The 57,375-nt window shown below is 40.6% G+C and carries 58 protein-coding genes and 1 pseudogene (2 of these 59 running past the window's edge); 37 read left to right on the top strand and 22 right to left on the bottom strand.

Annotated features, from left to right (window positions below):
- Window positions 1-12: the end of a YnbE family lipoprotein gene (locus A7968_RS18405; protein WP_064668034.1), read on the top strand. Its footprint begins 171 nt before the window's first position; only the last 12 of its 183 coding nucleotides appear in the window; its start codon lies off the left edge, out of view; its stop codon occupies window positions 10-12.
- 9 nt (window positions 13-21) lie between these two features.
- On the top strand, window positions 22-357 hold the full coding sequence (locus A7968_RS18400) for a YdbL family probable chaperone protein (protein WP_064668033.1): 336 nt from the start codon (window positions 22-24) through the stop codon (window positions 355-357).
- Window positions 358-377: 20 nt separating this feature from the next.
- Here A7968_RS18400 and A7968_RS18395 read toward each other — a convergent pair whose 3' ends face one another.
- Window positions 378-941, bottom strand: a complete 564-nt coding sequence (locus A7968_RS18395) for a DUF1415 domain-containing protein (RefSeq protein WP_064668032.1) — start codon at window positions 939-941, stop codon at window positions 378-380.
- A complete protein-coding gene (waaA, locus tag A7968_RS18390) occupies window positions 934-2,217 on the bottom strand; it encodes a lipid IV(A) 3-deoxy-D-manno-octulosonic acid transferase (RefSeq protein WP_064668031.1) in 1,284 nt (427 codons plus the stop codon). The genes A7968_RS18395 and waaA overlap by 8 nt, the downstream gene beginning before the upstream one ends.
- A 153-nt stretch (window positions 2,218-2,370) precedes the next feature.
- On the opposite strand from waaA, the gene A7968_RS18385 reads away from it, so the two are divergent.
- From A7968_RS18385 to hldE, 3 genes are read left to right on the top strand one after another with little or no spacing between them, the layout of a single operon-like run.
- Window positions 2,371-3,861 carry a capsule assembly Wzi family protein gene (locus A7968_RS18385; RefSeq protein ID WP_064668030.1) on the top strand — a complete coding sequence of 497 codons (1,491 nt, stop codon included), beginning with the start codon at window positions 2,371-2,373 and terminating at the stop codon, window positions 3,859-3,861.
- A 33-nt stretch (window positions 3,862-3,894) separates the two neighbouring features.
- Window positions 3,895-4,485, top strand: a complete 591-nt coding sequence (locus A7968_RS18380; protein WP_064668029.1) for an SIS domain-containing protein — start codon at window positions 3,895-3,897, stop codon at window positions 4,483-4,485.
- Window positions 4,485-5,924, top strand: coding sequence for a bifunctional D-glycero-beta-D-manno-heptose-7-phosphate kinase/D-glycero-beta-D-manno-heptose 1-phosphate adenylyltransferase HldE (gene hldE / locus A7968_RS18375; protein WP_064668028.1), 1,440 nt, complete (start codon window positions 4,485-4,487; stop codon window positions 5,922-5,924). The genes A7968_RS18380 and hldE overlap by 1 nt, the downstream gene beginning before the upstream one ends.
- 3 nt (window positions 5,925-5,927) lie before the next feature.
- Here hldE and A7968_RS18370 read toward each other — a convergent pair whose 3' ends face one another.
- The gene (locus A7968_RS18370; protein WP_064668027.1) at window positions 5,928-6,650 is read right to left on the bottom strand and encodes a 3-deoxy-D-manno-octulosonic acid kinase; all 723 of its coding nucleotides are present in this window, start codon (window positions 6,648-6,650) and stop codon (window positions 5,928-5,930) included.
- 127 nt (window positions 6,651-6,777) lie between these two features.
- Between A7968_RS18370 and A7968_RS18365 the strand changes: the two genes are divergently transcribed.
- The 6 genes from A7968_RS18365 to glpG all read left to right on the top strand — a co-directional run bounded on the left by A7968_RS18365 (window position 6,778) and on the right by glpG (window position 12,047).
- Window positions 6,778-7,836 (top strand): glycosyltransferase family 9 protein, encoded by a 1,059-nt coding sequence (locus A7968_RS18365; RefSeq protein WP_064668026.1) that lies wholly within the window; start codon window positions 6,778-6,780, stop codon window positions 7,834-7,836.
- The gene (gmhB, locus tag A7968_RS18360) at window positions 7,833-8,387 is read left to right on the top strand and encodes a D-glycero-beta-D-manno-heptose 1,7-bisphosphate 7-phosphatase (protein WP_064668025.1); all 555 of its coding nucleotides are present in this window, start codon (window positions 7,833-7,835) and stop codon (window positions 8,385-8,387) included. The genes A7968_RS18365 and gmhB overlap by 4 nt, the downstream gene beginning before the upstream one ends.
- A 172-nt stretch (window positions 8,388-8,559) precedes the next feature.
- Window positions 8,560-9,756: a glycine C-acetyltransferase gene (locus A7968_RS18355; protein ID WP_064668024.1), complete on the top strand. Its 1,197-nt coding sequence runs from the start codon at window positions 8,560-8,562 to the stop codon at window positions 9,754-9,756.
- Window positions 9,757-9,810: 54 nt separating this feature from the next.
- Window positions 9,811-10,836: an L-threonine 3-dehydrogenase gene (gene tdh / locus A7968_RS18350; protein WP_054204359.1), complete on the top strand. Its 1,026-nt coding sequence runs from the start codon at window positions 9,811-9,813 to the stop codon at window positions 10,834-10,836.
- Between the two features lie 66 nt (window positions 10,837-10,902).
- Window positions 10,903-11,220: a thiosulfate sulfurtransferase GlpE gene (gene glpE / locus A7968_RS18345; protein ID WP_064668023.1), complete on the top strand. Its 318-nt coding sequence runs from the start codon at window positions 10,903-10,905 to the stop codon at window positions 11,218-11,220.
- Complete coding sequence (gene glpG / locus A7968_RS18340; RefSeq protein WP_064668022.1) at window positions 11,217-12,047, top strand: rhomboid family intramembrane serine protease GlpG; 831 nt, start codon at window positions 11,217-11,219, stop codon at window positions 12,045-12,047. The genes glpE and glpG overlap by 4 nt, the downstream gene beginning before the upstream one ends.
- On the opposite strand, the gene A7968_RS18335 is transcribed toward glpG, so the two are convergent.
- On the bottom strand, window positions 12,041-12,448 hold the full coding sequence (locus A7968_RS18335) for a flagellar basal body-associated protein FliL (RefSeq protein ID WP_064668021.1): 408 nt from the start codon (window positions 12,446-12,448) through the stop codon (window positions 12,041-12,043). The two genes, glpG and A7968_RS18335, sit on opposite strands and share 7 nt — an antisense overlap.
- A gap of 154 nt (window positions 12,449-12,602) precedes the next feature.
- Here A7968_RS18335 and A7968_RS18330 point away from each other — a divergent pair, with 154 nt between their 5' ends.
- On the top strand, window positions 12,603-13,148 hold the full coding sequence (locus tag A7968_RS18330; RefSeq protein ID WP_064668020.1) for a chorismate--pyruvate lyase family protein: 546 nt from the start codon (window positions 12,603-12,605) through the stop codon (window positions 13,146-13,148).
- The gene (gene ubiA, locus A7968_RS18325) at window positions 13,145-14,023 is read left to right on the top strand and encodes a 4-hydroxybenzoate octaprenyltransferase (RefSeq protein ID WP_064668019.1); all 879 of its coding nucleotides are present in this window, start codon (window positions 13,145-13,147) and stop codon (window positions 14,021-14,023) included. Before A7968_RS18330 ends, ubiA begins: the two co-directional genes overlap by 4 nt.
- Before the next feature lie 2 nt (window positions 14,024-14,025).
- On the opposite strand, the gene A7968_RS18320 is transcribed toward ubiA, so the two are convergent.
- From A7968_RS18320 to A7968_RS18305, 4 genes are all read right to left on the bottom strand, one after another.
- A complete protein-coding gene (locus A7968_RS18320; protein ID WP_064668018.1) occupies window positions 14,026-14,646 on the bottom strand; it encodes a 2OG-Fe(II) oxygenase in 621 nt (206 codons plus the stop codon).
- A gap of 118 nt (window positions 14,647-14,764) precedes the next feature.
- Window positions 14,765-15,652: a LysR family transcriptional regulator gene (locus tag A7968_RS18315; RefSeq protein WP_064668017.1), complete on the bottom strand. Its 888-nt coding sequence runs from the start codon at window positions 15,650-15,652 to the stop codon at window positions 14,765-14,767.
- Between the two features lie 119 nt (window positions 15,653-15,771).
- On the bottom strand, window positions 15,772-17,295 hold the full coding sequence (locus tag A7968_RS18310; protein WP_064668016.1) for a DUF3369 domain-containing protein: 1,524 nt from the start codon (window positions 17,293-17,295) through the stop codon (window positions 15,772-15,774).
- A gap of 52 nt (window positions 17,296-17,347) precedes the next feature.
- Window positions 17,348-17,755, bottom strand: coding sequence for a DUF2721 domain-containing protein (locus A7968_RS18305; RefSeq protein WP_064668015.1), 408 nt, complete (start codon window positions 17,753-17,755; stop codon window positions 17,348-17,350).
- Between the two features lie 76 nt (window positions 17,756-17,831).
- Here A7968_RS18305 and A7968_RS18300 point away from each other — a divergent pair, with 76 nt between their 5' ends.
- From A7968_RS18300 to tsaD, 3 genes are read left to right on the top strand one after another with little or no spacing between them, the layout of a single operon-like run.
- Entirely contained in the window at window positions 17,832-18,185 is a 354-nt protein-coding gene (locus A7968_RS18300) for a putative signal transducing protein (RefSeq protein WP_064668014.1), read from the top strand.
- The gene (locus A7968_RS18295) at window positions 18,178-18,768 is read left to right on the top strand and encodes a YjaG family protein (protein ID WP_064668013.1); all 591 of its coding nucleotides are present in this window, start codon (window positions 18,178-18,180) and stop codon (window positions 18,766-18,768) included. The genes A7968_RS18300 and A7968_RS18295 overlap by 8 nt, the downstream gene beginning before the upstream one ends.
- A 48-nt stretch (window positions 18,769-18,816) precedes the next feature.
- Window positions 18,817-19,830: a tRNA (adenosine(37)-N6)-threonylcarbamoyltransferase complex transferase subunit TsaD gene (gene tsaD, locus A7968_RS18290; protein ID WP_064668012.1), complete on the top strand. Its 1,014-nt coding sequence runs from the start codon at window positions 18,817-18,819 to the stop codon at window positions 19,828-19,830.
- A 3-nt stretch (window positions 19,831-19,833) separates the two neighbouring features.
- On the opposite strand, the gene plsY is transcribed toward tsaD, so the two are convergent.
- Entirely contained in the window at window positions 19,834-20,439 is a 606-nt protein-coding gene (plsY, locus tag A7968_RS18285) for a glycerol-3-phosphate 1-O-acyltransferase PlsY (RefSeq protein ID WP_064668011.1), read from the bottom strand.
- 226 nt (window positions 20,440-20,665) lie between these two features.
- On the opposite strand from plsY, the gene folB reads away from it, so the two are divergent.
- From folB to A7968_RS18270, 3 genes are read left to right on the top strand one after another with little or no spacing between them, the layout of a single operon-like run.
- The gene (folB, locus tag A7968_RS18280; RefSeq protein ID WP_064668010.1) at window positions 20,666-21,022 is read left to right on the top strand and encodes a dihydroneopterin aldolase; all 357 of its coding nucleotides are present in this window, start codon (window positions 20,666-20,668) and stop codon (window positions 21,020-21,022) included.
- Between the two features lies 1 nt (window position 21,023).
- The gene (folK, locus tag A7968_RS18275) at window positions 21,024-21,512 is read left to right on the top strand and encodes a 2-amino-4-hydroxy-6-hydroxymethyldihydropteridine diphosphokinase (RefSeq protein WP_064668009.1); all 489 of its coding nucleotides are present in this window, start codon (window positions 21,024-21,026) and stop codon (window positions 21,510-21,512) included.
- Window positions 21,509-22,309 carry an undecaprenyl-diphosphate phosphatase gene (locus A7968_RS18270; protein WP_064668008.1) on the top strand — a complete coding sequence of 267 codons (801 nt, stop codon included), beginning with the start codon at window positions 21,509-21,511 and terminating at the stop codon, window positions 22,307-22,309. The genes folK and A7968_RS18270 overlap by 4 nt, the downstream gene beginning before the upstream one ends.
- A 79-nt stretch (window positions 22,310-22,388) precedes the next feature.
- Here A7968_RS18270 and A7968_RS18265 read toward each other — a convergent pair whose 3' ends face one another.
- Window positions 22,389-25,289: a TonB-dependent receptor domain-containing protein gene (locus A7968_RS18265; protein ID WP_064668007.1), complete on the bottom strand. Its 2,901-nt coding sequence runs from the start codon at window positions 25,287-25,289 to the stop codon at window positions 22,389-22,391.
- Between the two features lie 577 nt (window positions 25,290-25,866).
- Here A7968_RS18265 and mpl point away from each other — a divergent pair.
- The 5 genes from mpl to trmB are packed head-to-tail and all read left to right on the top strand — an operon-like array spanning window position 25,867 to window position 30,229.
- Entirely contained in the window at window positions 25,867-27,219 is a 1,353-nt protein-coding gene (gene mpl, locus A7968_RS18260; RefSeq protein WP_064668006.1) for a UDP-N-acetylmuramate:L-alanyl-gamma-D-glutamyl-meso-diaminopimelate ligase, read from the top strand.
- Window positions 27,220-27,234: 15 nt separating this feature from the next.
- Window positions 27,235-27,858, top strand: coding sequence for a flavin prenyltransferase UbiX (locus tag A7968_RS18255; protein ID WP_064668005.1), 624 nt, complete (start codon window positions 27,235-27,237; stop codon window positions 27,856-27,858).
- Window positions 27,855-28,784, top strand: a complete 930-nt coding sequence (locus tag A7968_RS18250; RefSeq protein ID WP_064668004.1) for an ABC transporter ATP-binding protein — start codon at window positions 27,855-27,857, stop codon at window positions 28,782-28,784. Before A7968_RS18255 ends, A7968_RS18250 begins: the two co-directional genes overlap by 4 nt.
- Window positions 28,785-29,552: an ABC transporter permease gene (locus A7968_RS18245; RefSeq protein WP_064668003.1), complete on the top strand. Its 768-nt coding sequence runs from the start codon at window positions 28,785-28,787 to the stop codon at window positions 29,550-29,552.
- Window positions 29,552-30,229 carry a tRNA (guanine(46)-N(7))-methyltransferase TrmB gene (gene trmB, locus A7968_RS18240; protein WP_064668002.1) on the top strand — a complete coding sequence of 226 codons (678 nt, stop codon included), beginning with the start codon at window positions 29,552-29,554 and terminating at the stop codon, window positions 30,227-30,229. Before A7968_RS18245 ends, trmB begins: the two co-directional genes overlap by 1 nt.
- Here the strand turns inward: trmB and A7968_RS18235 are convergent.
- On the bottom strand, window positions 30,150-32,087 hold the full coding sequence (locus tag A7968_RS18235) for a bifunctional diguanylate cyclase/phosphodiesterase (protein ID WP_064668001.1): 1,938 nt from the start codon (window positions 32,085-32,087) through the stop codon (window positions 30,150-30,152). The genes trmB and A7968_RS18235 overlap by 80 nt on opposite strands.
- A gap of 269 nt (window positions 32,088-32,356) precedes the next feature.
- Here A7968_RS18235 and panP point away from each other — a divergent pair, with 269 nt between their 5' ends.
- Entirely contained in the window at window positions 32,357-33,985 is a 1,629-nt protein-coding gene (panP, locus tag A7968_RS18230) for a pyridoxal-dependent aspartate 1-decarboxylase PanP (RefSeq protein ID WP_064668000.1), read from the top strand.
- A gap of 177 nt (window positions 33,986-34,162) precedes the next feature.
- On the opposite strand, the gene A7968_RS18225 is transcribed toward panP, so the two are convergent.
- Entirely contained in the window at window positions 34,163-35,089 is a 927-nt protein-coding gene (locus A7968_RS18225; RefSeq protein WP_064667999.1) for a manganese-dependent inorganic pyrophosphatase, read from the bottom strand.
- 160 nt (window positions 35,090-35,249) lie between these two features.
- Here A7968_RS18225 and A7968_RS18220 point away from each other — a divergent pair, with 160 nt between their 5' ends.
- Together A7968_RS18220 and mutM are read left to right on the top strand one after the other, a co-directional pair.
- Complete coding sequence (locus A7968_RS18220) at window positions 35,250-35,777, top strand: hypothetical protein (RefSeq protein ID WP_064667998.1); 528 nt, start codon at window positions 35,250-35,252, stop codon at window positions 35,775-35,777.
- Window positions 35,770-36,579 (top strand): bifunctional DNA-formamidopyrimidine glycosylase/DNA-(apurinic or apyrimidinic site) lyase, encoded by an 810-nt coding sequence (gene mutM, locus A7968_RS18215; protein ID WP_064667997.1) that lies wholly within the window; start codon window positions 35,770-35,772, stop codon window positions 36,577-36,579. The genes A7968_RS18220 and mutM overlap by 8 nt, the downstream gene beginning before the upstream one ends.
- A 68-nt stretch (window positions 36,580-36,647) precedes the next feature.
- On the opposite strand, the gene A7968_RS18210 is transcribed toward mutM, so the two are convergent.
- The 4 genes from A7968_RS18210 to A7968_RS18195 are packed head-to-tail and all read right to left on the bottom strand — an operon-like array spanning window position 36,648 to window position 40,253.
- Entirely contained in the window at window positions 36,648-37,148 is a 501-nt protein-coding gene (locus tag A7968_RS18210; protein WP_064667996.1) for a DUF3299 domain-containing protein, read from the bottom strand.
- A 10-nt stretch (window positions 37,149-37,158) separates the two neighbouring features.
- Window positions 37,159-38,481 carry an ABC transporter permease gene (locus A7968_RS18205; RefSeq protein WP_064667995.1) on the bottom strand — a complete coding sequence of 441 codons (1,323 nt, stop codon included), beginning with the start codon at window positions 38,479-38,481 and terminating at the stop codon, window positions 37,159-37,161.
- Complete coding sequence (locus A7968_RS18200) at window positions 38,478-39,167, bottom strand: ABC transporter ATP-binding protein (RefSeq protein ID WP_064667994.1); 690 nt, start codon at window positions 39,165-39,167, stop codon at window positions 38,478-38,480. The genes A7968_RS18205 and A7968_RS18200 overlap by 4 nt, the downstream gene beginning before the upstream one ends.
- 12 nt (window positions 39,168-39,179) lie before the next feature.
- Window positions 39,180-40,253 (bottom strand): CDP-glycerol glycerophosphotransferase family protein, encoded by a 1,074-nt coding sequence (locus A7968_RS18195; RefSeq protein ID WP_227008857.1) that lies wholly within the window; start codon window positions 40,251-40,253, stop codon window positions 39,180-39,182.
- Between the two features lie 244 nt (window positions 40,254-40,497).
- Between A7968_RS18195 and A7968_RS18190 the strand changes: the two genes are divergently transcribed.
- From A7968_RS18190 to A7968_RS18170, 5 genes are all read left to right on the top strand, one after another.
- Entirely contained in the window at window positions 40,498-41,604 is a 1,107-nt protein-coding gene (locus A7968_RS18190) for a phosphoribosylaminoimidazolesuccinocarboxamide synthase (RefSeq protein WP_064667993.1), read from the top strand.
- Between the two features lie 163 nt (window positions 41,605-41,767).
- Window positions 41,768-42,427, top strand: a complete 660-nt coding sequence (locus tag A7968_RS18185) for a methylamine utilization protein (RefSeq protein WP_064667992.1) — start codon at window positions 41,768-41,770, stop codon at window positions 42,425-42,427.
- Window positions 42,420-44,732: a bifunctional diguanylate cyclase/phosphodiesterase gene (locus A7968_RS18180; protein ID WP_064667991.1), complete on the top strand. Its 2,313-nt coding sequence runs from the start codon at window positions 42,420-42,422 to the stop codon at window positions 44,730-44,732. Before A7968_RS18185 ends, A7968_RS18180 begins: the two co-directional genes overlap by 8 nt.
- Window positions 44,719-45,552 carry a DUF3034 family protein gene (locus tag A7968_RS18175; protein ID WP_064667990.1) on the top strand — a complete coding sequence of 278 codons (834 nt, stop codon included), beginning with the start codon at window positions 44,719-44,721 and terminating at the stop codon, window positions 45,550-45,552. The genes A7968_RS18180 and A7968_RS18175 overlap by 14 nt, the downstream gene beginning before the upstream one ends.
- A gap of 32 nt (window positions 45,553-45,584) precedes the next feature.
- On the top strand, window positions 45,585-45,971 hold the full coding sequence (locus A7968_RS18170; protein WP_371850152.1) for a group I truncated hemoglobin: 387 nt from the start codon (window positions 45,585-45,587) through the stop codon (window positions 45,969-45,971).
- Window positions 45,972-46,055: 84 nt separating this feature from the next.
- On the opposite strand, the gene A7968_RS18165 is transcribed toward A7968_RS18170, so the two are convergent.
- A complete protein-coding gene (locus tag A7968_RS18165) occupies window positions 46,056-46,808 on the bottom strand; it encodes a glycosyltransferase family 25 protein (protein WP_064667988.1) in 753 nt (250 codons plus the stop codon).
- 342 nt (window positions 46,809-47,150) lie between these two features.
- On the opposite strand from A7968_RS18165, the pseudogene A7968_RS23760 reads away from it, so the two are divergent.
- Window positions 47,151-47,267: pseudogene (locus A7968_RS23760) on the top strand (group I truncated hemoglobin); the annotation flags it as partial.
- A gap of 20 nt (window positions 47,268-47,287) precedes the next feature.
- Here A7968_RS23760 and A7968_RS18160 read toward each other — a convergent pair.
- Window positions 47,288-48,298: a glycosyltransferase family 9 protein gene (locus A7968_RS18160; RefSeq protein ID WP_064667987.1), complete on the bottom strand. Its 1,011-nt coding sequence runs from the start codon at window positions 48,296-48,298 to the stop codon at window positions 47,288-47,290.
- A 391-nt stretch (window positions 48,299-48,689) separates the two neighbouring features.
- Here A7968_RS18160 and A7968_RS18155 point away from each other — a divergent pair, with 391 nt between their 5' ends.
- Window positions 48,690-49,544, top strand: coding sequence for a sulfurtransferase (locus A7968_RS18155; RefSeq protein WP_064667986.1), 855 nt, complete (start codon window positions 48,690-48,692; stop codon window positions 49,542-49,544).
- Here the strand turns inward: A7968_RS18155 and A7968_RS18150 are convergent.
- The 3 genes from A7968_RS18150 to A7968_RS18140 form a co-directional block, all read right to left on the bottom strand.
- Window positions 49,541-51,058, bottom strand: a complete 1,518-nt coding sequence (locus A7968_RS18150) for a tetratricopeptide repeat-containing sulfotransferase family protein (RefSeq protein ID WP_227008856.1) — start codon at window positions 51,056-51,058, stop codon at window positions 49,541-49,543. The two genes, A7968_RS18155 and A7968_RS18150, sit on opposite strands and share 4 nt — an antisense overlap.
- Before the next feature lie 59 nt (window positions 51,059-51,117).
- A complete protein-coding gene (locus A7968_RS18145) occupies window positions 51,118-53,550 on the bottom strand; it encodes a TonB-dependent receptor (protein ID WP_064667984.1) in 2,433 nt (810 codons plus the stop codon).
- A 238-nt stretch (window positions 53,551-53,788) separates the two neighbouring features.
- Entirely contained in the window at window positions 53,789-54,142 is a 354-nt protein-coding gene (locus tag A7968_RS18140; protein ID WP_064667983.1) for a DUF5522 domain-containing protein, read from the bottom strand.
- Window positions 54,143-54,192: 50 nt separating this feature from the next.
- Between A7968_RS18140 and A7968_RS18135 the strand changes: the two genes are divergently transcribed.
- Window positions 54,193-54,519: a hypothetical protein gene (locus tag A7968_RS18135; protein ID WP_064667982.1), complete on the top strand. Its 327-nt coding sequence runs from the start codon at window positions 54,193-54,195 to the stop codon at window positions 54,517-54,519.
- Between the two features lie 50 nt (window positions 54,520-54,569).
- On the opposite strand, the gene argE is transcribed toward A7968_RS18135, so the two are convergent.
- A complete protein-coding gene (argE, locus tag A7968_RS18130; RefSeq protein ID WP_064667981.1) occupies window positions 54,570-55,718 on the bottom strand; it encodes an acetylornithine deacetylase in 1,149 nt (382 codons plus the stop codon).
- Window positions 55,719-55,933: 215 nt separating this feature from the next.
- Here argE and argC point away from each other — a divergent pair, with 215 nt between their 5' ends.
- Window positions 55,934-56,938 carry an N-acetyl-gamma-glutamyl-phosphate reductase gene (argC, locus tag A7968_RS18125; protein WP_064667980.1) on the top strand — a complete coding sequence of 335 codons (1,005 nt, stop codon included), beginning with the start codon at window positions 55,934-55,936 and terminating at the stop codon, window positions 56,936-56,938.
- Between the two features lie 5 nt (window positions 56,939-56,943).
- On the top strand, window positions 56,944-57,375 hold the 5' portion of the coding sequence (gene argB, locus A7968_RS18120) for an acetylglutamate kinase (protein WP_064667979.1). 330 nt of this gene lie beyond the right edge of the window; only the first 432 of its 762 coding nucleotides appear in the window; the start codon lies at window positions 56,944-56,946; the stop codon falls past the right edge of the window.

The raw sequence follows: 57,375 nt of genomic DNA, 5'->3' as shown, positions 1-57,375 counted from the left end.
GAATTATTCTAAGGAACCATTATGAGCAGAGTAAAAAATAAAAAACTAAACATAATCACGTTATTGAGCGCCGTTTGTTTGTCGTTTTCGGCGTGGGCTATTAGTTTAGATGATGCCAAAAACCAAGGTTTAGTAGGCGAAGACAGCTCGGGTTATTTAGGTCTTGTGGTACAAAATGCAGAGGCTAAAGCAGTTGTTGATGAAATTAACGCAAAACGTAAAGCACAATATTTAAAGCTTGCGAAAAAGAACAATTTGTCGCTTGCTCAGGTTGAAGCATTAGCGGCGGCAAAGACGATTGAAAAAACTCAATCCGGTCACTTTATTGAAGTGAACGGCGAATGGGTTAAAAAATAACGAAATGCTTAACCTAGCGCTTAGGCGCTAGGTTTTTTACACCCTGCAAGTAGCTGCTGCCAAAAATCAATGCCTTTACGGCGGGCTAAGTTGATATTGTGCTCAGGGATAGATTCAGGCTCGTCGTATTCATCTAATGCAGCGCTCATACTGGCTTCGCGAATTAAATGTAAGGTGGGAAAAGGTGCGCGGTTGGTATAGTTAGCTGCATCACTATCATCGCTATCAGCAAATACATAATCTGGGTGGAAGTTTGCTATTTGGTATTTGCTTTCAAAGCCTTGTGCTACTAACAGTGCATTGGCTAAATCCACTAAATCTAAAAACGCTTCAAAATCAGCAAAGCCCTGCTCAAACATTAGTAATGTTGTTTCACGTGCTGGTTGTCTTTCAAGTTCTATACACTGCTCAATCATTTCCATCACAGCATCATCAATGCGAGTGGCAAGGCTGGTTTGATAATGAATACAATTATTCTCAACTTCTTTGCGAGCGAAAGGGCAAAAGTTATATTTAACAATGACATTCGATACCCAAAGGCGGGTTTGCTGCTCTGCTAATGTGGTATTTATGAGTTTAGTCATTGTGAGGCTCTAAATATTTGTTAATGATATTGATGGTTTTGGCTATGGCGCCTTGATTATTTGCAACACATTGCGCAGCTTGTAAGCCTAACTGTTGGCAAAATACAGGTTGCTGGTAAAGCTTTATTAACTGCTCTGTTAAGCTTGTGACTTCGCTTACTAGGATACAACCCCCAAGCTTAATAAGCTCAGGATAAACATGGTTAAAATTATAGGTATGTGGGCCGCTTAACACCCCCACAGAAAAAGCCGCAGATTCTAGAGGATTGTGACCACCGCGCTCAATTAAACTCCCTCCAATATAACTAATGTTAGCCATGCCATATAAACATTGCAGCTCACCTAAGGTATCGCCAAGCAGTACGTGTTCATTTTGGTAGTTGTTGTGGCTGCGCCTGCTGAAGCTTAATGTCGAACTGGCAAGCAAGGCTGCTACCTTATCGAACTGCTCAGGGTGGCGTGGGGCTATGACTAGTAACGCATCTGGCGCAACTTCTAAAAGACGCTGATGTGCAGTTAAGATTAATTCATGCTCAATAGGGTGTGTGGAACCGGCAACCCAGATAAAACGTTGCTTGTTGTATTGGCTTTTTAGGGTATCGACTTTGTCTAACTGCTCGCTAGTTGGCTTTATATCAAATTTAATTGACCCCGTAATATGCACTTTTTTTGCATCAAGACCAAGTTCGATAAAGCGAGTGGCGTCGTCTTGATTGTGGCTCGCCAATGCGGAAATAGAATTCATCAGTGTACGTGTTAGCGGTGCTACTTTTTGGTAACCCTGCTGGGATTTAGCCGATAATCGCGCATTGAGTACTAGAACAGGAATATTACGCTGTTTACTTTGCGCAAGCAGGTTTGGCCAAAGTTCGGTTTCTAAAATGCATAATAATGATGGTTGGAGACTTTTTAAAAAACGCGCAGTGGCACAGGGAAAATCAAGCGGTAAATAGACACATCGCACTGAATCTTTAAAATTGGCGTGAATCTGCTCGCGTCCGGTAGGGGTGTTGCAGGTGAGCGTAATCGAATAGTCAGGCTGCTGATTTTGCAATTCTTTAATTAAAGGTGTTGCCGCAAGAACTTCACCAACTGACGCACAGTGAATCATAATTGTTGGCTTTTTACTTTGCGGGTTGTGCGTGCGAATGAAGCCGAATCGCTCCGCGAAGTGGGCACGATAACCTGCATTTTTTTTGCCTCTTAGTACATATAAATAAAAGCCTATAACTGGGCTTAGCAGATAAAGAGTAAGTGAGTAAAAAAAGCGTGCCATTTTCTAGCCTCGAATTATAAAGGTTAATGATAACGCGGATAACCATCAAGCAAAATGTGAAATTGTTAAAAATCGTTACACAAGCTAGTTTTGAGTGTTTAGTTGCGGCTAATTTGGTAATATTTCTCTACCTTTATGAAAAATATAGTCGTTATGAAATTCAAATTGATAAAAGCCGCGGTATTAACCAGTTTTATAAGTTGCGCATTCTCTTCATTTGCAACACCTACTGCATACTTACCGATAGGCATGGATGCACAGCTTGATCATCAGCTCGATACTTTATTTGCGCTTACTTCTGGCACGCCAATGGCCAAGCCTTATCGCTTAACGGAAGTTGAAGCGGCGCTTACTAAATTGCAAAACTCACAACCAAGTTTAGTGTCAGCAATACGTGCGAAAATAAAGCCTTATCAAGGTAGTGACAATATTACACGTGTTGGTGTAAAGCTTAGAGCTGATGGGGAGCAATCAACTAAACTTGCAAATCAACGGGGGGTTAGCTCTGATGAGTGGGGTCAGGTATTTTTTGAAGGTATTTGGCGCCCTAATGATTACAGTTTAGTGCAAGTAGGTGCTGATTATCGTGCCAAACAAAATAAATTAGTTAACTATAATAGTTTTGTTAGTTTTGCTGGCGATGATTTACAGCTGAATATTGGCTATAAAGAGCATTGGTTTTCACCATTTAAACAATCAGCACAAATTATTTCGACTAATGCACGAACTTCACCATCGATTTCATTAGGCATGGTGGCACCTGCGCACAATTGGTGGAACTTTGATTTTGAGCTTTATTACTCTGAACTTGAACATGTTGAAAAGGGTATTTTATATCAAGATGAACTACATGACGGCACACCACGTTTAGCCGGAACTCATATCAGCATTGAGCCTGTATCTGGCTGGAAGATTGGCTTAAATCGCATGATGCAGTTTGGCGGAGGGCCTCGAGAGGTTGGTTTTAGTGATGTAGTTAAGGCTTTTTTTGACCCCGCTGGTAATGATAATGCAGCAATGGTTGAAGGTGGTCGAGATAATGAGCTTGGGGATCAGTATGTCACTATAACGAGTAGTATTAATTTTGATTGGGGGATGCCGGCCGAGTTTTATTTTGAATACGGTGGTGAAGATACTAAAAATCATAAAAATTACCAATTTGGAAACACGGTTGCTAATGTTGGCTTGTTCTTACCGCTGTTAACAGATGAGTTATCATTTAGATATGAATATACCAACATGCATAGTTTATGGTATGTAAATGAAGTTTATCCTGTTTATGGTAACACCAAAGATGGCTTTAGCACTGGTCATTTTGCAGCAGATCAACGCTATTTAAATGAACATGCTGATGAGCCTTTAAGGGTATATGCGGATGCACCACCGACTCAGGTGCATTCATTAGAATTAGTTTACAATGCTAATTACAGCTCGCTTTGGCGAGCAAAAGTTACCACTATTGAAAATAAAAGTAATTATTTAAATGAATGGGGTCAAACAACGGCCGATTACGAAAAAGCTATTGAGCTGCAAATCAGCAATAACCGAAAATGGCAAGAATATAATATTGAAACTACGTTGACCTATGGTGAAGATGTATTTGGTGAAAACTATACGTGGCTATCTGTGGCACTTTTTTGGTAGTAGCTAGTCAGACTTATTTTAAGAGGATTACCCATGTCTAATATTGATTCTGTAGCGAGCAGCTACCTTGAAAGTTTAACCCGTCACCAACTATTGTTTGAGACGATGGAAACCTATCATCCGCAAGTAATGCAATTGCTTGAGGTGTGCCATAGTACTTTGCAAGCCGGTGGTAAAGTGATTTGGTTTGGTAATGGTGGCAGCGCAGCAGATGCCCAGCATTTAGCGGCGGAGTTTGTTGTACGTTACAAATTAGAACGTGGTCCGTTGGCATCAATGGCATTGACAACCGATACATCAATCTTAACCGCACACAGTAACGACTATCACTTTGATACGGTTTTTGAGCGTCAGGTTCTTGCGTTATGTAAGCCTGAGGATTTAGTGATTGGTTTAACTACCTCTGGTACTAGCGCTAATATCAATCTGGCGCTTGCGGCGGCAAATGAAATAGGCGCTTATACAGTTGCATTTACAGGCCGCGATGGCGGTAAAGTAAAAGATATCGCTAAGTTACCCATTATTATTAAAAATGACGAAACTGCGCGTATTCAAGAAGCACATATGTTTATTGGTCATTGGTTATGTGAAGCCATTGATATGGTTGTAGCGGGGCAGAGTTAATGGATTTAGGGCTGTTTAAAAACCTGTCGAACGCAAAAATATTAGTGGTTGGAGATGTAATGCTTGACCGCTATTGGCATGGTGATTCAGGGCGTATATCGCCAGAAGCACCAGTGCCTATAGTAAAAGTAAGTAAATTTGAAGATAAAGCGGGTGGCGCTGCAAACGTAGCAAAAAACATTGCCCGTTTAGATGGTAAAGTTGGCTTGTTGGGTTTGATTGGTGAAGATGAAAGCGGGCAAATCTTAGAGCGAATTCTTGCTGATGAACGTATAGATTCACAATTAGTGAGTGTTTGTGATTTGCCAACTATTTCAAAAATGCGCGTAATTAGCCGTCATCAGCAAGTTGTCCGCCTTGATTTAGAAGAGATGTTTACTGAGCAACACAGTCAACTACTTTTAAATCGTCTGCAATTAGTCTTAGATGACTACGATTTTGTATTGTTTTCTGATTACAATAAAGGCTCATTAAGCCTGATCCAACAAATGATTACATTAGCAAAAAATGCTGGAAAAACAGTATTAATTGACCCTAAATCAGCCGATTTGAATTTATATCGGGGCGCTGACTATATCACCCCTAATTTAAATGAGTTTAAACTCGCCGGTGGTAAAACGGATTCAGAGCAAAGCTTAACTGATAGCGCGCGGGCATTAATTAAAGATGCTGGTGTTGCAGCTATGCTGTTAACGCGCTCAGAGCAAGGCATGTCGCTGATCAGTGCTGATGAAAAACACGATTTTTCAGCGCAACAGCTTGAAGTCAGTGATGTTACTGGTGCTGGAGATACAGTTATTGCAACTTTGGCGGTGATGTTAGGTGCTGGCATGCAGCCAAAAGATGCGGTTGAAATTGCTAACCTTGCTGCAGGTATTGCAGTGAGTAAGTTAGGTGCTGCGACGGTATCGCCTGAAGAGCTAAGCCGTAAACTAGGTCAATATTTACAAAAAACCGGTGAGCATTATCAAACTCCATTTGATGATGTGTTGAAACACATTGAGTTTGCAAAACAAAATGGTGAAACTATCGTGTTTACCAATGGCTGTTTTGATATTCTTCATGCAGGGCATGTACGCTATTTAGCGCAAGCTAAAGCACGTGGTGACCGTTTAGTGGTTGGCTTAAATAACGATGAATCAATCACGCGTTTAAAAGGCCCTGAGCGTCCAATTAACCCACTTGATGAGCGGGCCATGGTGCTGAGCGCTTTGGCATCAGTTGATTGGGTTATTCCATTTGGTGCAGTTGAAGAAAACGATACACCCGCTAAATTAATTGAACTGATCAGCCCTGATATCTTAGTAAAGGGAGGCGATTACACGGTTGAGCAAATTGCCGGTGCTGAACATGTACTTCGCCATGGTGGAAAAGTAGAAGTCCTTGAATTTCTAAATGGCTGCTCTACGTCTAAAGTGATCAGTAAAATAAAGGCTTAACGGCTATATTTTTAGAGTGGACTGGTATGCTGTGTGTAACTGCTGCCAGTCGCTTGGTTGCCAATGCATGACTTGATTTCTGCCTTGCTCTTTATGAAATGAACGAGCAAGGCGAGTCATATTAGCTTGCTGCCAATGACTGGCAGGGGGTTTTAGTTCACCGCGGTCAAAGTCAATAATATATACCTCGCCCGTTTCATCAAAGAGAATGTTGTTAATATTCAAATCAGCGTGATACACGCCATGATTATGAAAATCCGCAATAGTATGAGCAATTTGCTCAAGCTCTTGTTTCGTTAAAGGGCGAGTTTTTAGTACATCCAGCACACTTTGCGCGCCAGTAATCGCTTGGGTAATAATATCGCCGCGGTATATTAAACCTTGTACACAGATCTTTGCTGCAATCGGCATCGGCACGTTTAAACCGAGTTTAATGAGTTGCATCATCAGCGCAAACTCTTGGTAGACACGCGTTTTTTCAACGCCTCTGTACAGGTATTGATCGCTTAATACTTTACCAACTAAACCGCCTCGCCAATAATGTCTAAGTACGGCTGTTAAGTCGTGATGGCAAAAAAACCATGCAGTAGCGCGACCTTTCTTCGCACCGACGATCTTACCTTGTTGTTGCCAATATTCATTATCAAACCAATTTAAGCTAACTTGAGCGCTGTACTCTGGGTGGCTTAAAATGATGTGCTCATTGATGGTTTGTTGATTAAACATAATGTATTTACTTAATTACAGGCGATAACGGTATCTTAACCTGTTTTAAAGCCTAGTATAAGTGCTTGCAATAGCGAGTAGTTAATTTAAGATCATCACAATTACCAAGCATACGCTAAGGACTTCTGTGACTGACTCAATTACCTATTCAGATATTTGTATTTTAAGACTCTCAGCAATTGGTGATGTTTGCCATGGTGTTTCAGCAGTACAAGCAATTCAAAAAGCGCACCCCAATGCAAAAGTTACCTGGGTGGTCGGCAACGTTGAAGCCATGCTACTGGCTGATTTACCAGGTGTTGAGCTGGTGGTGTTTGATAAAAAACAAGGCAAAGCAGCTTATCAGCAGCTAAAACAACAATTTAAAGGCCGTAAGTTTGATGTGCTACTGCATATGCAAGTGGCGCTTCGGGCTAACTTAGTGGCGCGTTGTATCCCTGCTAAAGTTAAAATTGGCTTTGATTGGGCGCGCTCAAAAGAGTTACATAGTTTATTTATTAATAAACGCATAGCACCACAGCAACACGCTCATGTGTTAGAAGGCTTCAAAGGTTTTGCGCAAGCGATAGGTGTTGCCGATTATCAACCTAGTTGGGAGATGCCTGTCAGCGAGCAAGATCAAACAACAGCGGATGAATTACTTGGAGCAGAGCGTTTAGCGGGGCGAATTTTTGTGATTTCCCCTGCTGCCAGTAAAAAAGAGCGTAACTGGCTTGCTGAGCGTTACGCAAAACTTGCCGAGCATGCACACAGCCAAGGTTTTCATGTGGTGATTACTGGCGGTCCAACAGCCCTTGAAGTGACGCTTAGCAATGACATTATCGCAGCTACCAGTACTCCCATTCTTAATTTAGTGGGTAAAACAAAGCTTAAAGAGCTTTTATGTGTTTTAAAGCGAGCGGCATTGGTATTAGCACCGGATACTGGCCCTGCGCATATGGCGGTAACCGTAGGCACTCCGGTGATTGGTTTATATGCGCATTCAAACCCTAAGCGTACTGGCCCTTATTTGTATCAAAATTACGTGGTTGAGGTTTACCATCAAAACTTACTAAAGCAAACTGGTAAAACGGCTGAACAATTACCATGGGGCACGCGGGTTAAAGGGAGTGACTTAATGGAACAAATAAGTGTTGATGATGTAACTTTGATGTTTGACCTAGTGGTTGAGAAAGAGCAGTTATGAACAATATTAATAAGGCCCTGTTTTTAGACCGTGATGGTGTGGTTAATATTGACCACGGTTATGTTTATGAGCCGGCCAAGTTTGAATTTGTACCAGGGGTATTTGCAGCATGTAAGGCATTTGTTGATGCAGGCTTTAAGCTGATCATAGTGACTAATCAGTCAGGTATTGGTCGAGGTTATTATTCAGAGGCTGATTTTCACACTTTAACTAAGTGGGTTATTACCCAATTTGCAGATCATGATGTAACTGTCACCGATGTTTATTTTTGCCCGCATCACCCGCAAAAAGCTTTACCAGCATATTTAAAAGATTGTGATTGCCGTAAACCTGCACCTGGCATGTTATTGCAAGGCATCACTGAGCATCATATCGATGCTGCACACAGTATTATGGTTGGCGATAAACTTAGCGATATGCAAGCAGCTAGCAAAGCGGCTATCGGCACTCGCGTACTTGTTCGATCAGGGCAGGAGTTTGATGCAGTCGCTATAGACTCAGCAGATTATGTGTGTGATTCGTTAGCAGACTTACCCTCAATACTCCTATAACTCAATTCTTTTATAGAGCTTAATGTAAACTGGCAGCATAAGTTGTCAGTTGCTTATTTATGCGATGAACTACAAACAGTGCATTTGTTTGGCTAAACTTTTACAATAGCGGCAAAGATGAGCCGTGTTAATTCATGTTCGCTCGCCCCGTTCAATAAATTGGAGATTTCAGATGAGAGCATCTGCGTTTTTTAGCCAGCTTCAGCAGCAAATTGATGAAGTAAAAGCCGAAGGTTTGTACAAAAATGAGCGAGTGATCACTTCACAACAGCAAGCTCAAATTCAAGTAGCTTCTGGCGACAAGGTTATTAATTTTTGTGCTAATAATTATTTAGGTTTGGCAAATAGCCCCGAGCTTATTCAAGCTGCACAAAACGGCTTAAATGACCATGGTTTTGGCGTTGCTTCTGTTCGTTTTATCTGTGGTACGCAAGATATTCATAAAACCTTAGAGCAAAAAATTAGTGCCTTTTTAGAAACTGAAGACACTATTTTATATTCATCATGCTTTGATGCTAACACTGGGTTATTTGAAACTATCTTAGGCGCTGATGATGCGATTATCTCTGATTCGTTAAATCATGCATCTATCATCGATGGCGTGCGTTTATGTAAAGCTAAACGTTTCCGTTATGCGAATAACGATATGGCGGATTTGGAAAAGCAGTTGATTGCAGCTGATGAAGCGGGTGCCAAAACAAAACTTATCGCCACTGATGGTGTGTTCTCAATGGATGGCGTTATCTGTAATTTAGAAGCCGTCTGTGACTTGGCTGATAAATATAATGCCCTAGTGATGGTTGATGACTCACATGCCGTTGGTTTTGTTGGCGAAAATGGTAAAGGCACACCTGAGTACTGCAACGTATTAGATCGCGTTGATATTATTACCGGTACCTTAGGTAAAGCCCTTGGCGGTGCATCAGGTGGTTATACATCGGGTAAAAAAGAAATTGTTGAATGGTTACGCCAGCGCTCTCGTCCGTATTTATTCTCAAACTCACTAGCGCCTTCAATTGTTACAGCATCAATCAAAGTACTGGAAATGCTGGAAAATGGCAGTGAGCTACGTGCCAAGTTATGGTCAAACGCAAAATACTTCCGTGAACAAATGGAAGCGGCTGGTTTTACCTGTGCCGGTAAAGATCACGCCATCATTCCTGTGATGTTAGGTGATGCTAAAGTTGCGTCTGCAATGGCTGATAAGTTATTAGCAGAAGGTATTTACGTGACTGGTTTTTCTTTCCCTGTTGTACCAAAAGGCCAAGCACGTATTCGTACACAAATTTCTGCTGCGCACAGTATTGAGCAATTAGATACAGCAATTGACGCCTTTACCCGTATTGGCAAAGAAATGGGCATTATCTAATTAATTTATTTTAAACCGTCGCCTTGGCTGCGGTTTTTTTATTGAGTGTGATTCATGAAAGCATTATCTAAATTAAAAGCAGAACCAGGCATTTGGATGACTGATGCGCCAAAACCTGAAGTAGGTCATAACGATTTATTAATCAAAATTCGTAAAACGGCTATTTGTGGTACTGACGTACATATTTACAAGTGGGATGAATGGGCGCAAAACACTATTCCTACTCCTATGGTTGTAGGCCACGAATATGTAGGTGAAGTGGTTGATATGGGCCAAGAGGTGCGTGGTTTTAGCGTTGGTGATAGAGTTTCAGGCGAAGGTCATATTACCTGTGGTCATTGCCGTAACTGTCGCGCTGGGCGAGTCCACCTATGCCGCAATACAACCGGTGTAGGCGTTAACCGCGAAGGGGCATTTGCTGAGTATTTAGTGATCCCAGCATTTAATGCATTTAAAATTCCTGACAACATCAGCGATGAATTAGCATCAATTTTTGACCCATTTGGTAATGCAGTACACACTGCGCTGTCGTTTGATTTGGTGGGCGAAGATGTGTTGATCACAGGTGCAGGGCCAATTGGTATCATGGCCGCCGCAGTTGCAAAACATGTTGGCGCACGTCATGTAGTAATTACTGACGTTAATGAATACCGCCTAGATTTAGCCCGTAAAATGGGCGCGACTCGCGCAGTTAACGTGGCTAATGAGAAACTTGAAGATGTGATTAAAGAGCTGGGTATGACCGAAGGCTTTGATATAGGGCTTGAAATGTCAGGCGTGCCAGTTGCATTTAATGGTATGTTAAATAACATGAATCACGGTGGTAAAATTGCCATGCTCGGTATTCCACCGTCTGATATGGCGGTTGATTGGAATCAAGTGATTTTTAAAGGCTTGGTGATCAAAGGGATTTATGGCCGTGAAATGTTTGAGACTTGGTACAAAATGGCCAGTCTTATTCAGTCAGGGCTTGATCTAAACCCAATCATCACTCATCAATATTCAATAGATGACTTCCAAGCTGGCTTTGATATGATGATTTCAGGCCAATCGGGTAAAGTAATTCTTAACTGGGATTAATTATCCACTTGTTAAGAAAATTAAAGGCGGCATTTGTCGCCTTTTTTGTAATTATAAGAGAGTACTATGGCATTTAAGCATATTTCAATTACCGAAACTCAAGCGCTACTTAACAAAGATGATGTTGTGATTGCTGATATTCGTGATCCTAATTCTTATCAGGCAGGGCATATTCCGGGTTCAGAGCATTTATCAAATGCTAATATTGGCGAATTTATGATGAACAAAGAATTCGATCAGCCAATTATTATAGTGTGTTATCACGGAATGAGTTCACAAGGTGCGGCTAATTACCTATCGGAGCAAGGCTTTGAAGATGTGTACAGTATGGATGGCGGCTTTACCCAGTGGGAAGCACAACTACCAGAGCAGGTTGAGCGATGATAGAGCTTGGTAGTATAAATAACCCCCGTGCTGCGCAAGGTTTTATTGATTATATAAAAAGCCAAGGGATACAAGGTGAGTTACGCTCAGCAGATGGCACCACGGTAATTATTTGTGTTGCCCCTGAGCACTTTCATCAAGCGCAATCATTATGGCAAGCATTTGTTGAAAACCCAAACCATGCACGCTACCAAGAGGCATCATGGCAAGTTGGCAGTACTGAATCGCCATTGACTTACCAAGGCCAAGGATTGAATTTAAAAGCACGCTTTAAAGCACTCAGCTGGTTAAATCAAACGGTCACTTTATTATGTGTGGGTATTTACATTGCCTTCTTACTCGGTGGCTTTGAGTCAATTTATAGCGTATTACAGTTTAAACCCGATCAACCATTAACTTGGCTGACACCAGCAATTGTCCATTTTAGTGCGGTGCATTTAGTGTTTAATATTATGTGGTGGATCATGCTCGGCGATGGTATTGAAAAACTCAGTGGTAAAAGTACTTTAATAGGGCTATTTTTAGTGGCCGCGCTATTTAGTAATTGGGCTGAGTTTATTATGGTTGGCCCTAACTTTGGCGGCTTAAGTGGTGTTGTATATGGTTTACTTGGCTTTTGCTGGATCCATCGGGTATTGAACCCACAACAACCGGCTTTAGTAACCAATGGTATTATCGGTTTTATGTTAATTTGGTTAGTACTTGGCTTTGCCGATATGCTGTTTGTAAGTATGGCTAACTGGGCACACTTAGGTGGCTTATTAAGCGGTATGGCTTATGCGTTTACCGCTCAGTTATTTACTAAAAATACCGTTAAACCTCAATGATAAAGGTATTTAGTAAATAATACTTCGCGGATGATCTCTTGCCCTGTTTCTTGTTTTAGCAGGGTTTTGAGTTTTTCCGCGCAGCGCTTTCTGATCTCTTCACGGCCAGTCAGTGATTTAATTTTTTCTTCAGACTCTTTGGATAGAATTTCTACTAAGGCATCTCTAAGTAACGGGGTGTGATGTTCAACAATAGCAATCGTTGACATATCGCTGAGCATTAGATCTACAGTAATACGCACATATCCTAACTTTTTATTATTTTGGCCAATATAGTTAGTAATAATATCGGGTTCAAAACCAAAGTAGCCGACAGTCGATTCTGCACGGCTTATAAAGCTGCTAAATAAGCTAATAAACAACGTGCTAATTAATATACCTGCGTATAGCGTTTTTTTCATATTCAGTAATAAGCCCTGCAATTAATAGTTATTAGTCTATACGTAATAATAGCTAAGATACAGGCTGGTGAAGCTATTATATTCATTAATCATCACTTTTTCCTAAGCGCGGGCAGTGGTATCATTTACAAGGTTGTTATTAAATAGAGTTATCGTGATCACTTTTCCTGTTTCTGTAGCTGCAAATTGGCAGCTAGGCACATCAATCAATTCTTTGTCGGGCAATGAGCAAGACTGGTTACTTGAACCTAACTCATTGACGGCTAAATTAAAGCAACATTGCAGCGAATTTTCCGTTCAAGTATTGAATGAAAAAACCTTTTCACTAACCCCTGCGCAACAACAACTATTAGCATGCTCTCAACCTTTAGGTATTAATCGTGAAGTTTTATTGCTTTGTGACGCAAAACCTATGGTTTATGCACAAAGTTGGCTACCAGTAACAGAAGATATGCAGCAGCAACAATTATTGGCGCTGGGAGACAAGCCGTTAGGTGATGTGATTTTTCAACATCCAGAACTTAAACGTACCGAAATAGAAGTTGCGCAGTTTGATTGCCAGCATCCTGTGCAGCAGCTTGTCAGCCAATATTCAGAGGTAATAAAGCCGTTATGGGGACGTCGCAGTGTATTCTCATTAGCACAAAGTCGTTTTTTAGTCGCTGAGATTTTTTTACCAGAAGCTTATCTATACTTATGAAATTAGCCGCCTTACATACCGCCCATTTACCTTATTATAAGCAATTAATGCGCACAGATAAGCCCATTGGTACCTTACTGTTATTGTGGCCGACTTATTGGGCTCTGTGGCTGGCAAGTGATGGCATGCCAAGTTTGCTGCACTTCGTGGTGTTTAGTTTGGGTGTATTTGTAATGCGCAGTGCAGGGTGTGTAATCAATGACTTTGCTGACCGTAAAATTGATGGCGCGGTAAAGCGTACCGCACAAAGACCTCTCGCTGCAGGATTGGTCAGCAGTGGTGAAGCCCTGAGCTTATTTTTGTTACTGATCCTTATTGCATTTATATTGGTGTTATTTTTAGGCTGGCAAACCATTTTACTTTCATTTGGTGCGCTATTACTGGCGTTTAGCTACCCATTTATGAAGCGTTACACTCAGTTACCGCAAGTCGTATTGGGAGCTGCATTTGGCTGGGCTATTCCCATGGCATTTATGGCGGTGACAGGCACTACACCTTTACTTGCTTGGCTGCTGTTTACGGCAAATATTGCCTGGACTGTTGCTTACGATACTATGTACGCCATGGTCGATAGAGACGATGACTTGAAGATTGGGGTAAAATCAACGGCAATATTGTTTGGCAACGCCGATCGCATCATTATTTTTGTGTTAAATGGTATCTTTGTCGGTCTATTAGCTGTAATTGGATACATGAGCCAACTAGCACTGCCGTATTGGTTAGGTCTATGCGCAGCGAGTGGGTTTTTAGTTTATCAACAATTGCTGATCCATAATCGCAATAGAGAACACTGTTTCAAGGCTTTTTTAAACAATCATTATGTCGGTATGGTGATATTTATTGGTTTAGTGGCATCCTTGCCATTTAACTTATAAATTTAGCGAGGTGGATCAATAACACCACTAATTGAAGTGTTTTTCCTAAACCAGCCTGCGACAGAATAACGATTATCGACTGTAGGTAATACTTCATGCATAAAGCGCTCGCTCTCAAACATCACCAACGTACCGGCTGTTGGTCGAATAGTGATTTCAATGTCTTTACTTTTTGGCTTATAAATCACAAGCTCACCACCTGATTGCACAGTATTTAAATAAAATACCGTCGTAAACACACGGTTAGAGCGCCCTTTAAATGCGTCATAGTGCTTTTTGTAAAAGTCACCCAGTTGATATTTGGCGTAGTGACATTCATAGTCAAATAAACCCAAAAAGAAATATCTATTCAAATTTATTCTAATGTCTTCCAGCGCTGCTTGGTAATCAATTTGGGCTTGGCTGGTGCCATCAAACCAAAATGTTTTATCAGTACGAATGCTTTTATCTATTTGTAAGTCTTGCTGACGGCCAATGCCTGCTAATTTAAAGTTGGGGTTAATACGATAACAATCTTGCATCAATGCATTAGTCAGTGTTGTATCAAACATATTTTCGATCACGGCGTAGCCACGCGTTTCTATGTCAGTTAAATAACGTCCAGGGATCAGGTTGAGGCTCATTAATTGTACTATATAGCAGTGAAGGGGCGTAGTTTAGCTTAAAAACAACAGAAGGTACTACTGTAGATTTTCAAACCAAGCTAAAAAGTGCTTTCAGCTTGGTTTACCTAAAGCGTATTTAAGAGTTTATTGATAGCGCTGTCTTTTCTATTAGTGACAGTAACTGATTTATTGGCTCACCAGCAGCAACGTGTTGGCTGGTTTGAACGATCAATTGCTCGTGGGCTAAGCTTTTATTGGTCTTTAACTGGAGTAAATTGCTATTTTCGGCAACTGAGCTGGCATGTTCAATACTGCTAATAGCAACATGGTTTGATTTGCATAACCCTTCCATTACTTGCTCAATACTGCCTACTTTAATACTGCTGCTCTTGTTTAAGCTATCGACAGCTTCATTAAGCATAGTTTGAATTTGTTTTGACTGTGAAAAACAACTATACATAGGGTAGTCAGCTAAATCTTGTTTACAGAGATCATGTTTATTAGCAAGAGGGTGGTTTTTTGCAACAAATAAAATCAATTGATCAGGTAAGTGTATGTCATTGCCAAAGCTATTTACGGCTTGTGAACACACGCTAATATCAATTTCACCTAACTGCAGTTTACGCATTAGCTCGCTTTGCTCTTGTAATTGCATTTCAATTTTTACATGAGGGTATTGTGCTAAAAATTGGCCACATGAAATAGGCACAATTGCACTGGCATGATTGGTGTAACCAATCACAAGCTTTTCACTTGAACAGCCATTAAGCGATTGGAATAAACGTTTTTTAGTGTCTTCTAGCTTGGTGAGCGTGTCTTGGGCATATTCTAAAAAAAGCTCGCCTTCCGTTGTTAGTTTTACAGAACGAGTTGAACGTTTGACAAGTTCATAACCAACTTCGTCTTCTAAGGTTTGAATGCTGCGAGTTAATGCTGAGGTGCTGATTTTGGTTGTTTCGGCCGCTTGGCGGAAATGGCGTAGCTGACCCAATGCTACAAACTGCTCTAATTGTTCAAATCTCACTTTTATAGTCCTTTGTATAAGTAAGCCGCACTGTGGCGAACATAATTGATTTTAACTTAATAGATAGTAATTCATTGTACCTAATTTGAAAAGTGCATTTTACACAAATGTTACAACTATCAGTTAGGATAACGCTCTTTTATCTCCAAAAAAAGGACTAAATTGTTAATAAATATATCCACGAGTTTAGGTTCAAACTGTTTGCCACTTTGGCTTTTGATCAAATCCAGTACATCTTCAAGAGGCCATGCTTTTTTGTAGCAACGATCGCTCCCCAATGCATCAAATACATCTGCAAGTGCTGTAATGCGTCCAACAATATGAATGTCTTCGCCAGCAAGTTGATTAGGGTAGCCAGTGCCATCCCACTTTTCATGATGTAGATAGGCAATCATCGAACCACATTTTAAGATTTCGTTATTTGAATTTTTCAAAATGTCGTAACCAATTTCGGCATGGGTTTGCATAATCGCCCACTCGTGTTCATCGAGTTTGCCAGGTTTATTGAGAATGTGATCAGGAATACTTATTTTGCCAATGTCATGCAATGGTGAGGCAAGTTTGATAACTTCACATTCAAAGCTATTTAAACCATATAGCTTGCCCAGCAGTTCACTATAATGGGCTACTCTTTTAACATGAGAACCCGTTTCTTTTGAACGTTTTTCAACGGCTTCGCCGAGAATATACGACAACTCTTTTTGCGATTCTTTCATCATTTCACGTAACTTAAGGTTATCGTAAGCGAGGGCAATATTATTGGCAAAAAACTCTAAAAGTTGGTAGTCCGTTGCTTCTAAAAATGAACCTTTACGGACATAAAGCATGGTTTCAAGACCTGCTTGAGTGGGAAAGTAACCAATATAATCACGAGTCGTTTTTTGTGATGATTTTCGATTATGAGCTTCAACAAATAGTTGCCTAACATCATCAGGAAGTATGTTGGTATTTGACTCAGGTTCCACGCCTGACGCTGCCAGCAACTTAAAATCAGTGGCTGGTGAGGTTTGTTGATTAACCGCCGCAGCACAATAAATTTCAGTGTCATCTAAGCCCATAACATTGGTTACATGAGATAAAATTGTAGATGCAAATTCATGCACGCTATCACATTTTAAAAATGAGCTTGAAGCGTTGATTATTTTTTCTAGGCCTTTTTTGTGGCGCTCAATGATTTGAATATCGCGATGTGCACGCAGTGCTGAGTACAATAAGGTTTTCATTTTTATTGCGGTCAGTTCAGTCTTATTTTTGTAATCGTTAATATCATATTCGCGGATCACAGATTCTTCAGGAGCCTCTCCGGGTTGACCTGTTCGCAGTATAAGGCGGATATCGTGGTTATTAATATCATCGCGAATAAACTTTATCAGTTCTAAACCCGCGTGGCTGGTTTCCATAACAACATCTATTAAACCCACTGAAAAATCTAGGTTTTGGCGTAATAACTCTTTTGCTGCTTGAGCAGAGTAAGCATGATGAAAACGTAACGTTTTACCTTCAAAGGTAAAGCCAGATAACACGAGTTTAGTGACTTGATGAATATCATCTTCATCATCAACAACGAGGATATCCCAGAATGCGTGTGGTGCTTGAGCGTCAGACTCTTCAATGGCATCTTCTGAAAATAAAAAGTCGTTCACATTTACACACCTTTAGTTTTACCATCTTGCTAAAGAGTATAGTGCTTGTTTTTTAGTCTGTCTTACTGCTCAGTGGTTTTTTTTCAATGTTTTTAAGTTCAATTTCAATCGCATCACATGAGATATGTATCTCATACAAAGACGTTAATAAGGACAATGCAAGACACGCTAAACTCACACCAAATAAAATCACCCCGGTGGTTTTAAACTCGATAAATAGCGCAAACATCGAAACCGTACACATTAGAAAAGACGCAACGCCATACACTTGCATGGTTCTTATTAACTTAATGCGCTTTCTTAAATTAGTGATTTGTGCGACAACTAAAGGTCGTATAGTATCGCCTTCGCGGGCATTGAGTTCACGAATTAATTGCGCGAGAACTAAAAAGCGGTTGGTATACGCTAATAACAACAAAGAGATTGCAGGGAATAGCAGTCCAGGAGTTGTGAGGGTCATGATTATTTCCTATATAACAATTACTTTGCTTAGAGTAGCTTAGGGTAATTCATTCACAAAGTAAAAGAGGTTGTTAGTGCAAAATAAAATTCATAACAATGCCGACCAAGCACCATTTGAATGGTTAACAATCTATTGTGCTGCGAATGCTGTAGAAGCAAATATTGTGAAAGGACTCTTTCTTAACAATAATATTGACAGCCAGTTACTTGGTGAATCTTTACAAGGCGCGGTAGGGGAAATCCCTTTAGACCAAACTCAAGTTAGAGTGCAGGTTTTTGCGATTAAAGAGCGCCAGGCGCGGCAAATATTGGTAAACTACACACAAGTACAACAATCCGCTCCTGATTGGGTATGTCCCAATTGTAATGAGCATAATGGGCCGACATTCGATTTTTGTTGGTCCTGTAGGACACCACATAATGACTAAAGCGAATAACTTTCAGCGTATCCGAGAGCTTAACTATTTGCAACAAGCGGTACTTGCAGCGGCATTGATTGAGCGCATGTTACCTAATTACGGTTTATTTAGTGAGGCAACAGGGTTTGGTGACGACGCTATTTTACGCAGTGCACTGAATCTTTGTTGGGAAAAAATATTACTGCCGAAAAGTAAAATAAGCCTTGAAAAGCAAATTGAAAAAATTGAACCAAACGTTCCAGAACTTGCTGATTTCGATATGTTTGGTACGTATCCTGCGATCGATGCTGCCACGGCTTTGTTAGGTTTAATGCACGGTTTAATTGCTAAAGATGAGCAAGAATTTATCAGCATTAGTAAAATATCGCAGGCAACCGTTGCGCGTTTCATTGAATATCAATTAACAGTGGAAGGTGAGTTGGCAGATAATACTGCGGTACGTGAGCACCCATTAATGCAATATGAAATCGACGTTTTAGGTGAACTCATTGATTTTGTTGAGCAGATGGGCAGAGTAACGGCTGAAAATGTTAAAGCGCTCAAACAGCATGCTATCGCTGATGGACAAACAAACATTGGTATTACGCTTTAATTACTTCACTATTTTAAAAAGTGCCAACAGGCATGGGAGAAAACTGCAGTGCGAATTTTAGGCATTGAATCGTCATGTGATGAAACTGGAATTGCAATTTATGATGATGAGCAAGGTTTATTAGCTCATCAATTATACAGTCAAGTAAAAGTGCATGCGGACTATGGTGGCGTAGTGCCTGAGCTTGCATCTCGCGATCATGTACGCAAAACGTTGCCATTGATTGATGCTGCCTTTGTACAGGCTGGTTGCGGACCTGAGGACATCGATGGTATTGCTTACACCGCAGGTCCAGGACTAGTGGGTGCATTATTAGTGGGCACTTCAATTGGTCGCTCACTAGCCTATGGTTGGAATATTCCGGCAGTGGCTGTGCATCATATGGAAGGGCACTTATTGGCCCCAATGCTTGAGGAAAATACCCCAGAATTCCCCTTTATCGCCTTATTAGTTTCAGGTGGTCATACTATGATGGTTAAAGTCGCTGGTATTGGTCAATACCAAGTATTAGGCGAGTCAGTAGATGATGCAGCTGGTGAAGCGTTTGATAAAACAGCTAAGTTACTTGGCTTAGATTACCCTGGAGGGCCGCGTTTGGCTAAGCTTGCAGAGCAAGGTGTGCCTAAGCGTTTTATCTTCCCGCGGCCAATGACAGATAAACCTGGGCTTGATTTTAGTTTTAGTGGCTTAAAAACAGCAGCAGCAATCACTATTCGTGATAATGACGATGACGAGCAAACTAAAGCCGATATAGCCCACGCATTTCAAACAGCAGTGATTGATACCTTAGTGATCAAATGTAAACGTGCTTTAAAACAAACCGGTATTAATCGTTTAGTTATTGCCGGTGGTGTTAGTGCTAATGTACAGCTACGTGCTCAGCTAGAGCGGGTTATGCAAGGTATGAAAGGGCAAGTATATTACCCGCGCACAGAGTTTTGTACAGATAATGGCGCAATGATTGCCTATGCGGGTATGCAGCGCCTAAAGGCTGGACAATTTGCCAGCCTAGATATGAAAACTAAACCACGTTGGCCTATCGATAGTTTAGAAGCAATCTAATTGTTATTTATCTTCAGTTGGCGGCTTTTTTTTGTCGCCAACTTTAGGCTCTTTACCACTAAATAAACGTTTGATATTGGCGTTGTGACGAAAGATTATCAAGATAGTTAAAAAAGTAACAGGCAATGTATATAGCGGTTTGATCCACCAAGTATACAGCGGTGCTAATGAAACAGCGATCAAGGCACCAAGTGACGAATAGCGAGTAATTGCAACCACCACGACCCATGTTGAAATTAATAACCCACCCAGTGATAAACCAATAGGTAACAATGTACCAAAAGCAGTGGCTACAGCTTTACCGCCTTTAAAGTGAAAAAATAGTGGGAACATATGCCCTAAACAGGCGGCGACGCCAACCAGTCCTAACATCAGTGGATCAAGCTGTAAAAAGTATGCGCCCCAAACTGGTATTGTCCCTTTGAGAATATCAAACACTAATACTAAGCACGCAGGAAAAGTACCACCAAGGCGATAAACATTGGTAGCCCCGGGGTTATTTGAGCCATTACTGCGTGGATCGGGTAGTTTAAACAGCCGCGACACTAGAATAGCCGATGAAATCGACCCTAGTAAGTAGGCTAAAACTAACATTAAAACGGCTATCACGCGCTTCCTTATTTTTATATCGCATTTTTTCGGCTATCATTGGCCGCAAAAATTGCATTCATACTTTTTGTAAATGAAATAGCAAGTACATACTGTACCTATACGCTATTGTATGGGGAATTTTTACATAATAAAACACACTTAACGTGTATAAGGGCTATAAATACAAATTATAGCCTAACTCAGCTCAAATTAATGAGATTAAGTTTTGCCAGTTGGAGCAGTTATGGATAAGGTTTTTATATCGCAACTACATGTTGACACTATCATAGGCGTGTACGATTTTGAAAAGGAAACTAAGCAGAGTTTGTATTTTGATATCGAAATGCTGTGTGATATTAAGCCAGCAGCAAAAACTGATGATATTGCTTTAGCACTTGATTACGCAAAAGTAAGTGAGCGTGTTATTGCTCACACTACAGCAAAACCAGTTGAGTTATTAGAGACTTTAGCGGAGCAACTCGCAGCAATTATTTTGACTGAGTTTACGACGACACAAGTGACCATCCGAATAAGTAAACCCGCAGCTGTTACGCAAGCAAACACCGTTGGTGTTGAAATAACTCGACGCAAGGCTTGTTAAGATGGCGCAAATTTACATTAGCCTTGGCTCCAATGTTAATAAAGAATATTATCTTCGCCAAGCGCTAATCGCCCTTAAAGCTCATCTTATAGAGTTCGAACATTCCAGTGTATTTGAAAGTGAAGCTGTAGGTTTTGCTGGTAATAACTTTTATAACTCAGTAGTGGGGGCGCAAACACAGATACCACTTACTGAGCTTTGTCAGTTATTAAAACAGATCGAACGTGATAATGGTCGCACCGATAACGACAAAAAATTTAGCCCCCGTACACTAGATCTCGATTTATTATTTTATGACGATGTGATCTGCGACACACCTGCGCAGTTGCCCCGTGATGAAATAACCAAAAATGCTTTTGTACTACAACCATTAGCTGAAATAGCCCCCGATTTTTATCATCCTACAGCCAAGCAAACAATCGCTCAGTTGTGGAATGCTTACAACAACCCCAAGCAAAAACTATGGAAGGTGGAGTTTACTAACCCATGAGTATTATCGAAATTATCGTTTTAGCCCTGATCCAAGGATTGACTGAGTTTTTACCAATATCTAGCTCAGCGCACCTTATTCTCCCTTCACAAATTCTCGGTTGGCAAGATCAAGGCCTTGCCTTTGATGTCGCTGTGCATGTTGGTACCTTGATTGCGGTGGTGATTTATTTCCGCAAAGAAGTCGTTGAAATACTCGGCGCGTGGTTTAAGTCATTTGGTGCACAAGGTGCTACAGACGATAGTAAGCTTGGCTGGTGGATTATTTTAGGGACTATTCCAGCTGCAGTTCTAGGGCTAATTTTTAAAGATTTGATTGAGCTTTACTTACGCAGTGCATGGGTAATCGCCGTAACAACGATTCTTTTTGGCCTTCTGCTTTGGTATGCCGACGTAAAAGGTAAACAAACTAAAACTATCTATCAATTAAACTGGAAATCAGCGTTGATGATTGGCATGGCACAGGCGATGGCAATGATCCCTGGTACATCGCGCTCTGGGATCACCATGACGGCAGGTTTAATGCTTGGCATGAATAAGCAAAGCGCTGCACGTTTTTCATTTTTACTGGCTATACCTGTCATTTCAATGATGGGTCTTTATTACACGATAGAGCTGGCATTAGGTGATCATATTGTTGATTGGACTACGTTAATTTTAGGTGCTGGGTTATCTTTTATCTCGGCTTATGCATGTATCTTCTTCTTCTTAAAAATAATTGAGCGGATGGGCATGATGCCATTTGTTATTTACCGGTTATTATTAGGCGTTGGTTTAATTGTATTTTTGATGCTCTAGTAGTGAGTTTAAACAGATAAATAAAAACGCCTTAACTCAAAGAGCTAAGGCGTTTTTTATTAGTGACGCTGGGCGCAAATTAGAAAGTATATTTAGCACCTAGAGATAAGCGACGGCCTTTCACATCAAAAAATTCACCATCGTCGTAAGTGAATGGGTTACGTGGTGGCTCACGGTCTAAGATGTTGTTAACACCAACACGCAGTTGTAATTCATCCATCAGGTAAGTTTTGTACATGAAATCAAATGTCGTGTATGACGGGATATTGTTGTAGTTGTTATCTTCAACAGTCCAGTCATTATCATTTACTGTGGCATGACGGTAATTCATCGTTAGTACATAAGCAGAGTCATCTTGAGAGTAAACAGCATTAAAACGACCTTTCCAACGAGGAGATGCAATTTCGCCTACATCATTACGGAAGTCTTCTTCTCGGCCTGTTGAATTGCTGTTATCATCAATTAGATAAGTTGCGGTTAGCTTAAGTGCTAAATTGCCAGAGAACATATCTGTACTGTATGCAGATTCAACATCGATCCCTTTTTTGTTTATAACAGCCGCATTTATTGGGCGATCATAGAAGTTATCTATTTCTCCAGTATCAGTGTTACGTACGACGTTACTACAGAATGGATTATCAAGTGATGATGATTCATAACATAGTTCAACATTGTCACGGCCAAAGTATTCAATAGCGCCTTCTACTTCAAATGACCAGTAATCAACAGTTAAATCTAAATTTTCAATAAATTCAGGTGTGTAGATGAAACCGATGGTGTAATCATTTGAGGTTTCATTTTCCAGATCTTGATTACCTTGAATGTAGCCAGGCAAGCTACCTGCTGACAACCACTCTTCAGATGGCATCCAGCCTTCAGGCAGGCCAGCTGCTTGGCAGTTTTTGATCACGTTATCTTTGTATTTGCTTCCTGACTCGGCAATTGAGTCTGCTCTACATACATCAGCTCGGCCTGAGCTAAATGTTTTCGAGTTTGGTGTAAATAAGTCACCAATGTTTGGCGCGCGGACTGACTTAGAGCGGTTCAATCGAACACGTAGCTCATCTGTTACACCCCAGTTAAGTGCTAATTTCCATGCGTTATCTTCACCCGTTACTGAATAATCCATGTAACGAAAAGCGGTCTCAAGGGTTAAATCTGTAGCAAGAAATGCATCTTCAAGTAGCGGGATAGAAATTTCAGCGGATAGCTCATCAACTTCAATTTCTCCATCCATAGGTAAGCTTGAGTTACCAAAAATCAGACCTTGTTCCATATTTTTTGATGGTTCAGTAGTCGCAGACTCTCTTCTGTGCTCAGCAGTAAATGCAGCAGCAACATAACCTGCTGGTAGCTCAAATAATGAGCCATCAACAGTGAGTGCAAATACAACTTGGTCATGTTTTGCAAAACGAGTTGCTGTTGTGCCAATATAATTTAGTTGCTCTTGCGTTGCTGATGTAGCGCCCATAGTATTAAACGGTGTACAGCCTGTAATAGCACCAATAACTTCGCCACTTTCGTTACGTTTAGCACACACTACGTTACCTTGATACTCAACAGCATCAATCGCGTTTGCTAAGTTTTGGGTAAGTACTTCACCGGTCCAAAGTGTATTTTGTTCAATACGACCAAATTGAGCGTAAGTCGAGTAGCCCCAATTATCAGTTAAGACACCTTCAGCACCGATAGAGGTACGGAATACTTCACGCTCTTGATTATAAGCGCGATCTCCCCACAGATTCTCGTTCGCTTGGCGTAGTGAAACGGATTGTAAACTATTGTCATCCATTAATTTCGCCATATCGTCTTTCATAAAGGCGTTGTCACGATTAATTGTATGGACAAAAAACGACGGTGAGCTTTCAGTGGTGGAGTCGGTATTAGAGTAAGTGAAATCAAACGTCAGAGTGTGCTCATCATTCAATTCATATGTACCGTAAGCTGAGGCAATAATGCGTTCTAGCGGCGTTTGAAAATACTCTTTGTAGCCATGGCCGAATACCCCATCGCCCTGGTTTTGATTGTCTTGAAAATAACTTGTCGCATCACGACCTACACCTGGGTTAGGGATGCGACCTAAACCATAATCAAATGGTCTTGTATTGCCGTTAGCATCAAAGGTGTAGTGGTGGTTATTATAACCGTTATCAGCAAATGCATCTTTAGTGAAGAAGTCACCACCTTCAGAATAATAGGCAAGTCCCGTTGGTTGGCCTAGAACAACACGAGATGGAATACCATCAGTACCACTTCTGTTCGCAGGGTTAGCGTATGAGTTAACTGGATTGCGATAAAAGTCACGGCTTAATTTACCGTAGCTTTTATTTTCGGTGTAGTTAAATGAGGCAATAAAAGAAAGCTTATCACCTTCCATACCACCGGTAATCGAGAAGTTATTTTGCTCGCCACCACTTTGCTCTGGACGGACTGTTGATACATCCAGCTCAATGCCATCCATTGATTTTTTGGTGATTATGTTAACAACACCAGCGACTGCATCAGCGCCGTATACTGCTGCGGCACCACCAGTGGCGATTTCAATACGCTCGATCATGGTCGTTGGGATGTTATTTAAATCAACGGCAGTATCACCTATTGAACCTGGAACAAAACGACGGCCATTTACAAGTACCAATGTTCGCTCTGAACCTAACCCACGTAGATCTGTAGTATTTAGCCCTGATGCATAAATTGAATTTGTTGTTGTCTCTGGTGAAAGGCCAACGGTCGCCTGCGGCATCTCTGCAAGCAGGTCATTTACGTTTGTGATACCTTGATTTTCCATCTCAACGCCGCTGATCACTGTCACAGGTGTAGGTGAAGTAAGGTTAAATCGTTTTATTTTTGAACCTGTTACTTGGATACGTTCTACTGGTTTTACGTCTTCAGTTGTATTTGCAAAGGCAACTGAGCTGCCTGCAGCTGTAATGATGGCTACTTGGATGCCAGCAGCAATGAGATTTAATTTTTTCAACATAACACCTTTAATTTCGACAACTTTAACGATAGAAAAATTTGTTTAAAGTTGATTGCACGAATATCCAGTTACAGTTTTGGCGTTAATTATTTACCAGCAATGTAACCAAATGTAATTTAGCGGTATGTTTTATCACAGCAAATAAATCGCGTCTTGTACCTGTTAAATGTATCACTTGTTGCGAAAAGGTTTTTTATGTTTTCTTTTGGTTTATTTATGGGTACTTGGTTGTTTTTGTTTAAAAACTTTTGTATTCAAAGCTTTACAGTACCATCTTTTTAATAGGCGGGATTGATTGGTGTTTGTTCCTATTAACTAAACTTTAATTTTAAATATACAAAATAGCCTGTTTATGAATCTAAGATGTTAATTTTGTTTGTTTTTTGGTGTTCGTTTTTTGCTCGGTTGAATCTGTTTAAGGAACTTTTCTGAAGATGCAGTTAAGAGAGGTGTTTTTTGATAATACCCATCGGTAGATGGCGATGGTAACTGAACGCTATTTTTGGCATTATAGCTGCCTTATTTATTATCTATTTTTTAGTGCTGCATAGGCGATTTTTGGCGGCAAAGGAATAATATGCATATTCATATTCTTGGTATCTGTGGCACTTTTATGGGCGGTATTGCAGCGATAGCAAAATCGTTAGGTCATACTGTAACTGGTTCAGATCTAAACGTGTATCCGCCAATGAGTACTCAACTCGAACAGTTAGGGATTAAATTAACCCAAGGCTATGATGTCTCTCAGTTAGAACCCGCGCCAGATATGGTGGTGATTGGCAATGCGATGAGCCGTGGCAATCCGTGCGTTGAATATGTATTGGACAAAGGCCTGCCTTATACATCAGGTCCTGAGTGGTTAAAGCATAATTTGCTGCAAAATTCTTGGGTGCTGGCGGTTGCCGGAACACACGGTAAAACCACGACTGCGAGTATGCTGGCATGGATTTTAGAATACGCGGGGCTAAAGCCTGGCTTTTTAATTGGTGGTATCGTACAAAATTTTGGTCTGTCAGCTCGAGTTGGCGAAACGCCATTTTTTGTTATTGAGGCGGATGAATACGATACTGCATTTTTTGATAAGCGCAGTAAATTTGTTCATTACTTACCCCGTACCTTAATTTTAAATAATCTTGAATTTGATCATGCGGATATTTTTGACGATTTAAACGCAATTAAAAAACAATTTCATCATTTGATGCGTACACTACCGAGCAGTGGCAAGGTTATTTGGCCAACTAGCGAATCAGCATTGAGTGAGGTTATTGAGCAAGGGTGTTGGAGCGAAAGCGAAACGCTTGGTGGTGATTGGCGCTACGACTTACATAAAAGTGATGGCAGCGAATTTACAGTGTTACTTAATGAAATACCTGTTGGTACTGTGAAATGGCAAGCCATTGGTGAGCACAATGTTAAAAATGCGATTATGGCGATTGCTGCGGCGCGCCATGTGGGTATTGCTATAGAGCACAGTATTGCGGCATTAGCTGAGTTTATTAGCCCAAAAAGACGTATGGAGCTTAAAGCAAGCATCGCTAATATCAATGTCTATGACGACTTTGCTCATCATCCAACGGCTATTAAAACAACCCTTGCAGGGCTTCGCGCGAAAGTGGGCGATGAACAAATTATTGCGATTTTAGAGCCACGTTCGAACACCATGAAAATGGGTGTGCATCAACATACATTATTAGCGTCTTTAGTTGCTGCTAATCAGGTTTATTTATTTGAACCTGATAACCTAAGTTGGTCATTGCATGAACAAGCCGAACTCGCTGGTATGCAGTGCTTGACCAATACTGATAAGATAATCGAACAGGTAGTTGCAAACGCCCAGCCGCAGCAGCATATACTCATTATGAGTAACGGCGGCTTTAATGGCCTTCATGATAAGTTAATCACAGCTTTACAGCATAAATTTACTCAGTAATAAACCGGAGCGACTGTGCAATATAAAGAAACTATTACGCTTGCCTTTAGTGGTGCGTCAGGCGCGCCATATGGCTTACGATTACTTGAAGTATTACTTGCGCAGCACTTTCGTGTGTATGTATTGATCTCCAGTGCCGCTCGGGTGGTGTTAGATACTGAATCCAATATCAAGCTTTCAGGCAATGAAGATAAAGCGACTGAGCAACTCAGTGCGCTTTTTAATGCGGCTGACGGCCAACTTCAGGTGTTTGGCAAAGACAATTGGTTCAGCCCAGTGGCATCGGGCTCCGCCGCGCCGAAAAAAATGATTGTGTGTCCTTGTAGTGCAGGCTCTGTTTCTGCTATTGCGGTGGGCGCATCGGATAATTTATTAGAGCGTGCAGCAGATGTGGTCATCAAAGAGCGTGGCCAACTAATTTTAGTGCCACGAGAAACCCCGTTCAGTGAAATTCACCTTGAAAACATGCTTAAGTTAGCAAAATTAGGCGTAACCATTATGCCAGCTGCGCCAGGGTTTTATCATCAACCGCAAACCATTAATGATTTAGTGGATTTTATGGTTGCACGAATTTTGGATCATTTAAACATTGAACATAATCTCACTAAGCGCTGGGGTTATGGGGAAGGTAAAAAGTGAGTAAAAGTACAATTGCATTAGATATTAAAGGCCTGAAAAAGGTTTATAAGAATGGCGTTGAGGCCGTAAAGAATATTGATCTGCAAGTACAGCAAGGCGATTTTTTTGCGTTACTTGGGCCAAATGGTGCGGGTAAATCAACCACCATCGGGGTTATTTCGTCACTGGTAAATAAGACCGCAGGTCACGTTGAAGTGTTTGGTCATAATATAGACACCGACTTAGAGGCTGCAAAATCAGAGCTAGGTTTAGTACCACAAGAGTTTAATTTCAGCCAGTTTGAAACGTTAACTCAGATACTGGTTAATCAAGCTGGTTACTATGGTGTGCCCCGTAAAATAGCCCATCAGCGTGCTGATAAATATTTAGCGCAGTTAGGTTTGTTGGAAAAGAAAGATAAACAAGCACGTACTCTGTCTGGTGGAATGAAGCGTCGTTTAATGATTGCCCGCGCGTTAATGCATGAACCAAAGCTACTTATTTTAGATGAACCAACTGCTGGGGTTGATATTGAACTGCGTCGTTCAATGTGGGATTTTTTAAGGCAAATTAATGAGCAAGGTGTGACAATTATTCTCACCACCCATTACTTAGAAGAAGCAGAATTACTGTGTAAAAATATCGCCATTATAGATTCCGGTATTATTGTTGAAAACACCACCATTAAGGCTTTATTGGCTAAATTAGATAAAGAAACCTTTATTCTTGATTTAAAACAGCCAGTACAACCTGTAACGCTTGGTGGTTATAAGTTTACGATGGCAGATGATCATACCATTGAAGTTGAAGTCGCAAAGTCGCAAGGCTTAAATGCAGTATTTTCAGCATTAACAGAGCAAGGCAATACCGTGCTCAGTATGCGTAATAAAGCAAACCGATTAGAAGAGTTGTTTGTTGGTTTATTAGAACAAGGGCGGGGCAAGTAGATGTTTAAATATGGCGTAGCCTTAAAAAGTTTATGGATCAAAGAATGCATTCGCTTTTTGCGTATTTGGATACAAACGTTAGTACCACCGGCAATCACCATGAGTTTGTATTTTGTGATTTTTGGTAACTTAATAGGCTCTCGAATTGGTGATATGGGCGGCTTTAGTTATATGGAATTCATTGTACCTGGCCTGATTATGATGTCGGTGATCACTAACTCTTATTCCAATGTTGCATCCAGTTTTTATTCAACCAAGTTTCAAAAAAGCATCGAAGAATTGCTAGTCGCGCCAGTACCAAATTACATAATCGTACTTGGTTACATGGGGGGCGGTATGACACGAGGTATGTTGGTAGGGTTAATTGTTACCTGCGTATCTTTGTTGTTTGTTGATATTCAAATTCACAATATTTTTGTGATCATCGCAACGGTTATTTTAACTTCTGCGGTATTTGCATTAGGTGGTTTGATCAATGCAATCTATGCGAACAGCTTTGATGATATAAGTATAATTCCGACCTTTGTATTAACACCGCTGACTTACTTAGGCGGCGTATTTTACTCAATCACCTTATTACCAGAATTCTGGCAGGGGGTATCGCAGGTTAATCCTATTATTTATATGGTGAATGCGTTTAGGTATGGTTTCTTAGGTGTGTCGGATGTTGATTTAACAGTCGCATTTGGTGTGCTGTTATTATTTATTACAGCCTTATTTACGTTAGCTTTAACACTAATTAAAAAAGGCGTGGGGTTAAGACACTAATGAGTGATGCAAATTCACGTAGTATTGTATCGAATCAACCAGGCTTGCATGAAAAGCTCGATGAGATAGTCACTAAGCATTTAACTGCCGAGTTTAAAAAGCCGATTGCAGCACATACGCAAGCGGCGTTTGATGAAGTGAATGCAAAGGTACAGGCATTTGCTGGGCCAGTTATTTTAGATTCATGCTGTGGTGTGGGTGAGAGCACAGCTAACCTAGCAAAGCGCCACCCTGATGCGCTGGTTATTGGTATTGATAAGTCATCACATCGCTTAGATAAGCACGATATTGAATATAAACAAACTGACTCAGGCCAGTATATTTTAGTGCAAGCGGATCTCAATGATTTTTGGCGTTTAGCAGTGGCTGCCAATTGGCAGCCGACGCATCATTATTTGTTGTATCCAAATCCTTGGCCTAAAGCGAAGCATCTTCAACGTCGTTGGCATGGTGCGGCTATCTTCCCATATATAGTAAAACTTGGTGGTCGTTTAGAAGTGCGTAGTAACTGGGATATCTATGTTAAAGAATTTGCTCAAGCACTCCATTTGGCTGGACACCATTGTGAGGTTGAGCAATACGAAAGTGATATTGCCATTACTCCGTTCGAACGTAAATATTGGGCGAGTGGTCAACAGAGTCACCGGCTAGTGATCCCACTGGAATCGCGTTCTTAACGATTTGATTTACTTGTGGCGCTGCAGCACTAAAGTGATTACCTTGCATCAGCGTCACATTCGCTTTACGTAGCGCATTTACGATGGGACGGCTTTCCACATTCTCTGCTATTAGTTGTAAATTAAGTTGTTTTGCGAAACTGGCAATGTGTTCAATATATAAATAAATATCTTGGTCGTTGATGACTTGACGAATTAAAGTGCCATCAAGTTTAATACCATCTACTTCTAACTTCAGTACATTAGATATATTTGAATAACCTGTACCAAAATCATCAATGACCACGCGCACCCCCCGATTTTTTACCATAGAGATAAACGCTTTTACTTCAGAAAAGTTAGCAATGGCTTCGGTTTCTAAAAGTTCTAACGTGATATTACTTGGTAGGGGATAACGTTTAAGTTCGTCTTCCAAAAATTCAGTGAGGCTTGGATCAAGCATATCTTGAGCGGTAATATTTATGCTCCAACAGATACTGGTTTTTCTAAAGCGGGCAAAGCATTGGGTGAGCATAGTTCGGGTTAGCATACCATCCATTCTAGAGCGATTCACTATGTCTAAAAAAGAGTCTGGTTTAAGAATTTCACCATGGCAGGTAATCATCCGAGCTAAACATTCATACTGAATAATGGTGTTAGTTTCACTGTCATAGATAGCTTGAAAGTAAGGAACAATTCTATTATTTTCAAATGCTTCACGTACTTCTTTAGCCATGGCCACATTGTATTGATATTGATTTTTTACATCATGTAGGGCACTTGAGTAATTAACGACAGTATGGCGGCCTTGTTTCGCTTGCAAAGCCGCAATATGTGCGTTTTCAAGTAACATAGATTTATTGCCGCTGGCAATACCTGCGCACAAAGTGACGTAAATAAAGGGATCAGTCAGTAATGGCGTACTGTAATTATAGGCTTGGATCACATCGTTAAAGCTCATGTCATCGTCTTTGAAAGGGGCTATCAGCACTATTTTATTGGTTGCTAAGCGAAATATCTGACTTGTAGCAGGGCGATTCTTTTTAAAGTGCTGCAACAGGCTTTTCATCACCCGATCACTTACTTCAGTACCATAAAAACTACTGATATCTTCTAATTCATTTACCCAAATAACAACCAGCTGCATATGATGATTAGGAGACTTTTTAATATAGTATTCCAGCGCAATATGATTGGCGAAACCACTGCTGGTATCGGTAGAAATTGCACGCTTTAATAAATACACATAAATGCCTGCAACTAGCAGAGCAATAAAAAAGAAAAACACCGCCATGGCTGCCGCTTTTGAGACACTTTCAGCTAACCGTTGATTGAGGTCGTATATAGTAATATCAGCGCCTGTTAAATAGGTTACACCGTTAGCGTCAACAAAGGGCACAAAAATTGTTTTAAAATGACCCCATTGATCTTTTGAAATTTCAAATACCGGCTCGGTTGAGTAAAACGCACCTATATTGGCCGCAGTGGCTTCGGGGTATAAATCGAGGAATTGAGTAACTTTGCCACTGTTTTGATCGTTTTGCGTGTAACTTGACGCGCTGAAATACACATTACCGTCTTTTAAGACCATGGCATAAACGTAAGCGATGTTTAAGGCATTGGCAAATTCTGATAATTGACGGCTTTTATGCTGATATTCGGAGGGGGATATACGAAGGCCTGCATTAATTTTTTGATGGTAGTCATCTCCTAGCATATGTTTCACGCTTAATGCAGCATCAAGTAAGCGAGTATCAACGCTTCGCATAATATCGTTACGGGTGCTGTTATAGGTGTGATAGATGTAGCCTAATAAGCTGATAAAAAACAGCATGAAACCAGCGATTATCCAATTCGTCCGTAAATTTGTATTTATCATGCTCATCCTTTATTGATTATCCCTTGTATTATACAAAAAAAGCACGCATCGCCTATAAAAATATAGTTAGCTTGAAGTGACAAATATTAATCAATTTATCATCAATCTGTCATGCAATTGACTGCTTTTATGGCTTAATGCGAGACATTTCTGCTGTATTGCAGTAAAGTTGACGCATTTCGTAGAATCATTGTAGTTGACGTTATTGGTAATTAAGCCCCTTACGTAGGCGCTTTAGCTAAATAAAACTACATTTATTGGGTATAAAGATGGATCAAAAGCGTTGTGCCGTCGCCTCTAAAGAAACTCTGATGCGTATATTTACAGTGCCTGAAGCACCAGACTCAACTTTGAGTAAAATCGAACTTGAGATCTCGAGCAACTTAGCAGGTTTTTTGAATGAGAACATCGCGGCGATTGAAAAGCCATTGCATGAAATTGAAAAAGATTTTCAATCTGCAGTGATCCCAGAAGATCCGACCTTTGTTTCAGCCTATGCGCAAGACATTATGGAGCAACTGGTTGCTCATTCTGTGCATACTGCTGCGCCAAGCTTTATTGGTCATATGACGTCAGCATTACCGCATTTTGTATTACCACTTTCCAAGTTGATGGTTGGCCTTAATCAAAACTTAGTTAAGATTGAAACCTCCAAAGCATTTACGCCACTTGAACGCCAAGTGCTGGGCATGATGCATCATTTAGCCTATGGCCAAGATGATGCTTTTTATAGTAAATGGATGCACAGTGCAAAAACTTCATTAGGTGCTTTTTGTTCTGGTGGTACCGTTGCGAATATTACCGCATTGTGGATTGCCCGTAACCGTTTGCTCAAAGCGGACGGTGAGTTTAAAGGGATTGGTTCACAAGGTTTGGTCAGTGCAATGCTGCACTATGGTTATAAAGGCTTAGCTGTATTGATTTCAGAGCGGGGCCATTACTCGTTAGGAAAGTCAGCCGATTTATTAGGAATTGGCCGTGATAATTTTATTGCTATAAAAACAGCCGATAACAATAAAGTTGATGTTGACGCTATGCGTGCTAAAGCTCATGAGCTTGAAGCGCAAGGTATTAAGGTGATGGCGATTGTTGGTGTGGCGGGAACGACTGAAACCGGCAATATAGACCCGCTTGATGAAATGGCAGATTTAAGCCAAGAGCTTAATTGTCATTTTCATGTCGATGCTGCGTGGGGAGGAGCTACGTTACTTTCTGATACTTATCGTCCTTTACTCAAAGGTATAGAGCGAGCAGACTCAATCACCATTGATGCACATAAGCAAATGTATGTGCCGATGGGAGCAGGGTTGGTGTTATTTAAAGACCCCGCAGCTACAGATGCCATTGAGCATCATGCTGAGTATATATTACGTAAAGGCTCAAAAGATTTAGGTAGTCACACCCTTGAAGGTAGCCGCCCGGGTATGGCAATGTTAGTGCATGCTTGCTTACGTGTTATTGGCCGTAAAGGCTATGAAATACTGATAGATAAAGGGATTGAAAAAGCACGCTACTTTGCTGATTTAGTGAAGGCTGATGATGATTTTGAATTGATCTCAGAGCCAGAGTTATGCTTGCTTACCTACCGCTATGTGCCAAAGCAAATTAAACAAAAAATAGCGCAAGCAGATGAACAAACCCGTTTGGATATTTTTGCCTCACTAAACCGTTTTACTGCGAGCATGCAAAAACGTCAACGTGAAGCTGGTCGTTCATTTGTATCGCGTACGCGATTGACACCCGCTCAGTACGATCATCAACCTACCGTGGTCTTTAGAGTAGTACTTGCCAATCCACTTACTTCTGAACACATTCTTCAAGAAATACTGGCAGAGCAAAAAGCGCTGGCGAAAACAGATCCTGTGTTTAAAAAGTTTTTATCTAAGTACATGGATTAATAAACTAGCATAATTGGTATATACCCAAACTGCATCTTGAGGTGGCTTGGGTAAATTACCAAGCTAATAGCGCGTATCGGATCAAAAGCGATGTGGGATGGGGACTTCTTCACGTTGATGGTGTTAGTCGAGTCCAATACCGTGATAAAGAACTCGACTAATGATCACTAAGCAGACTTACAGTTTTGCAAACGCATCTTGTAGTGGTGGTACTACTTGCTTTTTACGGCTCAGTACACCGTCTAGCCATACTTTACCGTCTTTTGGTGTTTCACCATAAGCTTGCTCTACAATGTGTGCATCGTCAGAGACAATTAACATTTGTGAGCCTTCTTTCATAATGTCGGTAAGTAATAAGAACACAGAGTGGCGTCCGCCTTCTTCTTTAAGCTTGGCAATATCAGCTTCAAGATCTGCTTTAATATCATCAAATACTGCAAGGTCGATAACTTCTAATTGGCCGATGCCTACAAGTTTACCGTTCATATTGAAGTCTTTAAAATCACGCATTACTAAATCACGCGCAGGGGTGTCTTCAACCGCAGATTTAACGCGGAACATATCCATACCTAATTCTTTAAAGTCTTCAACACCAGCAATTTCAGCAAGCGCTTCTACACATTTAATATCAGCAGTGGTACAGGTTGGAGATTTGAAAATAACCGTGTCACTTAAAATAGCGCACATCATGATGCCAGCAATGTCTTTTGGAATTTCAACATTGTAAAAATCATACATCATTTTGATGATAGTGTTTGAGCAACCCACTGGGCGGATCCAACACTCAAGAGGTGTAGAGCTGGTTAAGTCCCCTAGTTTATGGTGATCAACTACACCGACTACGCGTGCTTGGTCGATATCATCAGGTGCTTGGGTTTTTTCTGTGTGGTCAACGATGTATACGTCTTCACCGGCGTAGCTCAATTTAAGCTCAGGTGCTTCAAAGCCAAACTTATCAAGAATAAATTGTGTCTCCGGTGAAACTTCACCAAGACGGGTTGGAATTGCTGGCTCTTCAATTTGGTTTTTCAAATAAGCCAGTGCAATTGCACCACAAATAGAATCTGAATCTGGGATTTTATGACCCACTACATACATTGACATGACGGAACTCCTTAAATTTTGCCGTATATTAGCAAAGTAATCTAACTTTGGCACATTACCACTGGTGAATTTTAGTAATATTGCATAACAAATTTCGGCTGCCATTTTTACATATTTTTAGTTACACTTTAACTAATTGAATCTTTTAGGAAGAACTTACATGCAGTTAGGCCGCAAGGGCTGGAACAATGTTGTTATTTTTTCCATGCTGTTAATGATTTTCTTTTTTAATGGATTACACACTAAGCTAAACAGTGGAGCAGAGCAACCTAGCGTACAAACGGTGTTACCTGCGCAAAGTTTTATTTTAGCGCTCGAGTTTCCTGATCAAAAAATAGAGCGCATTGGTACGTCTTGGCGCGCGACAGCATTAGTAAAAAATGCGCCAGTAAGTTTATGGCAAACAACAACCGTTAATCTTGTTGCATTGGTCAATGAGTGGCAAAGCATGCAGCTATCGGTCGCAGAGAAGCAGCAAGCATTTCATAATACCCCGGCGCTAACTGTTGCCACTGTATGGCTTGCAGGCGAGCAACTGCCTTGGCTGTATCAATTATACCGCGCACCACAGGGTTACTATTTATTAGATAAAAGTAATCAACGGGTATTATTGCTTGATCAGCAGACTGCGCAGCGGTTATTTCCAAGTTTTAATTTTTCACACAAAGAGCCCAAATCGAATGCCTGAATTACCAGAGGTTGAAGTTAGCCGAATGGGGATCACCCCACATATTTTGCAGCAAAGTGTCACTAAGGTGAATATTCATAATCCGAATATGCGCTGGCCGGTACCAGATGATGTTTATCAAATTACTAACTTAGTTGTATTAGATGTGCAGCGCAGAGCTAAATATTTACTGCTGAAGTTTGAGTTAGGGAGTGTCATTTTACATTTGGGTATGTCGGGTAATTTACGGGTTGTTGATAAAGACGAAGCATTAAAAAAGCATGATCATATCGAATTTATATTTTCCAACGGAAAAGCACTGAGACTGAATGATCCACGCCGTTTTGGGTGTTGTTTATGGCAAGCTCCTGGGGAGTGTCATAGCTTATTGAGTAAGTTGGGCCCAGAACCACTTACTGAAGAGTTTACTGCTAAGCGGGTATATGAGCAGTCGCGGAATAAAAAGGTGCCGGTTAAACAATTTATTATGGATAACGCTGTGGTGGTTGGGGTGGGTAATATTTACGCCAATGAATCACTTTTTAAAGCGGGTATTCACCCAAAGCGCGAAGCCGGTAAAGTATCACTGGCGCGTTATCAGCAATTAGTGCCTATTATTAAAGATACACTCGCTGCAGCTATCACCCAAGGTGGTACAACGCTTAAAGATTTTGCACAAAGTGATGGTAAGCCAGGCTACTTTGCTCAACAACTTTTAGTCTACGGTCGTAAGGGCGAGCCGTGTATGGTGTGTAAAAAAATATTAACTGAAATTCGTTTAGGACAACGCAGTACGGTATTTTGTAGTCAGTGTCAGAAATAATCTAAAGCGTGTTGCATTTGTGAGCTGGTATTTATAGCACAGTGAACAACACGCTCGAGGTATCTGAGTTACAGTTCAAACGGTGCGACGCCAACGGCTGTCATTTTATAACCCACTTGGGCTATCTCGCCACTCCAGGTTTCTGTGCTAATAATACCGGTCACTACGATAGCATCGTATAGGCTTTCAATTGGTACGCCGCCTTTAATTGTCACGTGAACAATTTGATTTGGTGGCGGTGGCGGCACATGGATACAAGCACCAAAGTATGGCACCAGTAAAAACTCAGTGATCACTTCGCTGTCACCCTCAAGTGGTACAACAAACCCCGGTAAACTGACTGATTGGCCATTTAGCTCTTTTACAACGGGGGCATCTAAATCTGGTTGCACCCAATTTTGTTCTGTCCCTTCATGGCTGGCTTGATCTTGGGTGTCTATTTGCACATGCCCTTGAGGAATTAAATCTTCCCAAAAAATCTCTTTAGGTTGGTTGGCAAAGCTGCTAAAGCTGGAAAAAAAACTAAAAATAACTAAGTAAACGACAGTGAGTTTTTGCAAATACTGCATGGTGTTCCTCTTAAATTTTAATGCTCATGCCATCAGACAGTGAGTAAAAATAGGCACGGGTAGCTGGTATCAAACCAACGATAAAACCAGCCGCCATAATAGCGCCGATCAGCATGAGTTCATAGCCCGATAGCATAGCAATAGTGATTGTGATCCCAGCATGGCTTTGCAAGTAACCTGCTGCGAGAGACATGAGTAAATAAAATAACCCGCAACCAACTAGGCAACCCCAAAATGTTGTGAGTAATGATTCAATGCTGATCAAGGCGAACAGGTGCCAAGGTCTTGCACCGACTGAGCGTAAAATAGCTAATTCGCGACGACGCTGATTGAGGCTCGCTAATAAAGTAGTGAGCATGCCAAGTAGACTGACCAGTACCACCACCATAGAAAACAGCAGTAAGATTTTTTCCACAATAGTGAGCATTTCCCATAATTCACGTAACGTAACACCGGGCATAATGGCGAGTAATGCTTCATCTTTAAACTGATTAATGTTGCGACGTACTTGCAGAGTATACAGTGGAGAATCAAAACCAATTAAAAACGCGGTGATCTGTTTTGGTTCGCCAATTAAGTCATCATGCTGTTCATGTTCATGTTCATGTTCATGTTCATGTTCATGTTCATGTTCATGTTCATGTTCATGTTCATGTTCATGTTCATGTTCATGTTCATGTTCATGGCTGGTGTGGTTAGTATTGTGGATTTGTTCAATGGCAGCTAAAGGAATATGTAAGGTTTTATCAACAGGGGTGCCAGTGGCATTTAAAATACCGACAACAGTAAAAGGGTTATCATCATGATGATGAAAACTGGTATTACCCATACCATGGGAAATAACAATACTATCGCCAAGTGAATAGCCTAAGTTCTCTGCAACTTGAGCGCCTAGCACTACCTCATTTAAATGGCGGAAAGGCTGGCCTTGGCTAAAACTAAGGGATTGTTTTTTAGCAAACTTATAATGTTGGAAGTAGTCAACGGAAGTGCCCAGAACTGCTTGGCCTTTGTGGCTATCGCCCAGTGATAATGGGATGGTCCATTTGACGCCGCGTTGCTGTTTTATGTATTGATAGCTTTGCCAACTTACGCCGTTATTAGCGTGGCCAATACGGAACACCGAGGAGAGCAATAACTGTATATCGCCAGTGCGGGCGCCGACAATGAGATCAGTGCCAGAAATGGTATTACTAAAACTGCTTTTAGCATCAACTCGCACACGTTCAATACTCAATAGCAGCATGACGCTGATAGCAATAGTGAATAGGGTCAATAGTGCACTTGCTCGGCGGTTATAAAGGCTACTTATGGCAAGCTTTATTAAGATCATGAAAGCTGCTCCTGTAACGCGATTAAATCAATGTTACGGTTAAACAAGGGTTGTAAGCTCTCATCGTGACTGACAAAAATGAGGGTACTGTTAGCAGCTTTAGCTTGTTCGAATAATAATTTAATAAATGCTTGGCGATTACCGGTATCAAGTGCAGAGGTTGGCTCATCGGCAATGATAAGCTCAGGGCTACCAATAAAAGCTCGCGCGGCTGCGACACGTTGTTGTTGCCCGATACTTAAATTAGCGACATTTTGCAGGTGGAATTGCTCGCTTAAGCCAAGTGCATTTAATAACCGTGCAGCTTCTTGATTGAGAGTCATACTATTTACAAGGGCTTTTTTTTGTCGCTGTTTTGAAAATTGACAGCCTAATGTCACGTTTTCAAGCGGTGATAAATAAGGCAACAGGTTAAAGTTTTGAAAAATATACCCAATATGATCAGCACGAAAGGCATCACGCTTACTATTGCTCAGTTTGCTTAGCTCACAGCCAAAAATACTCAAACAACCTGATGTTGGCCGGTTAATCCCTGCAAGCAGTGATAGTAACGTAGATTTACCACAGCCGCTGGGACCATGTAAAAAAACATGTTCACCTTTTGCAATCTCAAGCGCTGCAATGGCGAGGGTTGGGTTACTTTGTTGTTTTTGCCATTTAAAAACCAGATCTGTGAGGGTAATCATTGCGGCCTATTTCTACCAGTGCCAATAATTTAATTTTTTACGCATCTTTAAGTTACGAATGAAATTAAGTGGTTTGGCTTTAAGTTTTGGATTGGTCAATATTAATTCATTGGTGGCAGCAAGTACACGTTGACTCGATAAGCCGTCTTGGTAGGGATGCAGCTGTTGGCAAAAAGCCTCAATTTCAGTCATTAATGATTGTGGGTGCGTCAGCGCGTAATCAATCGCCGTTTCGAGTTTATCTGGATCTGTAATATCAATTAAGTGTTTGCCAGGGTCCTGATTGCAAAAAGTGACTACAGGTCTTCGTTGTAAAATAAACATCAATAAAATTGAGGACGTATCGCAGAGCATTACATCTGCCGCTTGCAATAGAGGCAGCACATTATCGGTTTCTATAAAAGTAAGGTTGTTGTTTTCAAGAGCTTTATATTTCGTAACTAGTTGCTCGGGCATTTTAGGATGGAATTGCATTAAAATACGCCATTTACCTTGCTCACTGAAATATTTAATTTTTTCGTAAAGTTTCGGAGCTAAAGAGAGGCGTTTTGAAAATGTAGAGCAAATTAATAGTGTTTTACGTGAGTCATTTTCATCAATATATGGACTTTCAAATTCAGGAGCAAAAAAAGGATCAAGTGTTGGCCAGCCGGTTTCGATCACTTTAAAAAAGCTGTGCTTTTGCTCCAATTGCTGGAATGGGCCCGTTGTATTCGGCCCTTGAGTGCAGTATAAATCGAAACAGCCACGTATTTTGAAGTGATCATTTTGGCCTTTACTGTTTAGCTTTCCTGCATCAAAACCATGAAAAACAGCAACTTTTAACCCTGGAATAAAGGTAGGAATAATATTAGCAGGAGCGAAAACAGCGTCAGGCTGCCACTGTTTTATTTCGGCTATCGATGTGAGAGCTCGTTCGTCAGGCGCTAAAAAATCAGGAGTTACATTATTACCTTCTAAAAACCAACGGACTTGGCCACCTAGGTTTAAAATTTCACGTTGAAGTGGTCGTAATATCGCATAAGAATAGTTTTGCGAAATATACATTAAATATTTTTTTTGCTTTGTCGCTGCTAAATAATCCAAATTTACCTCCTAACACGGCATGAGTATTATAGCGGTTTATTATCTTAAACAGCAAAATTACATCAGCCTTATTGTTGAGTTTACATTTTAAGGTCCCTACTTCTAGTAAACAGTAATTGCGATTTTTGCTGCTTGGCGCAGTGCTTTAATTGTGATTTCCTTCGGTCTCGATTATTATTAGCGGCTTATAACCCCAATTCCATACCTGTGCCTGTAATAGGCATGCCATACATCCGGAGATAGCATGACTAGCTATAAAGTTTTAGACGTAAACGATGATTTACCAATCCGCACTAAGGGCCCTGTTCACAGTGGCAAAGTACGCTCAGTTTATTGGTTAACAGACGAAGACAGCGCACGTTTGATCAGCGAAAAAGGTTATCAAGTACCCAAAGGTACTGAGTTGGCTATTATGGTAATCTCCGATCGTATCTCTGCATTTGATTGTATTTGGCAAGGTGAAAACGGCCTAAATGGTGTGCCAGGTAAAGGTATGGCGTTAAACACTGTTGCATCACATTGGTTTAAGTTATTTGATCAAGCAGGTCTTGCTGGGAATCATATTGTTGATATTCCACATCCGTATGTATGGATTGTGCGTAAAGCCAGTACCGTAAAAGTAGAAGCTATTGCTCGTCAGTATATTACTGGCAGCATGTGGCGTGATTACACTAAAGGGGTGCGTAACTTTTGTGGCTTAGAGTTACCTGAAGGCTTAACGGCTAATCAAAAGTTAGATGAGGTTTTAATTACGCCATCAACGAAAGGTATCATTACCGGTGTTGCAGATATTCCTGCAGTAGATGATGTAAATATCACCCGTGACAATATCACTAATAACTTAACTGTGTTTAACTTTAAGTCTGAAGATGATGTTGCACAATACGAAAAGCTGCTTGTTGAAGGCTTTAATTTAATAAGTGCTGAACTGGCTAAACTGGATCAAATCTTCGTTGATACTAAGTTTGAGTTTGGCTATGTAGAAGATATTGATGGCACCGATAAACTGATCTACATCGATGAAGTAGGCACACCTGACTCATCACGTATTTGGGATGGTGCTGCTTATAGGGATGGCAAAATTGTTGAGAACTCTAAAGAAGGGTTTCGCCAGTTATTAATTAGCAATGTGCCAGATAGCGATGTGTTACTGAATAAAGACCGTATGCCTGAGCGAGAGCAATTAGCTAAAGATTACATCCTACCAGAGTCAGTTATGTTAGCTGTGTCAGAAACCTATGTTGGTATTGCCAGTAAAATAGTGGGTTATGATATCGCAATTCCTGCTGATCCTCGCGCAGAGGTTATTACGATTTTAGATCAGCAATACGGCTTGGTTTCTAAGGCTTAATTACTAGTAAATTGCTTGCTGTTGTTTAAAAGCCCCAAGTTTTACTATTATTTAGTGTAACTGGGCTTTTATTCTTGCATTTGGAGTCAGTCTCTAATTAACTTAACCAAAGATTAATTAGAAATACTCACAGGTTAGTGTTCACACTACCGAGGATGACTAAATGAAACTGCAAAAACTGGCAGCTCAGAGCATTGTGACTTTTTTAACAGTGGCGTTTTCATATGCCGCCTTTGCACAAGATGTTACGCTTAATGTAGTTGATCAACATGGGCAACCACTTAAAAATGTAGTAATAGAACTTGTGAGTGAAGCTGATGATAAATCATCACAGCAGTTACCTGTGCTTATTATGGATCAAGTCGATAAGCAGTTTTCACCCACATTGTTAATTGCTCAACAGGGGCAGCAGGTCAACTTTCCGAATAGCGATAATATTCGTCATCATGTGTACTCTTTTTCTCCAGCGAAACCATTTCAGTTGAAGCTTTATTCAGGACAACCAGAAAGCCCAATTACGTTTGAGAATCAAGGCGTGGTGGTACTTGGCTGTAATATTCATGATTCAATGGTAGGGTATATTTATGTCGCTAGAAGTTCTCATGTTTATCAAAGTGATGAGCAGGGAAATGTACAGCTGAGTGGCTTAACACTGCCTGTGCAACTTAGTCTTTGGCACTCACTGCAGCAAAATGCCTTAGAAGAGAAACAGCCTCTTGCACTAACTGTAAATTCACCTCGTAGTTTACAAATAATAATGCAAACAACAGAGCCTAAACCACGCAATACTTTTGGTAGTAAGTTTAAGGGTGGGAATGACTAACAGCTTAAAGAATCGCATTACTATTTTATGTGTCGGCTTGGTGTTATTAACGACTATAGTCAGCTTATTTAGTTTTTGGTGGTCGACTAGTCAATTTAATGAAAAAAAAGTAACACAAGATATTAATGTGGCTGAAAATGTCTATAAGCAATATTTGACTTCAAAAGAAAGCTTATTGCTCACCGCAGCGAAGGTGTTGACCGCTGACTTTGGCTTTAAGCAGGCGGTTGCTACCAGAGACGCCAATACAATAAGCAGTGTATTATACAATCATAGCCAACGTATTAATGCTGATCTTATGTTGTTATTGGACCTATCAGGTAAGTTAGTATCAACTAATCGACAACAAGATTTTGATGATAATTCACAAGTCTTGATGAATGAGTTGCTTAATAATACCGAGCAGTCTAGCTTTGTTGTGCTAAATAATGAGCTATATCAGGTTATTTTACTACCGATCAAGGCACCACGCACTGTCGCTTATAGCCTAGTAGGATTTAAAATTGATGACGAAGTTGCCTCTGAATTAAAAAACCTAACCGGCATGGATGTAAGCTTTATTGCTAAAAATGATGATTTAGTAAAAAGTTCATTATTAGCGCGGCCAACGCCTTTTATTCCAACTGAGTATTTCCATAACAAAACTACACAACGTATTTTTGGTGAACAGCTAGTATATAGTAATCGTGACGTATACTTGCCGTCACTCAATAACCACCCTGTGAATGTATTACTGAGTGCTGATTTAACGCAAAGTTACAGTGAGTTTGAACGACTGTTTTATACGTTACTCATTTTAGCGACAATAACCATTTTTATTGGCATTATCACCAGCAGCTTATTAGCAAAAAACTTGACTATGCCCTTGTCACAACTGGCCTGCTTAGCACGACAATTTGCTCGCGGTAATTACAGTGTTGAGCTAATGAGTAAAAAGCAAAGTACAGAAATATCAACCTTGATCGATGCTTTTAAAAATATGGGTAACGATATTCAAGAGCGCGAACAACAAATTAGCTTTGCAGCAAAACATGATACTTTAACAGGCTTTTATAATCGTTCAGCGATGTTAGAAGTATTGAATGAAAACCTCCAACAAAACAAAGAGTATACCTTAGTTGCAATTGATATTCGTGGCCTTAGGCATATAAACGATAAGCTTGGTGCGCGAATTGGCGATGACTGCTTAAAAGCCGTAGCCTTAAGGATTGCTGAGTTTTCTGATGAATTTGGAGGCTTACATGCGCGCATTGGTGGCGATGAATTTTTAACTGCATTTCCAAGTAGTACCGGCTGTAATCTTAAAAGTGGCATTATTGGCTTAATGGCGCAGTTACAAGCAAGTTATACGATTCAAAAGCTGAAAATCAATTTACGATTCAGCGCTGGTGTGGTGCAGTATCCTTCTCAAGGTCTGCAAGCTGATGATTTAATGCGCAGAGTGTTGATTGCCGTTGATAGTGCCGCAAATGCTCAAGAAAATATCCATTATTATCAGCAGGGAGAAGATGAAGAGCATCTTGAAAGACTGATAATGATCGATGAGCTCAAGCAAGCTATTAATGACGATGATGGCCAGCTATTTATGACCTATCAACCTAAATTGCATATTGCCACTCAAACAATAGATAAAGTTGAATCACTCATTCGTTGGCAGCGTAAAGATGGTAGCTGGGTATCACCAGAACTATTTATTGATTTAGCTGAGCAATCAGGCCTTATTGTGGAGTTAACGGGTTGGGTTGTTAAAACGGTAATCGGGCAGGTTGGGTTGTGGCAACAGCAAGGCATTTACATGCAAGCTGCTATTAATGTCTCCGCTCAAGATATTGCTTATCAGGGATTCCATGCAAATTTAATTCGCACTTTAAAACAGTTTTCGGTCGCTCCAGCGCTTATCACTATTGAGTTAACCGAACGCGATATGATTGAAAATGAAGAGAAAGGCATTCAAGCACTGGAAAACCTCAAAGCTATCGGCGTAAAAATTTCGTTAGATGACTATGGGGTTGGTCAAACATCTTTAGGTCGTTTAAAAATGCTCCCTATTGATGAACTTAAACTCGACAAGTGCTTTATTTTAAAGCTAGATGAATCGGAAAAAGATCAATTTATTGTTGAATCAACCATCACCCTAGGTCATCAGCTGGGGTTTTCTGTGGTAGCCGAAGGGGTTGAAACACTTGCTGCGCTGGAACTGCTGCAAAAAATGCAGTGTGATCATGTGCAAGGGTACTATTTAAGTCGACCGCTCAAAGCGGATGTGTTTGAGCAATGGTTGGAGCAATACAATGAACAGGCTTAAATTATTATTGGTCTGCGTTACCACATTCGCTGTTTTTGATTCTTTTGCGTCGCAAGGTAAGTTGTTAGCAACGCCTGGGGTATCGCAAATAGAGGGCAGCGGAGGCGGCGGCATTGTACCTTGGGCACAGCTTGCCGGTTATGCCAGCGAAGATGAATTTGCTGTCAATGGCTTTTGCAGTCGTGCAGATGTGACTGATTACAGCCTTGATGTATGCGGTGCGCAAATTAATTTATTTAATCGTGTTGAGCTTAGCTATGCACAGCAAAACTTTGCGGTACCAGCACTTGATACTGAAATAGAACAAGCAGTTACAGGTGTTAAAGTTAGGCTCTATGGCGATATTGTCTATAGTGATTGGCCACAGCTAACACTCGGTGCGCAGCATAAGTCTCTTGATGATGGCACCGTTGCTACACTTGTCGGCGCTGAGGATACCTCTGGTACCGATATTTACTTAGCGGCGAGTAAATTACATTTAGGTGCTATCGCAGGTTATAACTGGTTCTGGAACATAACCACGCGCTATAGCGAAGCAAATCAGCTAGGTTTACTTGGCTACGGTGGAACCAATGGCAGCGAAAAGTTATTATTTGAAGGTAGTACCGCGATTTTCTTAAGTCGAGAAATTGCAGTGGGTGTTGAATATCGACAAAAATCAAATAACTTAGGGCTAGGTGAGCAAGATTGGCAAGATTTGTTTGTCGCTTGGATGCCTAATAAATATGTGAGCGTTACCGCAGCATACCTTGATTTAGGCAGTATCGCGGGGGCGCCAGATCAAACAGGTTGGTATTTATCGGTAACAGGATATTGGTGATGTTAAAATTTATAACAATAATAATTTTTACTATGCTACTCAGTGCTTGTTCAAATATGGCTAACTTAACCTTGTATCAGCAACTCGATGGAAAAGCAGGGCTAGAAAGATTAGTCGACAGCTTTATTAATCAAATCGGCAATGATGAGCAGATAATTCACTACTTTGAGCACGCCAATATTAGCCATTTTCGAGCGGGTTTTATCAATCATTTGTGTGTGCTAACTGATGGCCCTTGTGAGTACACGCGCGATAGTATGGTGGAGATCCACACCGGCATGCACATAACCGAAGCGGACTTTAATCATGTAGTCGACTTACTTATTAATGCAATGAATGAGCAAAATATTGCTCATTCAGTACAAAATAAAATACTCGCGAAAATGGCACCATTGAGATCGCAGATAATTAAGATTTAGTAAGCAGAAGCAATCCATTGCGGTATCCAGATTATGGTTAACATATAACAGGGCTAATTTTTAGTTTAACTTAACCTTTAATATTCAATGGCTTTCATCAGCCGTTATATTTGCTAGATCTGCTGTTTTATCTCTTCGCTGTATATAGAGGCGGATCCTATGTTTTAAATTTCTTAACAATGTACTGCGATTAGAATGAGAGCCTGTATTAGCATTTGCGATCTCACTTTCAAAGTTTCTGTCTTCTGCTAAAGGGTATGGTTTGATGCCCACCATCTGTAGCCCAACTTCACCATGAAATTGCATATCTACATCAACAGGTCTGTAAAATGGCTTACGAGTTAACAGCTTTTTAGCACCAGCTAAGCTTATAATATAGCCCTGTGTGCCATTGGGCGCTTTTTTATAATTGCCCAAAGTTAAGCCGTCTTGTAGTGTTGCTGTATCAATAAATGGAAAATCACGGTTATCAGAGAGTTTAATTAAATCCCAGTGTTGTAATTCAAGAGTCGCTTCTATGACATTTTTTAAGTGAGGTTGGATAAATAAATCATCCTCGAGTATCACGCAAACAGCAATATTTTCGTCGACCATTTTTTGCCAAATACGCATATGGCTAACATAGCAACCAATCTCACCTTTTGTTAAGTCTCGATGATAGTACTTTTTATTTTTACTTGGGCAATACCAAGTTTGCAGCTCTGTTTCGCTGAGCTGTTTACCTACTGTTGCGCTAAAACGTTTAGCTTCCATGCCTATACTATTTAATCGTGTTTGAGTTGTATGCCAGCGATCTTCACAGCCTTGCATATTAATAATATAAAGTGGGATAGACATAATTTTGAAGCTATAAAAATATAATACTAACGAAAGTTTAACATTTAATTTTGTTTTTTAGAATAATAAGTCGATGTTGTTAATCTAATTAATTGTACTTATATGGTAATGAGTTTTTTGTTTTAGTAAATTAACTGAATTTTAGTGGGTTTTCGCTAGCATATGCTGCGATTCATAGCTTCGCTCTTATACCAATCCGCAATAATACTAAATCATTTTGAGGGATTAAACCTGACGCTACAGGCGTTAAAAATTTCTGATTTAGAACAACTGAATAACGAAATTTTTGCCTTGTTATCACTGCATTTATCTGTCGCTATAAATGGTCAGTAACTTAACACGATTGGTATCACCGAAGCGGACTTCAACCATGTAGTCGATTTGCTTATTAATGCAATGAATGAGTAAAAGATTGATCATACAGTACAAAATAAAATACTCGCGAAAGTGGTATCGTAGAGAGCTGAGATAATTAAGATTTAATCCAACAGAAGCGTTAAAACAGCATCACTTATATTAGTAGGCGTTATTTCTTTAATAATATCACTTTCCAGTAGCTGGTCTCCATTTGCGACTAAAGCAATAGAATTATTAACTTTGGGGGCGACAATACTCCATGGTGAGGTGCCTAGCCCGACAAGCGCCACAAACGGCACGCCTAGTGCCGCTGCAATATGCATAGGACCAGAGTCAATTGTTACGAATAAGTCCATCTGTGCGATGGCATCAATCATAGTGACTATCGACGTTTTACCAGCAAGGAGTGTAGCGTTAATCTGTTGTTGGTTAAGTTGTGTCTGCAATTGCTGGGCGTCGGCAAGTTCACTATTATCACCAAAAATATAGAAGTGGCAGTCAAGCTGTTTGGCAATATCACTCAATGCTGTTAATGCCAATGAGGTGGGGTAGTGGCGAAAGCCTTTATTCTGCCCACCCAAATAAACCCCAATAGCCTTTTCACTTTGTTTTGACACCAACAAACTTGGCTTTGTTATCAGCTTTGTTTTTGGTATAGAGCTAAATGGGTTGCCATGAGTCTCATTGATGAGCCGACAATACCGAAATAGATAGTGATGATTTTCGTCTAATTTTAGCTTGTGAGTTAACAGTGGTGAGCGGCCATTTTTGGCATAACCAATACGATATTTGATATTAGCCAAAAAGCAGAGCATAGCTTCTGAAAGAGAGTTACGTATTATGACCGCAAGCCCAATGTTAGCGTTTTTTAGTATTTTAGCTTGTGCCCACATAGAGATTGGTTTTTTATTATCAAAGCGCTCATCGACGATAACTGAGTAGTCAGTCTCGCGTTTAAACATCTCAGCTAAGTAAGGCCTGACGAATACAATAATACTGTTTGTAGGGTATTGTTTCTTAATAAGTTGCAATGCAGATGTACAATTGACAGCATCACCGATAAATTTTGGCAGCACAACCAAAATATCGCCTATTATCTGGCTTGCGGTTATTGTAGTATTTTTTTCTTTCATTAGACTTAACTCTAAGTATCATTGTAATTTTTGAATTAGTGAAAGCTGCAACTTCTGTACTAAGTGTAAGTAACCAGAATTCCAGTTAATTATATACGAGTTCGATGATTAATAATCCTTAAAATATAACTCAATTGAGATCGTGCTTAGTTCATTTTGACTTTTTAAACGTCGATTTTATCCATTCGGTCAATTAATGGCTAAATAGATTCTTAATATAATTTCATAACGTAAGGTACTTACTGTATTAGAGTTAAAGAGTACTTCAAGAGTATTTCAAGAGTATTTCAAGTGTATTTACAGTGGCAATAGAAGCTGGCAAAATTACTAACATGTGCTCGAGAATAAAACGAGCAGGCTTTCGCATTAGGTTTATAGGTAAAGGATAACAATGAAAAACATCGTAACTTGCCAATGGTTAAACGCGCACTTAAACGACCCCAAGCTGATTATTTTTGATGCCGGTATGGTGCGCCCCGGTAAACCGGGTGAGTATAAACCAGAAGCTAAGTTACCTAATGCGCAGCGCTTTGATTTTAAAAAACAATTAGCTGATCTAGACAATCCGTTGCCGCATAGCATGTGTAGTGCAGAGCAGTTTACTCAGCAAATGCAGTTAATGGGGGTTGATAAAGATTCGTTAGTAATTATTTATGAAGACCAAGGCTTATTTAGTGCCGCACGAGGCTGGTGGATGTTTAAAGCCATGGGCTTTGATAATGTTAAAGTACTCAGTGGTGGCTTAGCTAAATGGCAATCGCTCGGGTATCTTACCCAAATTGAATATAGCTACAATCATCACCAGGGTGATTTTGCGGCTAAGCCAAGAGCCGGATATTTCATTGATGCCGCTGCGGTTTTTAATGGTATTGATGATGAGCAAAGTGTATTGCTTGATGCGCGTGGTTACCAACGTTATGTAGGAGAGATGGCAGAACCTAGAGCTGGCATGCGCAGCGGTCATATTCCTAATAGCCGTGCTTTGCCGTTTATTGAGCTATTGGATGATGGCGAAGCAAAACCATTAACCGTTATCAAAGCTGCATTTGACGCTGTACTTGGCGACCAAGCAAACTCTCAAACGAGCTTACAATTTAGCTGTGGCTCCGGCGTTACCGCCTGCATTTTGGCGTTATTTGCTGATGAATGTGGGTATGAAAATCTGCACGTTTACGACGGCTCATGGAGTGAGTGGGGCGGCCGAGACGAATTACCTATCGAAACGGGTCCTTGTCCTACACGTTAAAGTGCAAACGCATAGTGCTGCCAGTAATTAATCCCTTTGCTATTAAGAGGCTGGCGCACTTGTACTTTGCTCGCCGTTGCTGACGGACTGTGTTGCTGATAAAAATCAAGGCACTGAGCCTGCCAAGGTAAATCACAAAAATCATAGAGTTGCTGTGTGCTTGTTATTGGCTCTGAGACTAAGGTTTCGTATTGCATGATCATTACATTCACAGGGTGCTTTGTTGCAAAATGAGTGATCAAATCGCTGTAGTCTTGATAAAAACTATCAATATCTTGCAGCTTATAGCTATAGTGATGAAACGCACTAGCTGGGCTGTATAGTTGGCGGTAGTTAGCAATACAGCTGGCTTCTTTGCCTCGTTGCATGCAAATGATTTTAGCCTTTGGGAAAGCCGCTAATATTAAATCGATATAGTAAAAATTAAATGGTTGTTTATCGCAACTACGCAGATCTGCGGCCACAAGCTGATTAATACGTTGTTGATATTGGTTTAGCTGCGCTGTTAATGCTGTATTTTTATATACCCCATTGAGCACTGCATTATTTAGTACTTGAGCATGACTGTCTTGGCAAAGCTGGGCAATATCATTAAGTTCGCCAACTCCTTGTACTTGTGTTGCTTGGTTGATTATTTTCTCTAGCAAGGTTGTGCCTGAGCGTGGCATGCCAACCACAAATAACGGGGTAAAGTCGCTGTCGCTTGTGCGCGGGTTATAATCATTACTCAGTGCTATCAGCTGCTCGCAAAATTTACGGTGGGTTTTTGCATCATATTTTATATGCTGAGAGATTGCTTGCTTACTGGCACTAAAGTGCGCAAAAGCTTGCTTATAATCAGCGCAGTGTTCGTAATTGAGTGCAATCGCATGGTGCAAAAATTGTTGCTGCATCGGTGTTTTAGCGTATTCGGTTAAAGTTAAAAGCTGTTGTAAATGCTGTTTAGCCTGCTTGTTATTATTAAGTTCAGCAAGTGAATAGTGAGCTTGAAAATACTGCGGCTGCTGTTGTGTTAATGTGTGCAATAGTTGTTGCGCATCACTAAATTGCCCCATTATTTTATATGCCACTGCTAAGTTATAACTGATCTGCGGGTTTGTAGGAGCATGTTGGTGAGCACGTAATTGCCACTCTAGCGCGAGTTGATAATGTCCTAGGCGCGTTAATACATTAGCAATTAAATCGCATTCAATCGCTTCATACTGTAGATATTTTATTGCTTCAGTTATATGTTGCTGCGCATCTAACAACTGCCCATTGAGTACGGCGAGTTTGGCTGAGTGAGCAAAATATAAAGGTAGAGGTACAATACTAATCGCTTTGCTTAAGAGTTTATTTGCTTTGCTAATATCGTTTGCTGCAACGTTTACTTGCGCCAGTAAAAAATAACTAAAGTGATCATCTGAGGCGCGTTTGATATTACTGACCAGTAATAAATGCGCGTCGTTAAGCTTGCCATGATTAATAGCAAGTTCAATTTGTTGTTGCAGGTGTTTTTGTGTCGATGTCAGCATGGCTATAAGCATAAAAGCCTTGGCGTAAAACGCCAAGGCTTTTTATAAACTCGTATTGTTTACAGTTCAAAGTTATAGGTAAACTTCATACCGATAGTGCGCGGTGTAGTGGTGTAGTGACCATACACACGTTGCAGCTCAGGCAGCTCTTTATTGAGCTCTTCATATTTAGCCATACCTGCCCATGATTTATCGCGGCGTACCGAGGTAAAGGCGTACTTATCGAATAAGTTATCAACGTAAATGGTTGCCGACCACATATCACCGGTTAACTTGGCAGATAAGTTACTCAGTGCATAGCCTGCAAGCGTTTCACCATCGGCTTTTAAGCCAACTTTAGTGATCACATCACTTTGCGCTGTCATACCGTAGTTAATGCTCAGTAACTTATCATCGAGTACATCTTGCTCATAACGCAGGCCGAATGAAAGCTGATGCTCAGGCGCGCCTGGTAAGCGGTCGCCGTCAGCACCATCGTAGTATGCTTGATACTGTGTATACTTTTTATCTAATGTGCCTAATAAACCTGGAGCATCTTCGGTTAACTCAGCTTTGGCATAGGCGTAGGTGGCGTAGGCCGTCCAGTTATCGGCAATCATAGCGCGAGATGAAATTTCCACGCCTTTTGAATTAGCTGCCCCAGCATTAGAGGTAATTAGCTCTTGACCATTTACCGTTGCAGTACCAACTTGCGCATCTTTCCAATCAACATTAAACAATGCCGCATTAAAGTGTAGGCGGTTTTTAAACCAGCTCGATTTAAAACCCAGTTCATAGTTTACTGTGGTATCTGGTTTATAATCTTCTTCATCTGGGTATGCACAAACAATTTGTTGATCTGGCAATACATCTGGGCAAGGTGCAATACCGTTACCACCACCAATTCTAAAGCCTTCACTTACAGTAAAGTAAGCAAGTACACCAGAATCGAAAGTGTAGCTGGCATTAAATTTAAACAGATTACCGTTGTCGCTAGCACTGACATTTTCCATTACTAAGTCATCAAGAGACGCGAAATCACCCGAATATAATGGTGTTGCTGAGCCTGATGTAGTGGATACATCGTACTCGTAAAAACGCGCACCAAGCGTCACATTGAATTGATCGGTAAACGCATAGCCAACTTCACCAAAAAGGGCCGTTTCAGTGGTTTCAGAGTCACTGACTAAAATATATTCGAGGTCTTGTTGCAGATTTGGAATATCATCGCCCCAAAACTCAGTTAAACCGGGTGTGTATTCTCTATCGTCTGAGTGAGTTTCAAGCTTGTTATAATAGCCACCGACAATCCAGTTAAAGGCACTATCGGAGTTAGACACTAAACGAATTTCTTGAGTGAAACTATCACGTTTTGAAGTATCCAAAGTTTGCGCTACAAACGCTGGAAATTCTGCATAACCAGTCCAGATATCGTAAAGCAGGTCAGTTTGGTCACGTTGCCCTGATTGCTCATAGCTTGACCAACCAGAGGCAGATACTAATTCTGCAAAGCCTAGATCCGCTTTGATCTCTAAGCTTAATAAGTCGTTTTCTTCTTCACCTGGCTCAAGTATCCGCGCGGCATTTTCATACTGGCCAACCATCCCCTGTAGGCCGCTGCTGTCACTTAATGAATTATATTGCGATGTAGAGTTGCCGCCATTTTCTTGTTTTTGATAAAAATAGTTTAGCGTTGCATCGATAGCTTCGCTGGCTTGCCAACGCAGTGACACACGCCCTGTAGTAATTTGTTCATCATTTACGTCACTGACATTACGCAAGTTAGCACTGACATCTTGTGGGTTGGTAAAATCAGGATTTGGGTTTGATACACCAGGGTTTTGCACTACGTATTTATAATCAATATAACCTGGGTTGGTGTAGTAATTGACGCTAGCGCGGATTGCTAATACATCATCAATTAATGGTGTATTAAACACTAAACCAAACTCACCGCCAGTGCCGTCGCTTTCATTTAAGCTAAATACATCACCAGTAACTTGGCCTTCGGTAATATCGAGCTCAGGTTGTTTTAATAGATAACGAATAGCACCACCTAATGTGCCTGCTCCATACAATGTACCTTGTGGGCCAATCAAGACTTCAACACGATCTACGTCAGTTAAGCGTAAATCTATGTTTAGTGGAATTTCGCCCACGTAAGTGGCTACCGTACCGCCATCAGAAATACGATCAGAAGTATTGGTATTTAAACCACGAACAATAATAGGTGAGCCCTCACGGCCACCTTGATCAGAAATAGTTAAACCAGGTACCCAGCGGGCTACATCTTCAAGATCACCAATGTTTTGATCTTTTATAACATCACCATCAAGAGCGGTAATATTAAGAGGTGCTTCTTGCACAGAGCCTGCACGACGAGTCGCAGTAATTTGAATTGTTTCAATTGTTTTTTCGGTTACAACTTGTTGATCCGCTGCAAAAGCATGATCGACAGTAAAAAGTTGGGCGGCTATTGCGCAAGCGACAATACTTGGCTTGAACTGTTTCATTTATTATCCTGTTTTTGTTTATCTGGTTGTTGTAGGTTATTAAGAAAGCATGTTACAAAAAGATAAACAAGACGTTGAAATTGGTACTGAAATTAATATTCAATTATATAGGTATATTATTCACTAAAACACAATTTTAACGTCTTTTTACGCTATATTTTGAATATAAATATTTTTAAATTATTTTTGCTGTAAATTTGGTGTTTACCTAGTGTTTCTTTTGTTTGTTTTTGGTGTTTTATTTTTTATAAGGACAGTTTTTACAGTTGTTTTTACAGCACTTTCCACGTTTTAAGAAAAACCAACGACTAAATACCATGTAGCCGTTTTGCATTTCATAATCGAGGTTTTCGATTAAATTATCGTTACCATGAAAAGGCTTTGCGAAAGCAAGTTGCTCTTTGAGGGGTCGTTGATAAAGGGTACTTAGAAACTGATTCATTTTCGCTAAAGTACAATTTCGACATAAACAACTGGTGGTTGTGTTATCAAGCGGTAAAATAGCCGGCAGCTCATTGCACCAACAAGCGTTAATATCCTCGACATTACATGACAGAGTGGTGTGGCATTGTGAGCAGGCTAAAATAGTCATTTGATATACGTTTAATTTTTAATAACCCATAGAATAACAGATAAGCAACTATGAACAGAGCACAAGCGTTAGCAGAATTCGCCAGTTTTGGTAAACAAAAAGACGAGGCCATAAGTATCATTGTTGCATCAACAATAAATAACCAAGGTCCAATTTACGTATTGACGCTGATAACGGTACTTGATGTGCTCACTCGCTGCCAAGCAGATGAGATAGACTTAGACGACCTAGAGATGTGGGCGAATGTTATAGAATCTAGATCTGATATCGACTACAGCGCTGTAGAAGGCGTAATTTATGCCCTCAGTAACAGCGAACAAATGGGCGAGCTTGATAAGAGCAAAGTCGCGAGACTGATTGAGTTGTTTAAAGCTTAGTCGAGCTCTATGTATTTAAGAACTCGACATCTGAGCAAATGCAACTGAGTTTAATTAAAGCAGCTTGCTTTAATTATTTCACTAATAATATGTTGTGATGGCTTTATTTTTTCCATCGCTAAAAACTCATCCGGTTGATGGGCTTGGTTAATAGAGCCGGGCCCCATTACGATAGTCTCACAACCAAGTTGCTGAATAAACGGCGCCTCGGTACAGTAATTGACCGCAACGGCTTGCTCGCCGGATATTTTCTCTGCTAGTTGTACTAATGCTGTGTCGGTGCTGCCAGTAAAAGCTGGAATAGGTTCGTGCATATCCAGCACACTTACTGCATCAGGGTATTGGTTATTAATTTCTGCTGCTATTTTTAACAACATCGTTTGTAGTTCTTGCACGCTTAAACCCGGCAATGGGCGCATATCAATGTGCATTTCACAGCAGCCGCAAATACGATTGGCGTTATCGCCACCGTGAATATGCCCTAGGTTTAAAGTTGGGTAGGGAATCACAAAGTGATCTACTGAATATTTATTCTTTAATTCTTCTTTTAAAAGCAACAATTTTGCAATTACTTTATGCATCACTTCAATGGCGTTTAAACCACGCTCAGGATCAGAGCTATGACCTGAGCGGCCAACTACTCGAATGGCTGTGCTCATATGCCCTTTATGTGTAAATACCGGTGTCATATCAGTGGGTTCACCAATGATACAGCGGGCAGGTTTTAGATTTGGATGTTTACAAATTTGCTGGGCACCAGCCATGGTAGTTTCTTCATCGGCGGTGGCTAAAATCAAAATAGGCTGAGTTTGTGCGGTTTCATCAAGCTCGCTAATTGCTTGCAATACAAAAGCAAAAAAGCCTTTCATATCGATACTACCTAAACCATACAATTTATTATCATATTCACTTAATTTAAACGGATCATAATTCCAGCGGCTGTCGTCAAAAGGAACGGTGTCGGTATGACCTGCTAGCATTAATCCACCATCGCCTTGACCACGCTTGGCAAGCAGATTAAAGCGGCCCTTAGGGCCTGATAACTCAGTAATTTCACATTCAAAACCTAAGCTCGTGCACCAATTGGCAAGTAGGTCGATCACGCCTTTATTACTCATAGCTAACGATTCATCCATGGCACTAATGGAAGGGGCGGCAATCAACTGCTGATACATGGACAAAAAAGACGGTAAAGGCATAAAAAAAATCCAAAATAATTATTCAATCTAATTGCATAACAATATAAAAGTATTTATGATGAATATCAATTCACTTTTTAAGCATAAATATATTAAAGCGACGCAATGAATATAAAACGACGATAATCCAGTTTCATTCCCAACACAGTGTGTTTTTACACTGTCTAACCCGATTTGAATGTAAATGTAGTAGCACAACCCAAAAAGAGTAACGAATGAAAGTAGTGATTATTGGCGCAAGTGGTTATAGCGGCGCAGAATTAGCAAGTTTAGTCGTAAAACATCCACAATTAACTTTAGCAGCGTGTTATGTGTCAGAGCAAAGCTTAGACAAAGGCAAGCTATTAAGCGACTTATATCCTGAGCATGTTGGTTTACTTGATTCTCCTTTATTGCCGCTTAGCGAAAGCGCATTTAACGATATCGAAAGCTCTGCAGATTTTGTGTGTTTATGTACTGATCATAAAGTGAGTGTTGATTTAGCGCCACGTTTTTTGAAGATGGGTAAAAAGGTTTTTGATTTATCTGGTGGTTACCGTTTAAGTAGTAATGAAGATTACCAAACTTATTATGGCTTTGAGCATCAACATACAGAATTACTTAATCAAGCTGCTTATGGGTTAGCGGAATGGAATAGTGAAGCCATTGCTAAAGCACAATTAGTTGCCGTAGCGGGCTGTTATCCAACTGCAGCATTAAATGCGCTAAAGCCATTACAACAAGCTGGTTTATTGGCTGAGCAACCGGTGATTATTAATGCAGTATCAGGTGTAACCGGTGCTGGGCGTAAAGCCAGTGTAGGCACTCATTTTTGTGAAGTATCGCTTGCACCTTATGGATTATTCAACCACAGACACAGCCCTGAGATTGAGCAACATTTAGGTCATAAAGTTTTATTCACGCCGCATTTAGGCAATTTCCCTCGGGGAATTTTAGAAACTATCTATGTGCAATTAAAAGTCGATGTTACCCCTGAGAAAGTCGCGCAAGCTTATCAAGTACTTGCTGATGAGCCGTTGATTCGATTGCTGGGCAATAAAATACCTTCAATTAAAGGGGTAGCTAAGCAGCCATTTGTGGACATCGCTTGGCAGCAACAAGGTAGTCAACTGATAGTCATGGCGGCGATTGATAACTTATTAAAAGGTGCTGCGGGTCAAGCACTGCAATGTATTAATTTAGCTATGGGGTTACCTCATAGCACTGGTTTAAAAGGGTAACAGTAATGCAAACATGGGTCATCAAACTCGGTGGTGCAGTACTCAATACGGAAAACGCGGCAAAAGCGTTATTTGAAGTGCTTGCCTCACAAACTCAAGCACAGTTTGTGATTGTGCACGGTGGTGGGGCGTTAGTTGATAGTTGGCTAAAAGAAGCCGGTTTTGCTAGTGCGAAACACCAGGGCTTACGGATCAGTCCAAAAGAGCAAATGCCGTACATTGTTGGCGCATTGGCTGGTTGTGCAAATAAGCAGTTAATGAGTCAAGCAATCGTAGCAGGGCACAAACCTGTTGGGCTTAGTCTATACGAGGCTGGCATTATTTCGTCGCAGAAGCTTAAAGCACTTGGTCAAGTTGGTCAGTGTGATAGTGGCGTACAAAGTGTGATACCTGAGTTATTAAAACTTGGGCGTCTACCTTTAGTTAGTTCAATCGGT

Source organism: Pseudoalteromonas prydzensis (genome assembly GCF_001661495.1).
Taxonomy (GTDB): domain Bacteria; phylum Pseudomonadota; class Gammaproteobacteria; order Enterobacterales; family Alteromonadaceae; genus Pseudoalteromonas; species Pseudoalteromonas prydzensis.
The sequence above is the reverse complement of the archived record's forward strand: the minus strand, read 5'-3'. Positions and strand labels throughout refer to the sequence as shown.

What these genes read in the sequence shown, in the direction of transcription:
- mpl (WP_064668006.1), top strand. Translation starts at nt 25,867, where the DNA reads ATGCATATTCATATTCTTGGTATCTGTGGCACTTTTATGGGCGGTATT.
- argC (WP_064667980.1), top strand. Translation starts at nt 55,934, where the DNA reads ATGAAAGTAGTGATTATTGGCGCAAGTGGTTATAGCGGCGCAGAATTA.
- A7968_RS18380 (WP_064668029.1), top strand. Translation starts at nt 3,895, where the DNA reads ATGTCTAATATTGATTCTGTAGCGAGCAGCTACCTTGAAAGTTTAACC.
- A7968_RS18320 (WP_064668018.1), bottom strand. Translation starts at nt 14,646, where the DNA reads ATGAGCCTCAACCTGATCCCTGGACGTTATTTAACTGACATAGAAACG.
- A7968_RS18135 (WP_064667982.1), top strand. Translation starts at nt 54,193, where the DNA reads ATGAACAGAGCACAAGCGTTAGCAGAATTCGCCAGTTTTGGTAAACAA.
- tdh (WP_054204359.1), top strand. Translation starts at nt 9,811, where the DNA reads ATGAAAGCATTATCTAAATTAAAAGCAGAACCAGGCATTTGGATGACT.
- A7968_RS18395 (WP_064668032.1), bottom strand. Translation starts at nt 941, where the DNA reads ATGACTAAACTCATAAATACCACATTAGCAGAGCAGCAAACCCGCCTT.
- A7968_RS18400 (WP_064668033.1), top strand. Translation starts at nt 22, where the DNA reads ATGAGCAGAGTAAAAAATAAAAAACTAAACATAATCACGTTATTGAGC.
- glpE (WP_064668023.1), top strand. Translation starts at nt 10,903, where the DNA reads ATGGCATTTAAGCATATTTCAATTACCGAAACTCAAGCGCTACTTAAC.
- A7968_RS18140 (WP_064667983.1), bottom strand. Translation starts at nt 54,142, where the DNA reads ATGACTATTTTAGCCTGCTCACAATGCCACACCACTCTGTCATGTAAT.
- A7968_RS18265 (WP_064668007.1), bottom strand. Translation starts at nt 25,289, where the DNA reads ATGTTGAAAAAATTAAATCTCATTGCTGCTGGCATCCAAGTAGCCATC.
- argE (WP_064667981.1), bottom strand. Translation starts at nt 55,718, where the DNA reads ATGCCTTTACCGTCTTTTTTGTCCATGTATCAGCAGTTGATTGCCGCC.
- A7968_RS18355 (WP_064668024.1), top strand. Translation starts at nt 8,560, where the DNA reads ATGAGAGCATCTGCGTTTTTTAGCCAGCTTCAGCAGCAAATTGATGAA.
- A7968_RS18245 (WP_064668003.1), top strand. Translation starts at nt 28,785, where the DNA reads ATGTTTAAATATGGCGTAGCCTTAAAAAGTTTATGGATCAAAGAATGC.
- A7968_RS18235 (WP_064668001.1), bottom strand. Translation starts at nt 32,087, where the DNA reads ATGATAAATACAAATTTACGGACGAATTGGATAATCGCTGGTTTCATG.
- A7968_RS18150 (WP_227008856.1), bottom strand. Translation starts at nt 51,058, where the DNA reads ATGCTGACATCGACACAAAAACACCTGCAACAACAAATTGAACTTGCT.
- hldE (WP_064668028.1), top strand. Translation starts at nt 4,485, where the DNA reads ATGGATTTAGGGCTGTTTAAAAACCTGTCGAACGCAAAAATATTAGTG.
- A7968_RS18305 (WP_064668015.1), bottom strand. Translation starts at nt 17,755, where the DNA reads ATGACCCTCACAACTCCTGGACTGCTATTCCCTGCAATCTCTTTGTTG.
- glpG (WP_064668022.1), top strand. Translation starts at nt 11,217, where the DNA reads ATGATAGAGCTTGGTAGTATAAATAACCCCCGTGCTGCGCAAGGTTTT.
- A7968_RS18335 (WP_064668021.1), bottom strand. Translation starts at nt 12,448, where the DNA reads ATGAAAAAAACGCTATACGCAGGTATATTAATTAGCACGTTGTTTATT.
- A7968_RS18270 (WP_064668008.1), top strand. Translation starts at nt 21,509, where the DNA reads ATGAGTATTATCGAAATTATCGTTTTAGCCCTGATCCAAGGATTGACT.
- A7968_RS18145 (WP_064667984.1), bottom strand. Translation starts at nt 53,550, where the DNA reads ATGAAACAGTTCAAGCCAAGTATTGTCGCTTGCGCAATAGCCGCCCAA.
- waaA (WP_064668031.1), bottom strand. Translation starts at nt 2,217, where the DNA reads ATGGCACGCTTTTTTTACTCACTTACTCTTTATCTGCTAAGCCCAGTT.
- A7968_RS18200 (WP_064667994.1), bottom strand. Translation starts at nt 39,167, where the DNA reads ATGATTACCCTCACAGATCTGGTTTTTAAATGGCAAAAACAACAAAGT.
- gmhB (WP_064668025.1), top strand. Translation starts at nt 7,833, where the DNA reads ATGAACAATATTAATAAGGCCCTGTTTTTAGACCGTGATGGTGTGGTT.
- A7968_RS18205 (WP_064667995.1), bottom strand. Translation starts at nt 38,481, where the DNA reads ATGATCTTAATAAAGCTTGCCATAAGTAGCCTTTATAACCGCCGAGCA.
- A7968_RS18220 (WP_064667998.1), top strand. Translation starts at nt 35,250, where the DNA reads ATGCAGTTAGGCCGCAAGGGCTGGAACAATGTTGTTATTTTTTCCATG.
- folK (WP_064668009.1), top strand. Translation starts at nt 21,024, where the DNA reads ATGGCGCAAATTTACATTAGCCTTGGCTCCAATGTTAATAAAGAATAT.
- A7968_RS18385 (WP_064668030.1), top strand. Translation starts at nt 2,371, where the DNA reads ATGAAATTCAAATTGATAAAAGCCGCGGTATTAACCAGTTTTATAAGT.
- A7968_RS18370 (WP_064668027.1), bottom strand. Translation starts at nt 6,650, where the DNA reads ATGTTTAATCAACAAACCATCAATGAGCACATCATTTTAAGCCACCCA.
- A7968_RS18155 (WP_064667986.1), top strand. Translation starts at nt 48,690, where the DNA reads ATGAAAAACATCGTAACTTGCCAATGGTTAAACGCGCACTTAAACGAC.
- mutM (WP_064667997.1), top strand. Translation starts at nt 35,770, where the DNA reads ATGCCTGAATTACCAGAGGTTGAAGTTAGCCGAATGGGGATCACCCCA.
- A7968_RS18180 (WP_064667991.1), top strand. Translation starts at nt 42,420, where the DNA reads ATGACTAACAGCTTAAAGAATCGCATTACTATTTTATGTGTCGGCTTG.
- A7968_RS18175 (WP_064667990.1), top strand. Translation starts at nt 44,719, where the DNA reads ATGAACAGGCTTAAATTATTATTGGTCTGCGTTACCACATTCGCTGTT.
- folB (WP_064668010.1), top strand. Translation starts at nt 20,666, where the DNA reads ATGGATAAGGTTTTTATATCGCAACTACATGTTGACACTATCATAGGC.
- panP (WP_064668000.1), top strand. Translation starts at nt 32,357, where the DNA reads ATGGATCAAAAGCGTTGTGCCGTCGCCTCTAAAGAAACTCTGATGCGT.
- A7968_RS18295 (WP_064668013.1), top strand. Translation starts at nt 18,178, where the DNA reads ATGACTAAAGCGAATAACTTTCAGCGTATCCGAGAGCTTAACTATTTG.
- trmB (WP_064668002.1), top strand. Translation starts at nt 29,552, where the DNA reads ATGAGTGATGCAAATTCACGTAGTATTGTATCGAATCAACCAGGCTTG.
- A7968_RS18190 (WP_064667993.1), top strand. Translation starts at nt 40,498, where the DNA reads ATGACTAGCTATAAAGTTTTAGACGTAAACGATGATTTACCAATCCGC.
- A7968_RS18165 (WP_064667988.1), bottom strand. Translation starts at nt 46,808, where the DNA reads ATGTCTATCCCACTTTATATTATTAATATGCAAGGCTGTGAAGATCGC.
- A7968_RS18210 (WP_064667996.1), bottom strand. Translation starts at nt 37,148, where the DNA reads ATGCAGTATTTGCAAAAACTCACTGTCGTTTACTTAGTTATTTTTAGT.
- A7968_RS18225 (WP_064667999.1), bottom strand. Translation starts at nt 35,089, where the DNA reads ATGTCAATGTATGTAGTGGGTCATAAAATCCCAGATTCAGATTCTATT.
- A7968_RS18185 (WP_064667992.1), top strand. Translation starts at nt 41,768, where the DNA reads ATGAAACTGCAAAAACTGGCAGCTCAGAGCATTGTGACTTTTTTAACA.
- A7968_RS18160 (WP_064667987.1), bottom strand. Translation starts at nt 48,298, where the DNA reads ATGAAAGAAAAAAATACTACAATAACCGCAAGCCAGATAATAGGCGAT.
- ubiA (WP_064668019.1), top strand. Translation starts at nt 13,145, where the DNA reads ATGAAATTAGCCGCCTTACATACCGCCCATTTACCTTATTATAAGCAA.
- A7968_RS18170 (WP_371850152.1), top strand. Translation starts at nt 45,585, where the DNA reads ATGCTACTCAGTGCTTGTTCAAATATGGCTAACTTAACCTTGTATCAG.